Source organism: Sphaerimonospora cavernae (genome assembly GCF_042435035.1).
Taxonomy (GTDB): domain Bacteria; phylum Actinomycetota; class Actinomycetes; order Streptosporangiales; family Streptosporangiaceae; genus Sphaerimonospora; species Sphaerimonospora cavernae.
Genome location: NZ_JBHMQT010000018.1, coordinates 57,672 through 114,664 on the forward strand (window position 1 = coordinate 57,672; position 56,993 = coordinate 114,664).

The following is a 56,993-nucleotide window of genomic DNA, read 5'->3' on the forward strand; positions in this document are numbered from 1 at the left end:
TGCACGAGCAGGTGCGGGTCTTCGTCACCGACGTCATCGACGACTACGTCAAGGGCGCCACCGGCGAGGGCTTCGCGGAGGAGTGGGACCTCGACACGCTGTGGAAGGCGTTCGGCCAGCTCTACCCGGTCTCGTTCACCGTCGAGGAGCTCATCGAGGCGGCCGGCGGCGAGCGGGAGGACCTGTCCGCCGAGTTCATCGCGGAGAAGGTCAAGGCCGACGCGCTCGAGGCGTACGGCCAGCGGGAGGAGCAGCTCAGCAGCGAGGCGACGCGCGAGTTGGAGCGCCGGGTCATCCTCTCGGTTCTCGACCGAAAGTGGCGTGAGCACCTCTACGAGATGGACTACCTCCAGGAGGGCATCGGCATGCGCGCCTATGCCCAGAAGGACCCGCTGATCGAGTACCAGCGCGAGGGCTACGAGATGTTCGCCGCGATGCTCGACGGCATCAAGGAGGAGTCGGTCGGCTACCTGTTCAACCTCGAGGTCGAGGTGCAGGCCAATCCGATCGTCGAGGAGAACATCGAGGAGGACACGGCGGTCGCGCAGGCCGGTTCGATCATCGCGCAGGCGTTGCGGCGGCCGTCCCGGCCGACCGAGATGGTCTACAGCGCCCCGAGCGAGTCCGGCGACGTCGAGGTCAGCCGGGTGCGTTCCACGCCGGAGCAGCGTGCCGCGTACGGCAACACCGAGCGCAACGCGCCCTGCCCGTGCGGCTCGGGCAAGAAGTTCAAGCGCTGCCACGGCGATCCGAGGAACGCCGAGGCGTGATCCGAACGAGAATCCCCGCCGGGCGGACCCCGGCGGGGATTCTCGCTTCCCGCCGGCGCTGTCAGGCGGTCTCGAACTCCGTGACCAGCCACTGGACGCCGAAACGCTCCAGGCGTAGCGCGAGCACCCGGCTGCGTGTCCCGCAGTGGACGAGCACGCACATCTCCGCCACACCGTCGCGGGGCCACTGCGCATGCGGCGGCCCCACCAGCGGCGGCCGCTCGGCATGGATCATCTTTCCGGCGCGGACCAACTCGCGGTAGGCCCGCTCTGACAGCCTGTCCTGCACGGTCTCCGCGGGTCGCCGGCCCGCGAGGACCTCGGCCATGGCCTGACCGAGACAGCGCAGGTGCCGCTCATCGGGCCGGGCTCCCCGCGCCCGCACCGTTCCCCGTGCCCGTACCGCTTCCCGCAGTGCGGCACTCCGGGCCTGCGGGATGGTTTCGGGCACCCTGGCGGGTGCGGGGGCCTCCGGCACGTGGGCCAGGGCGAGCGAGCCGTACGTCATGGGCATGCCGCCTTCGGCCGCGCCGTCCGCCGCCGCGCGCTCGTCGTCGTACGGCGGATCCGCGGGGGGCACGGACATGATCCTGGGCAGCGGGATCGGCTTGGGCATCGAGACTCCCTGTTCGTCATTCGGGGGCGGTCGTCATTCGGGGGCGGTCGTCGTTCGGGAAGGCGGTCGTCGTTCGGGGCAGGGGAAATCCGCTGCCTAATAGAGGTTCCGGTTCCCCCGTCTGATACACAGGACGCCAACTTTGTCGCTCGGCGCGGCCTTATCTCCCCATTCCACGGGAAAGCTTCCCCTCAGTTGGGGTGCCTCCGATGATCCTCGGCCAGATTACGGCCGGCGAGGTGAACGCATTACGGTCCGGCGATTCGCGGGAGGATCAGGTGCGGGGGGCGGTGTCCGTGAACTCTCCGGAATCGACGTCGGGCTCCGGCTCGCGTCCCGGCGTCATGATGTTCATCTTCTTGATCAGGAAACTGAACAGGAAGTAGTAGACGAAGAAGTAACAGACCCCGATCAGCATGATGAGCGGGAAGTTGTGCGTGTTGTCCTTGGTCGCGTTCAGGCCGGCGTCGATCGCGCCGGCGGAGAACCCGAACCCGAGCCGTCCGCCGAGGCCCGCGACCAGTGCCATCGAGATGCCGGTGAGCAGTGCGTGTACCGCGAACAGGACCGGAGCCACGAAGATGAACGCGAACTCGATCGGCTCGGTGATGCCGGTGACGAACGAGACGAGCGCGGCGGAGAGCATGATGCCGCCCACGGTCGCCCGCCGATGCGGGGGAGCGGCGCGCCACATGGCGAGGGCGGCGGCCGGGAGGCCGAACATCATGACGGGGAAGAAACCGGCCATGAACGCGCCCGCGCCCTGCTGGCCAGCGAAATAGCACCACATGTCACCCGTCGTGTGAACCGTGCCGATTTCGCATCCCGGCACCGTGTACCAGACGATCGAGTTGACGAAGTGGTGGAGGCCGAAGGGAATGAGCGCCCGGTTGACGACGCCGTAGATCCCGGCCCCCTCTGTGGAGTGGCGGGCGAGCCAGTCACCGAAGTCACTGACCACCTGGCCGATGGGCGGCCAGATCAGGCCGAAGACCACACCGAGGATCAGGGCCGCCAGGGCGGTGACGAGCGGAACGAACCGGCGCCCCCCGAAGAAGGCCAACCAGGCGGGCAGTTTGATCCGGTAGTACCGCTGCCAGAGCAGGGCGGTGACGATGCCGATCAGGATGCCGCCCAGCACACCTGTCGGGTTGGCCGACGCGAGGTCGAGCACGCCCGTGACCTTGCCGTCACTGTCGACTACGGTCTGCGTCACCTTCTCCCGAATGGCCGAGTCCGCCGAGGTGTCGAAGAACATCAGATGGGTGACCCGGTCCCAGACCAGGTAGCCGACGACGGCCGCGAGGGCCGTCGATCCGTCGGCGCGCCGGGCGAAACCGACCGCCACCCCCACGGCGAACAGCAGCGGCAGTGCGTCGAACAGCGCGTCGCCCGCGCCGCCCACGACCTGCGCGATCTTGTCCAGGGTCGGATTGTCCGTACGGCCCAGCAGGTCGTCCTCACCCACGCGCAGGAGAACGGCGGCCGCCGGCAGCGCCGCGATCGGCAGCATGAGCGACCGGCCGATCCGGGACAGCACGGCCATCACCGGGGACTGCCGCCGCTCGGGAGTGGCGGGGAGCCCCGCGTCGGCGGAGGTGGAGCTCATCGATGTTCCTCCAGCGGGGGAGAACGGGGAGGAGGATCGCCAGAGGTGTTCAACGCTAGCTGGAGAGCGTCGGACACACCTAAGAGCGTCTGGCCGGGATTTCGAGGAGCGTCCGGAGCTGGTAGCGGTCGGCGCGGTACGTGGAGACCCCGAGCTCGGCGCACACCCCTCCGGCGAACGAACGGCGCTGCAGCAGCAGCACGGGCCCGCCGCGGGGCAGCTTGAGCAGGTCGGCGTCGTCCGGGTCGGCGATCCCGCCGTCGATCGTGAGCTCCCCGGCCTCCATCACGAGGCCGTAGCGCGACTCCAGGAGCGCGTACAGCGACCGACCGGTCAGGTCGAACGCGTCGAGGTCGGGCGCGAGCGCCACCGGGATGTGGGCGCGCTCGATGCTCAGCGGTTCCCCGTCCGCCGTGCGCAGACGCTCGATGAAGTGCACGGCGTCCCCCGGCTGGATGCCGAGCTGCCGGGCGAGGTGCGCGCTGGCCCGGACCACGCGCCGGTCCAGGTCCCGCGAGCCCGGTTCCATACCGCGCGCCCGCATGTCGTCGGTGAACGAGGTGAGCTGGAGGGCCAGCTCGATCTTCGGCCGGGCGACGAATGTGCCCTTGCCGGGAACCCGGTGCAGCCGTCCCTCGGACACCAGGTGGTCCACGGCCTGCCGCACCGTCATGCGGGACAGGCCGAAGCGCTGGCACAGGTCACGCTCGGACGGAATCGCCGCCCCGATGGGCAGCTCGTCGCTGTCGATGAGGTCGAGCAGGATCTCTCGAAGTTGGAAGTACTTGGGCACCGGGCTGTCCGGGTCGATCTTCGCCACTGATCCCTCCCCTCTCGATCCGGATCACGCGATGGGTTATCGTTCGTACTGGTCTAGTCCGGACTAGACCACATGCTGGAAATATGTGTCAATGTATGGACCGGAGACGGATCGGTAACGGCCATGTCTCGCGAGGCAAAGGAAGATCATTCGATGACTACCAGGATGCGCGGTGAAATCGCCGAGCAGCCCGCGGCCATCCGAGCCACGCTCGAGGCGCTGCTGCCCAGGACCGGGGAGGTCGAGGCAGTCGCGAGAGATACTCGTCACGTGCTGTTCGTGGCCCGCGGGACCTCCGACAACGCGGCAGTCTACGGCCGCTACCTGATCGAGGCGAGGGCGGGTCGCCTGGCGGCGCTCGGCGCCCCCTCGATCGCGACGACGTACCGGCGCAGGATCGACCTCGACGGCGTGCTCGCCGTGGGCCTGTCCCAGTCGGGCCGCACCGAGGAGATCGTCGAAACGCTCCAGTGGGCGCGCGACTGCGGCGCGAAGACCATCGCCGTCACCAACGGCGGAGAGTCGTCTCCGCTGGCCCAGACCGCCGATCTCGCCCTGTGCACGCTGGCCGGCGAGGAGAAGGCCGTCCCCGCGACCAAGACCTACACGACCCAGCTCGCCGCGCTGGCCGTACTCGCCATCGGGCTCGGTGCCGACGTCGACCCCGGCGACCTGCGGCGGGTCCCGGACGCGGTCGAGAAGCTGATCTCCGATCCGGGTGACCTGGAGGCGGTTGTCGGGGGCCTCGCCGGCAAGCCCGGCGTGGTCGTCTCCGGCCGCGGCATGGTGTTCTCGACGGCCCTGGAGCTCGCGCTCAAGCTCAAGGAGGCGTGCTACCTGCACGCCATGGGGCTTTCGTACGCGGACCTGCTGCATGGCCCGATCGCGGTCGTCGACGAGGACACCCCCGCGATCCTGGTGGCTGCGGGGGAGGGGCCCACGCTGGCGGGCACCATCTCGCTGGCCGAACGGGTGACCGGTGCGGGCGCGTCCGCCTTCGGCGTGGGCGGCGGCGCCGGACTGGCCGGCGCCTCGACCGCGGCACTGAACGGCCCGGACCTGCCGGAGTGGTTGGCGCCGATGGGACTCATCGTTCCGGGGCAGCTGCTGACCGAGGCGCTCGCGCGCAGGCTCGGCATCGACCCCGACTCTCCTCGTGGGCTGAAGAAGGTGACCCAGACCGACTGAGAGGCCGGGCGACTGAGCGAATCGACCTAGGGCGAACGGCCCCCGGGGTACGCGCGGCAGGACATGATTTGCCGGAGACGACCCAGAACTCTTGGAGGACTCATGGCCGCGGACGCCGAGGCGATCGTCGCCGGACTCGGTGGCGCCGACAACATCATCGAGGTGGAGCCGTGCATCACGCGGCTGCGGACCGAGGTGCGTGACGCCTCGAAGGTCGATCAGGCCGCGCTCAGGGCGGCCGGCGTCCACGGCGTGATGGCGACGGGCAACATCGTCCACGTCGTGGTGGGCCCGGAGGCCGACACGATCGCCAGCGACATCGAGGACATCGTCGGCTGATGGGTGAGGCAGGACACGACCTGGGCATGCGGGACTGAACGGACAGGGGGAGCGGGCCGGATGGGCCGGACGTCCCAGATGTGCCGGATACGCCGGCAAAAGGCGCTCCGTTGACGACGGTTCTCGCCCCGGTGGCGGGGGCGGCCATCGGCCTGGCCGCCGTGTCGGATCTGGTCTTCTCTCAGGGGATGGTGGGGCCGGGTATGGCGATCGACCCTGAGCGGAGGTCCGGCGAGGCCGTGGCCCCGATCAGCGGCACGATCGTGAAACTGCATCCGCACGCCTACATCGTGGTGGGGGACGACGGGAAGGGGGTGCTGGTGCACCTCGGCATCGACACCGTGCAACTCAGGGGCGAGGGCTTCGCGCTCCTCGCCGCTGAGGGCGACCGGGTCCTGGCCGGGCAGCCCGTGGTGGCCTGGGACCCGGCGGCGGTCGAAGCCGGGGGGCGGTCGCCGGTCTGCCCGGTCGTGGCCCTGGACGCCGGGGACGGGATGGTCGGCGAGGTGGCCGAGGGCCGGGTGGACGCCGGGGATCCCCTGTTCCAGTGGGCGTGACGGATCACCGATCGGGAGTGTTGACTGGTTCCCGGCGGAAAGTTCGATGGCCTGGTCCATCTGACGAAGGAGGAAGCGTGGCAGAACGCAAGGTGACTGTCACGTCCGAGGTGGGGCTGCACGCCCGACCGGCGGCGACGTTCGTGCAGACGGCGGCGAAGGCGCCCTTCGACGTCACGATCGCAAAGGTGGACGGCCCACCGGTGAACGCGAAGAGCATCCTCGCCGTGCTCTCCCTCGACGTGGAGCAGGGCGACTTCATCGTCGTGTCCGCGGAGGGCGAGGGCGCCGACGAACTGCTCGACCAGTTGGTCGAGATAGTGTCGGCCCCCTGACTTCCATGGGGCAGGTGCCGACGGCGCCGCCGCCGACGCTCACGGGAACGGGCGTCAGTCCCGGCATCGGGTACGGCCCGGCCCGCGTCCTGGTGATGGACGTCCCGGAGCCGGAAGCGGGGGCGCGGCACGACGGAGACGCGCGAGCCGAGCGGGAACGGGCCGAATGTGCGCTCGAACAGGTGGCGGCCGACCTGGAGGCACGCGGCGCGCGGGTGGGCGGTGAGGCCGAGCAGGTGCTCGATGCCCAGGCGATGATGGCTCGCGACCCGGAGTTGGCGGTCCGAACGGGTGAGCTGATCGACCGGGGGGTCGCCGCGCCGCGGGCCGTTTTCGCGGCCTTCGGCACATATCGGGGCCTTCTGGCGGCGGCCGGGGGCTACCTCGGCGCGCGGGTCGCCGATCTCGACGACGTCCGTGATCGCGTGATCGCGCTGCTCACCGGACGGCCGCTGCCCGGCGCGGCCGAGTTCGCGGCCGCCGGGTCGGGCATGGGCGTCGCGACGCCGTTCGTGCTGGTGGCCAGAGATCTCGCGCCCGCGGACACCGCGCTGCTGTCCCCGGACGCCGTCGCCGCGTTCGTGACCGAGCAGGGTGGCCCGACCAGTCATACCGCGATCCTCGCCCGCTCGCTGGGCGTTCCGGCCGTCGTCGGCTGCACGGGCGCGACCGCGATCCCGCCCGGTGTGCCGCTGCTCGTCGACGGTGCCGGCGGCAGCGTACGGCTCTCGCCACCGGCCCACGAGGTGGCGCGTGCCCGCCGCGTCGCCCGGGCCGGACGGGCCGTGCTGTCGGCCGTGTCTGCTCCCCAGGTTCCCGGGCCACATTCGTTCAGGCGGGGGATGACCGCGGACGGCCATGCCGTACCGCTGCTGGCGAACATCGGCGGCCCACGTGACGTCGAGAGCGCGCTCGCGTACGGCGCGGAGGGGGTGGGCCTGTTCCGCACCGAGTTCCTTTTTCTCGGCCGGGCGGCCGCGCCGTCCGCGGCGGAGCAGGCGGAGGCCTACCGGGCGGTGTTCGAGGCGTTTCCCGGCGGCCGTGTCGTGGTCAGGACCCTGGACGCGGGCGCCGACAAACCGCTCGCCTTCCTGCCGCCGTCCGGCGTCGAGCCGAATCCGGCGCTGGGAGAGCGGGGCCTGCGGCTGCTGCGTCGCCACCGGGCCGTCATGAACGTCCAGCTCGCCGCGCTGGCCGCCGCCGCCACGGGAACGTCGGCGAAAGCCCAGGTCATGGCGCCGATGGTGGCGACCGCCGAGGAGGCGGAGTGGTTCGCGCTGGCCTGCCGTACGGCCGGGCTCGCGAGCCCGGGCATCATGATCGAGGTGCCGGCGGCGGCGCTGCGGGCCGCGGACCTGGTCGGGGCCGTCGACTTCTTGTCGGTCGGAACCAACGACCTCACGCAGTACGCGCTCGCGGCCGACCGTCAGGTCGGCTCGGTCGCCGGGCTGCAGGACCCGTGGCATCCGGCGGTCCTCGACCTCGTCGCGGCGACGGCCTCGGCGGCGTCCGGCGCGGGCAAGGAATGCGGGGTCTGCGGAGAGGCGGCCGCCGATCCGGTGCTCGCCTGCGTGTTCGTCGGCATGGGCGTGACCTCGCTTTCCATGGCCGCTCCAGCGCTGCCCGCGGTGCGGGCGGCGCTGATCCGGCACACGCTCGCGCAGTGCGCCGCCGCCGCGTCCGCCGCGCGTTCCGCTCGGTCGGCCGTCGACGCCAGGGCCGCCGCGGAAGCGGCGCTTTCCCGAACCTGACCCCCGGGTTTTCCACAGGCCGGAGGTTCGGCGGCGAGCATGTGACTGGCGCGGCTACGGTAAACAGCGTGTCACGATTTGCGGGAGCGACCAGGCCGGGCGAAATCGGACCGAAGGGAGCGGAGCGACCACTGACCGGTTCCTCCGGTGCGACGGCCTCCAGGGGCGGCGCGAGAGCCGGCGCCGTCATCCTGGGCGTGGCGGTGCTGCTCGCCACGGGCTGCTCGGCCGGGTTCGGCAGCACAGAAACCACGCCGAGGCCTCCGGGATCTCCGTCGGTCTCGGCGCGGTCGGTCCCCACCGAGTCGTCACCCGCCGTGGACGAGGCGGCCGACGCCGCTGCCGACAGTGCGGCCTCCGAGCGGAGCGAGTCGTCGAAGGAGGCGGCGTCGAAGAGCGCGCGGGAGGCTCTCGCCGCGATGAGCCTGGAGGACAAGGTCGGCCAGCTCTTCTTCGCCGTGGTGTACGGCTCACATGCCGGCTCGTCCAGCAAGGAGAACCGGGCGAGGTACGGCGTGGCGACGCCGGCCGAGGTGGTCGCGAAGTACCGGCCGGGCGGAGTGATCCTCTTCCCCTGGGCGGGCAACGTCTCCGACGCCCGGCAGGTCGCCGCGCTCACCACCGGGCTGCGCAGGGCCTCGCGGAAGACACCCCTGGTGATCGGGGTGGACCAGGAGAACGGCACCGTGTCCCGGCTCGGCTCAGTGATCACCAAGCTGCCCGGGGCTGGCGCCATCGGAGCCACCGGCGACCCCGTCAACGCTCGCGACGCGGCCCGGGTCACGGGGAAGGAGCTGCGGGCACTCGGCATCCTGCTCGACTTCGCCCCGGTCGCCGACGTCAACGTCGATCCCGGCAACCCGGTGATCGGCCCCCGGGCCTACGGCTCCGATCCCCGGAAGGTCGCGGTCATGGTGGGGGCGGCCGTGGACGGCTTCCACGCCGCCGGTGTCGCCTCGGTCGCCAAGCACTTCCCCGGTCACGGGGACACGGCGGTCGACAGCCACACGGGCCTTCCCGTGATCAAGCACTCGAAGGCTCAGTGGCGGAGGCTGGATGCCCCGCCGTTCCGCGAGGCGATCGAGCACGGCGTGGACGCGATCATGACGGCGCACGTGGTCATGCCGGAGCTCGACCCGTCCGGCGATCCCGCGACCCTGTCCCGGCCGATCCTGACCGGCCTGCTCCGCGGGGAGTTGGGTTTCGACGGAGTGATCACCACCGACGCGCTCGGCATGGCGGGGGTGCGTGAGAAGTACGGCGACGCCGAGGTGGCCGTCCGCGCCATCCTGGCCGGTGCCGACGTCCTGCTCATGCCGCCCGACCTGCCCAAGGCGTACCACGCGGTGCTCAGGGCGGTCGAGTCGGGGCGGATCAGCGAGAAACGGCTCGATGAGTCGGTGCTGCGCATCCTGCGGCTGAAACAGGCGCGCGGCGTGTTCGGGACGGCGCGCACCGATCCGCGGGCGGTGAGGTCCGCCGCGAATCTCAAGATCGCCAAGCGGCTGGCCGGGAAAGTGGCCGCGAAATCCTGATCATGGCGCCGCGTCATCCGCCCGATTGGTGTGATCCGCGCCTATATTGGATGAGCGTCAAAGGGGGGTACGGTGCTCAAAGGCGTCCTGATCGACTGGGCCGGTGTGCTCACGACGAGCATGGCGGAGTCCATAGCCGAGTGGATGGAGGCCGATCGGATCGACTCCCGGCATTACCGGGAGGTGATGCGCGAACTGGTACGGCAGGCGTATGAGGGCGGGCTCGGGCCGGGCATGGAGAACCCGATCCACGCGCTGGAGCGCGGGGAGATCCCGGCCGCCGAGTTCGAGCGGGACCTCGCGGCCCGTCTGCTGACTCTGGACGGCGTGCCGCCCGAGGTGGACGGGTTGCTCACCCGGATGTTCGCCGGGTTCCATCCGGTCGAGGAGATGCACGAGATGCTCAGGCAGGCCCGTGCCGCCGGGCTCAGCACCTGCCTGGTGTCCAACTCCTGGGCCAACGAGTATCCCCGCGATCGTTGGGACGGGCTCTTCGACGCCGTCGTCATCTCGGGCGAGGTTGGCATGCGCAAGCCGGAACCGCGCATTTTCCGGCACGCGCTCGGCCTGCTCGCCCTCGAGGCCGGGCAGTGCGTCTTCATCGACGACATCGAGGCGAACATCCAGGCCGCCTCGGGTCTCGGCCTCGTCGGCATCCACCACACGGAGCCACCGGTCACCATCGCCGAGATGGAACGGCTCTTCGGCATGCGGTTCGGGCCGGCATGACACGCGGCCGGGGTTCTTCGGACCCGCCTCCCCGGTGGTTCTAAGGTGGGAATCTGGTTCTCCGGGGGCCGTTGCCATCCGGATGTCGTGAGTCGAGGAACGCATGCGCGTGTATCTGCCGTGCACACTCTCCGCGCTGGCCGAACTGGTCGCCGCGGGAGAGTTGGGGCCCGCCCCGCTGACCGGTTACGCCGTAACGCCGGCGTTGGTGGAGTGGTATGTCTCGGGTGACACCGAGGAACTCGAGTACGTGGCGCTGACCGAGGCGGCCCGGGCCTCGCTGCGGATGTTGGCGGCCGAGCGGGCCGAGGACATCGAGGACATCAAGGACATCAAGGCTGCCGGCCGACGGGTCGTGATCGCGGCCGAGGTGCCGGATGACATGGTCAAGGTCGGCACGGATCTGGAGGACCGCGGGAGGGTGCGGCTGCTCGAACCGGTGCCGCTCACGAAGTTCGCCTCCGTCCACGTGGACGACCTCGACGCCGTACCGGATGTGGAGGCCGCGATGGCGGCGCTTCCCGCCGCGGACGCCGGCGACGACGACGCCCGGTTCGTGGTGGACGGGGCGGAGGACCACGAGCTCATGTGGTACGCCACGCAGGAAATCCCCTACCTCCTGACCTGACCCCTCGGCCTTCACGGAAATGTCAGCGATCGCTATTAGGCTCAAGGACATATGACACACATAGTTTGGGACTGGAACGGCACGCTCTTCCACGACATCGACGCTGTCGTCGAGGCGACGAACGAGATCTTCCAGCCGTACGGGCTGGGGCCGTACGACGTGGACGGCTTCCGGGAGGTCTACACCCGGCCGATCTGGGTGGCGTACGAGCGCATGCTCGGCCGGTCGCTCAGGGACGGCGAGTGGGAGGCGCTCGACCTCGGTTTCCACGAGCACTACCACCGCCTGATGGAGGCGTGCCAGCTCGCCGAAGGCGCCCTGTCGAGCCTGGGGGCCTGGAAGGACGCCGGACGTACGCAGTCCCTGCTGTCCATGTGGGCCCACGAACGCCTGGTGGGCAAGATCGGCGACCTCGGCATCGACGGGCATTTCACCCGGGTCGACGGGCTGCGCTCGGCGTCCGGCGGCACGAAGGCCGAGCACATGGTCGAGCACCTCAAGGCGCTCGACCTGGACCCGGAGAAGGTGGTCGTCATCGGCGACAGCGTGGACGACGCGCACGCGGCACAGCACGTCGGCGCCCGCGCGATCCTCTACACGGGTGGGATGACCAGGCGGTCGGACCTCAAGAGCGTCGGCGTCCCGGTCGTCGACTCACTGTCCGAAGCCCTCGGCCTGGTCTGACGGTCCGCCCACCGGGAGCCGTACGCTTGGGGGGCGAACCACCTCTTATCCCTCCCGGAGGCCGCGATCAACCGCCTCGTTCTCTGGAACGTCGATCTCACGCTGGTCGACGTCACGATCGTCAGCCGCGCGGCCTACGCGGACGCGTTCCGGATGGTCACCGGTCGGCCGCTGGTCAAGCTCGCTCCGGCGATGGGCCGCCCCGACTCCGAGATCGTCTTCGAGACCCTGGCCGTCAACGGCGTCGCCGTCGAGGACCATCACCTGCCGAGGTTCCTCGACGCGCTGACCGTGTCGTTCGCGGACAAGCACCGGCGGTTGGCGAAGGACGGGCGAATGATGCCGGGGGCCGGGGACGCGCTCAAGGCGGTGTCCCGGCTCGACGGCGTCGTCCAGTCGGTGCTGACGGGGACCATCAAGGGCAACGCGGTGCACAAGCTCGGGGCGTTCGGGCTGGACAAGTGGATCGACTTCGAAGTCGGCGGCTACGGCGAGGAGGTCTATCCCAAGGCCACGCTGCTTCAGGTGGCACAGGGCAGGGCCAAGGCCAAGTACGGCTCGGCCTTCACGGCCGGCAACACCGTGCTGATCGGGGATTCCACCCGTGACGTCCAGGCGGCGCGGATCGGCGGCGCCGGCATGATCGCGGTGGCGTCGGGCCGATCCACGGCCGCCGAGCTGCGGGAGGCGGGCGCCGACATCGTGCTGCCCGACCTGTCCAACGCCTCCGAGGTCGTCGCCGCCGTCGCCCGCCTCACCACCCTCAGTTGAGCGAGTTGAGGAAGCGGGCCGCGATCGGGGCGGCGATCGCGGCCCCGGTGCCGCCGCCCTCGACGATGACGGCGAAGGCCAGATCTCCTCGGTAGCCGATGAACCACGAGTGCGTGGGCGGTTCCTTGCCCGAGCCGTACTCCGCGGTGCCCGTCTTGCCGGCCGTGCCGGAGGGGAAGGAGACGCCGCTGGCCGTTCCCTCGCTGACGACGGCGGGCATCAGCCTGCGCAGCGCGGACACGACCGCGGGCTCCAGCCTGCGCGGCGGGGCGCCGTCGGGGACGAGAGCGGCGGCGACCAGCCTGGGCTGCCGCCACGTGCCGCTGGCGATCGCCCCGGCGACGGAGGCCATGTTCAGCGGGCTCGCGAGCACCCGGCCCTGTCCGATGGCCGCCGAGGCGAGGTCGGTGTCGTCGTGCGGCGCGGGGAATGCGGCGTCGACGGCGGGGATCCCGATTTTGATTCGGGCGCCGAAGCCGAAGTCGGCGGCCACCTTGGCCAGCCGCTCGGAGCCGAGCAGCTTAACCGCCATGGAGCCGAAGGTGGTGTTGCAGGAGTGGGCGAAGGCGTCGCGGAAGGGGAGCGCGCCGTAGTCGTGGAACCCCGCGTTGTGGAACGGGAAGCCGCCGATGTTCTGTTCCGCGGGGCAGCGTACGGTCTCGCCGGGCGTGACGCCGTCCGCGACGAGGGCCGAGGCGGTCACGATCTTGAAGGTGGAGCCGGGCGGGTACGTGCCCAGCAGCGCCCGGTTGTAGCCGCCGGGTTTGTTGACGACGGCCAGGATCTCGCCGGTAGAGGGCCGGACGGCGACTAGTGAGGCGGGCCTGGTCACCCTGTCCAAGGCGTCGGCGCCTGCCCGGTGGACCCGGGGATCGAGTGTGGTGGCCAGCGGTTCGCCGGGTTCGGAGCCACCGGTCGCCACGGTGTCCACCCGCTTGCCCGTGGCGGTGTCGATCACGTCCACCCTGGCGGAGGCGGTCCCGGTCAGGCGCGAGCCGTACTGCTCGGCCAGCTGCTCGACGATCTGCTGGACGGATCCCGGGGCCTGCGGGGTGTCGATCCGGCTGCCGTCGGCGGCGGTGACGGGCGCACGCTCGGCCGGCAGCGTGGTGAGCCGGACGCGGCGTCCTCGCGCGAGCTTCGGGTGAATGGCCGCGGGAGTCCAGGAGACCCGCCAGACGCGATCTCGCTCGACCAGCCGCAGCACCCCGTCAAAGGAGAAGTCCACCGGCCCGGACAGCTCGGCGCGGAACCGGACGTCTTCTCCCTCGGCCTTCTCCGTGCTCCCGATCATCCGGAATCGCTGGGCGGACAACTTCAGATCGTCGTGGAACCGGCGGTACCAGTCCTCGAAGGCGGTAGGCGGATCCGCGGTGAGCTCGCGCATCGCCGCGTAGTCCGACCGTGACCATGCCGCCAGGAACAGCCTGGCGGTCTCCTCCGGCGAGCCCTTCGTGCGCAGTGCCCACACCACGCCCCCCGCTGCGGTGATTGGGACGAGCACCGCGGCGATCACCAGCCACCACCGCCCCCGCGGTCTTTTCCCATATACGGCCCGCTCTCGCATTCGTCCCCCTTTGATCGCGTGCACGCCCAGGGGACCAGAGACACATGGTTCATGTCCAATATGGATATCTTTAACAATCAATATGTATTCAGATATGGTAGCTGTTCATGGACCTCGTCCGGCACCTCGGCTACTTCCTGGCAGTGGCCGAAGAGCTGCACTTCGGCAATGCGGCGGCCCGCCTCGGCATGGCCCAGCCACCGTTGAGCCAGCGGATCAAGCGTCTGGAGGACGAGTTCGGTGTGCGGCTCTTCGAGCGGTCGAGCAGGCAGGTCGCGCTGACGGACGCCGGGCGGCTGCTCCTGCCCGAGGCCCGCGACATCGTGGCCCGGGTCGAGCGCGTGCGCGACCTGCTGTCAGGCATGGCACGCGCCGACGCGGCGATCGTCCGGGCCGGGATCCCCGCCGACCTCGGTGCCTCCGTTCTCGCCGCGCTGATCGCGGGCTTTCGGGACCGCTGCCCCGAGGTACGGCTGTCGCTGACCGAGATGGGCAGCGCGGCGCAGGCCGCCGCGATCCTGGAGGACCGGCTCGACGTGGGAGTGCTGCGCCATCCCGTGCCAGGCGCGGGGCAGGGCGGCGGACTGCGGTTCGGCCCGATCCTGATGCGGCATCCCGGCGTCCTGCTGGCGGATGGAGACGAGCTGGCCCAGTGGGCGGCGGTCCACCTGGGCGATCTGGCGGGGCGCGACCTGGTGCTGTTCCCCGGCGAGTCCGAACCCGGCCTGCACGATGAGACGCTGACGGCGTGCCGCCGGCACGGGTTCGTTCCGGTGGAGGTCACCTATGCCCGCAACGGGGAGTTCGCCCTCGGCCTGGTCCTGTCCGGTACGGCTGTCGCGATCGGCCATCCCCTCGATGCTCCCGGCGTGGCCTGGCGTCCCCTCGTCGGAACGCCGCTCGCCTGGCGCTGCTCCACGGCCTGGCGTGGCGAGCCCGGGCCGTATGTCGAAGATTTCACGGCGGTCGCCGTACAGGTTCTGAAGGATGGCGCGGGCATGATCGATGAGGATGCCCCCCGTGCGCGGCGGGTGGCCCCGCGCCCGGCGACGGGATTCCTGGCATGAGGCCGATCGAGCAGGTGTTCCGTTCGGCCGGGGTCACTGGGTGGCTGCACGCTGTCGACATCGACAGCGGGCGCGAGGTAGGCGTCGGGGCCGACGAGCCGGTCGTCCTCGCCTCGGTCTTCAAGGTGCCGCTGCTGATCGAGCTCTATCGCCGGGCCGAGCGGGGGATGCTCGATCTGACCGAGGTGGTACGGGTGCCGGCGAGCAGCCGGACGTCGGGCGGCGGCACCGGTCTGGCGGCGATGCTCGACGACGCCGAGTTGTCCTTGCGCGATCTCGCGTACCTGATGATCGCGGTGAGCGACAACGCGGCGGCCGACGTGCTGCTCGCCCGGGTGGGCCGAGACTCGGTCAACGCGTTCCTGGCCGGCATCGGGTTGAAGGGCACGCGGGTCGCGCACGACTGCCGGGAGATGTACGCCAGCATGATGGCCGACGCCGGCGTCGACGACATGTCGGCACTCAGCGAGGCGTGCGCCGACCCCAACGTGGTCGCGCGGCTGCGCGTTCTCGTCCCCGCGCTCACCAGCCGCGGCACCCCGAGGGAACTGACCCGGCTACTCGGCATGATCTGGCGTGACGAGGCGGCCGCCCCCGCCTCGTGCGCCGCCGTCCGCCGGCTGATGGGCCTGCAGGTGTGGCCGCACCGGCTGGCGGCGGGCTTCCCGTTCGACGACGTGGCCGTGAGTGGCAAGACGGGCACCCTGCCGACGGTGCGTAACGAGATCGGGGTCGTCGAGTACCCGGATGGCGGTCGGTACGCCGTGGCCGTCTTCACCTGCTCGTTCGGCACGGCTCAGAACCAGCCGAAGGCGGACGCCGCGATCGGGGCGGCCGCCCGGATCGCGATCGATCACCTCAGGGCCCATATGTGACAGTCTTCTTATGTTTCGCGGCGATGGTGACATACGCCGATCGGGTCGCGAAGATGGGCTCATGGTTGAGGAAGGCACCCTGCTGTGGGAACCCACCCCGGATGTCGTACGTAACGCGCGAATCACCCAATTCATGGAGTGGCTCGGACGTTCCGGCGATTACCAGGACATGTGGCAGTGGTCGGTCGAGTCTCCGGCCGACTTCTGGACGTTGATCTGGGACTACTTCGAGGTGATCGGCGATCGTGGTGACGGGCCCGTCATCAGTGGAACGATGCCGGACGCCGAATGGTTCAGCGGGGCGACCGTCAATTACGCCGCCAACGCCCTGTGCGGTGACGACCCCGACCGCCTTGCCGTGATTTTTCGAGATGAAGCGGGCAACCGGCGGACGTACACGCTCGGTGAGCTCCGCGACGAGGTCGGCCGGGTCCGGTCCGGGCTCCTGCGGCTGGGCGTCGGGCGCGGTGACCGGGTCGCGGCGTATGTCCCCAACGTTCCCGAGGCACTCATCGCCTTCCTGGCCACCGCCTCGCTCGGTGCCATCTGGTCGTCCTGCTCCCCGGACTTCGGCGCGCCGAGCGTGACCGACCGTTTCACCCAGATCGAGCCGAAGGTGCTGATCGCGGTGGACGGCTACCGCTACGGCGGCAGGCCGTACGACCGGTCGGAGGTGGTGCGTGAGATCGCCGCCAAGCTGCCCACGCTCAAGGCCACCGTGTGGATCACGTCGGCGGATGCCGTACCGGGTGGCGGGAACGACCTGAGTTGGGAGGAGTTGCGGGCCGAGGCCGGTGCCGGTGCAGGATTGGAGTTCGAGCCCGTTCCGTTCGATCACCCGCTGTGGGTGCTGTACTCGTCGGGCACGACCGGCCTGCCCAAGCCCATCGTCCACGGCCACGGCGGGATCGTGCTCGAGCACCTCAAGTCGCTCTCCTTCCACCAGGACCTCGGTGAGGGCGACGTGTTCTTCTGGTACACCACCACCGGTTGGATGATGTGGAACTACCTCATCGGCGGCCTGCTGGCGGGCTGCGCGATCGTCCTCTACGACGGCAGCGCGGCCCATCCCGGGACAGACGCGCTGTGGCGGGTGACGGCAGAGGAGGGCGTCACCTACTTCGGTACCGGCGCGCCCTACCTGGTGGCCTCGATGAAGGCGGGCCTGAAGCCGTCCGGGCTGGAGCGGCTGCGCGGTATCGGGTCGACAGGCTCACCGCTGCCGCCCGAGGGCTTCGCCTGGGTCTATGCCGATGTGAAGCCCGACGTGCAGCTCGGCTCGTTCTCCGGCGGCACGGACGTGTGCACCGGGTTCGTGGGCGCGGTGCCGCTGCTGCCGATCCGGGCCGGCGTGATCCCGTGCCGCTGCCTCGGCGCCTCCGTCGAGTCCTTCGACCCGGCGGGTGATGCGGTGGTCGGCGAGGTGGGGGAGTTGGTGGTCACCCGGCCGATGCCCTCGATGCCGGTGATGTTCTGGAACGACCCGTCCGGCGACCGGTACCGGGAGTCGTACTTCGCGGACTATCCGGGCATCTGGCGGCACGGCGACTGGATCAAGATTCTCCCGGACGGCGGCTGCGTCATCTACGGCCGCTCCGACTCGACGCTCAACCGCGGCGGCGTCCGCATGGGCACCAGCGAGTTCTACCGGATCGTCGAGCGCTTCGAGGAGATCGCCGACAGCCTGGTGATCGACACGGGCCGCCTGGGCCAGGAGGGCCGGCTGCTGCTCTACGTCACGCTCGCCGACGGCGCGACGCTCTCCGACGATCTCATCTCGCGACTGCGTACGGCACTGCGCGGCGAACTGTCGCCGCGGCACGTGCCGGACGAGATCCACGCGGTCCCCGGCATCCCGCGCACGCTGTCCGGCAAGAAGCTGGAGATCCCGGTACGGAAGATCCTCCTCGGCACCCCCGTCGAGCAGGCAGCCAACCCCGACTCCATGGCCAACCCCGAGGTCCTCCGCCACTTCGTACCCGAACCCGCAGGCTGACCCGCAGCGTGCTGTTATAAGTACACTTCTTAGAAGCTCGGTTATGAGAAGTGTACTTATAACGACGACTGCCCGCTGATTCGGACTGGGTATGCCGAGCCTCGCGCCCGACACCGGTGACGCGGCCCTGCGCGTCGAGGACGTCGCCGGCGTCCGCGTCGCCGGAGTGCTCGTCGACGCCGGGCCGCGCGAGTCCGCCGAGCTCGTCGAGGTGGGCAAGCGGAACAACAGCCACAAGAACCACTCCGCCACCCCGATCTCGCTGCACGACGTCTTCTTCCGGATCGGCGGGCCGTGGGAGGGCAGGGCCAGGACGAGCCTCGTGGTCAACTCCGACGACACGATCCTCGACAACATCTGGGCCTGGCGCGCCGACCACGGCAAGGGTGTCGGCTGGAGTACGAACACCGCCGACACCGGCGTGGTGGTCAACGGCGGCGACGTCACGGCGTACGGCCTGTTCGTCGAGCACTACCAGAAGTACCAGACGATCTGGAACGGGCAGAACGGGCGCACGATCTTCTACCAGAGCGAGCTGCCGTACGACCCGCCCAGCCAGGACGCGTGGAACAGCCCGACCGGCAAGGGCTGGGCGCTTCCACAACATGATCACTGTCTTCCTCGACGGCAGCGGCGGCATCAAACGCACGATCAACGACGTGGGCACCCCGGTCGTCGGCTCGTACGGCACGAGCACCGTCATCAGCTATCCGTGAGCAGTTGGCCGGCCGCCTCAGTCCACGGCGGCCAGCCACGCGTTCAGATCTCCAGATCGGACCAGTCCACGGTGATGGGGATGGGATTGTGCACGCTCGGGAGATCGCCGGGCTGGTCTTTCATGAACGTCTCGATGTGCTTGTACAGCATCGAGGCACGATCGAGCCGATAGCGCTCGATGACCGCCACACCCGTGCGGTCGAGCCGGACGATCCAGTAGTGCTCGATCCCCGCCTTCGCGTACTCACCGAACTTGTCGGTCGTGTCCTGGGTCTCCGAACCCGAGGACACGATTTCGATGATGAGAAGCGCATGTTCGGCTCGGAGCCGTTCGCCGCGTTCTCGATCGAGGCACCGGTAGAGCACGATGTCCGGCCGCCGGTTGAGGAGCGGCACATCGCGCAGACGCAGATCGACGTCTGTATTCACGGTCAGGCACCCGTGGCCCGATGCCATCGCTGACTTGGCCCCCAGTTCGATCAGGTTGGCCAATCGCCGGGCGGCCGTCTGGTGCTCCGGGCTCGGAGCCGCACAGTAGACGACATAACCGTCCACGATCTCGATGGCGCGGCAGATGTCCTCTGGTAGCGCGTCATATTCCTCAGCGGTGATGCGCTCCGGCTGCGGCTGAATGCGGAGAAGCCAGCTGTCATCGGGCAGAGCCGTCATTTGGTGTCCTCCACGTTCCTCGCTTGGACATCGCACCGAGTCTACGGGCTTGCCCATCTCGATCCCCTTCTTCGGCCGCGGGTCAGATGCCCTGGGGGAGGCGGAACAGGCGGCCGGGGTCGTAGACGGCCTTGACCCGGGCCAGCCGGGCGGCGTTCGCGCCGTAGTACTGCCGCCGCCAGTCCGCCAACTCGGGGTCGATGTAGTTGACGTAGGCGTGGTCGCCGAAGTGCGGCCGCATCGCCGCGTGCGCCGCCCGCGCCCAGGCGGCGGCCCCCGTCCTGTGGGCGTAGTACTGCACCGCGAACAGCGCCTGGCGGTGGGGGAAGGCGGTCGCGTCCGGCCGCACGCGGCCGATCGCGCCGCCGAGCGCGTCGAGCAGCACCGAGTGCCGACCAGCCGAGGCCACCTGCCTGATCAGCGCCTTGATCCCGGCCGGCGACAGCGGTGCGTACGCGATGTGCGACTTGGCGGTGAACGAGTCGCGGACGAGCCGCCCCTTCGAGGTCTCCCCGGGAAGCGAGCCGGGCCGGTGGCACTGCGCGACCGACAGGCCGGAGCACCCGGCCATGACCATCATCGCGTGATCGTACGGCGACTGCGCCACATAGCGGCTCGACGGGCCGACGCCCACGCGGTCCACCAGCGTCCGCAGCAGCCGTTCGCACCCGGACTTTCCTCCGACGTAGAGGCCGCCGACCATGACATCGGGCGACGGGTCATGGTCGAGGTGGAGGTTCGACCACAGTTCGTCCGGCGCGTACGGCGCCCACGCCTGCCAGGCCCGCAGCACGGCCGTCGCCTTGGACCAGGGCCAGTGCAGGAAGAACAGCGTGACGTCCCGGGTGGCGTGGGTGCGGAAGGTGAACGACGTCGCCACGCCGAAGTTGCCGCCGCCGCCTCCACGTGAGGCCCAGAAGAGGTCGGAGTTCGAGGTGGCCGAGCAGGTCAGCGTCCGCCCGTCGGCCGTCACGATCCGCACGGATTCCAGCACGTCGCAGGTCAGGCCGTACTTCCTGGAAACGACGCCGAGGCCGCCGCCGAGCGTGAGCCCGGCGACGCCGACGGTCGGGCAGGAGCCGGCCGGGATGCTCACCCCGTGCGCGGCGAGCTTGGCGTAGACGTCGACGAGCCGGGCGCCCGCGCCGATCGTGGCGTGGCCGCCCGAGTAGGAGACCTTGCTCATCGGTGACACGTCGATGACCAGCCCGTTCCGCGAGGTCGACCAGCCCGCGTAGCTGTGCCCGCCCGATCTGGAGGCCACCGGCACCCCGAACCGCCGGGCGAACGCCACGCACTCGGCCACGTCGGCCGCCGTCGAGCAGTAGGCGATGCCCGCCGGCCGAACCGAGTCGTACGCGCTGTTGAACAGGCGGCGGGCCGGGTCGTAGGAGGCGTCCCCGGGCCGGATCAGGCGCCCGTCGAGGCCGCGTCCCAGCGCCGCCCACTCGGCGGCAGTCGCACCGGCCGAACCGTTCGACACGGCGTGGCGGCCGGCCGTCGCGTTGCCGCATGCGGCCGTACCGTACGCGAGAACGGTCCCGGCCATCGCCGAGACGCGCAGGAAATTCCGCCTGTCCATGCTGGGCCACTCTCCGAGGTGTCGATCTACCTCGTTGAGACGCCCGATGATCCGGCCAGGTTGGTCACATCTCCATCACCCCCGTGGGGTCTCACCCCCCCCGTGGTGATCTTGCGAATACTCGCAAACCATGCGCCCGACCAGCTGATTCACTCACCGTGATCTTGCAGTTTCTCGCACGCATGCCGCCTGACCAGGCATTTTCCTTTTCGTGATCTTGTACTAGTTCTGTCGGGGATCGAGAGACCACCAGGAATGGAAGGTCACGGTGAGGCCGGTGGCGACGGTGCCGACAACCAGGATCGCGGTGAGCGCCGGAACCGGCAGCACGAAGCCGAACGCCAGCATGATCAGCCCCAGCCCGGCGAACATCCGTCCGGCCATTCGCTGGGCGCGTGGCGTGATCTGTAGGTCCTGTGCCGCCTGTCGACCGCCCGTGCCGGTGGCCGAGCCGCCCCGGATCTTCGGGAGGTAGTTGCCGAGCAGCAGGTAGAGAATGCCCACCCCCGCGAAGGCGACGCGAACGACGGGGATCTCGCCGCCGGTGGCATTGATGATGATCGCGCTGTGGCCACCTGTGAACAGGAGGAGCAGGCCCATCCAGACGGCCGTCATGAAGCGCGCCCCGGCCGCCATTTCCTGCCGGGGGATGAGAAACGGCAGGGCGGCGAACAGGGCGCTGACGGCGAGCATGACCAGTGGGAGCTCGACGAGAGCGCCGGCTTTGCCGCTGAAGCCGTCAGCCGTGCCGGAGCCATTCCAGTGCGTGGGGATCCGGGCGTCTTCCGGGATATGGATCCATCCCCAGATCGATACGCCTGCCGAAGCCAGTAAGGCGACGGCCGTACCGATGAGCCCGCGACGAAGGTAACGGCGCTTGCTGTCGGTGGATTCGGTGGATTCGTCAGTCGTCATCGACGCCCCTCTCGCTCCCGATCCTGAACATTTCGAGGAGTGCGCCCAGCGCCTCCTCCAGCAGGGACAGATGCAGGTGGTACACGATCGATGTCCCGTGCCGCTCGCCGTAGATCAGGCCCGCTTCCCGTAGCAGGCGAAGGTGGCCGGACAGGGTCGGCTTGGCGATGTCGAAGTGCTCGGCGAGCTCGCCGGCCGACCGTTCGCGCTGACGTAGCAGCGCGATGATCTGGCGGCGGGTCGGGTGGGCGAGTGCTTCGTAGACCCTGTTCATCGTGTTCGGCGGTGGTTTCCGGGCTCTTCCGCTGATTCTTTCCTAGTTAGCTAACTATCAAATTAATATTCACAAGATCTTCTGTCCAGCCGTAGCCGTCCGGTCACGTTAACGGCGTGCCGATCCGAAGTCGATGCGGCTGTGGGTGATGAGCCGGGCCCGGCACCGATCATGGCGTGGCCTCGGGTGAAAGAGGCCGTGCTCATCGGTGACAGGTCGATGACGAGCCCGTTCTGTACGTGTTCGCCTCAGACGCGCGAACTGACTCGCCGCTGCCAGAGAGTGTCGAGGGCGAGCGTGCCGCCACCGCTGAAGCCGATCGCCAATGCCGCCACGGCGAGGGCGAGGACGTACTCGTAGCCGCCCTCGCCCACCGAGAAGCCGTTGGCTCCGTGAACGAAGACGATCGCACCGAGCATGTTGAGCGCGAGCAGGGTTCCGACGACCGGCAGGACGGCGCCCAGGATGAGGGCGAGGCCGCCGGCCACCTCCAGCACGGCGATCGCCGGTGCTGCCAGCCCGGGTAGCGGAACCCCGATCTGCTCGAAGAACGCCGTGGTACCGGACAGTCCCATGGTCGTGAACTTCTGCCAGCCGTGCATGAGGAAGATGACCCCGATGCCGACCCGGCCGATCAGTAAGGCGATGGGGCGAATCTGAGCGAGCATGTGCTGACTCCTTTCGTTCGAATTTGAACGGATCTTAGTTGATGGTTCAAATTTGAACAAGACCTATAATTGGCGGGTGAAGGAACCCCGTTGGCTCAGTGAGCGTGAGTTCGACGCCTGGCTGGCCTACCTCACGACATCGCACCTGTTGGAACGCCGGATCGAGGAACAGCTGAAGGCCGACTCAGGTCTGACTCACTCGCAGTACGAGATCTTGGCCCGGCTTTCGGCCGCCCCCGGCAAGAGATTGCGCATGACCGAACTGGCCCGTCTGGTGGTCGTCTCGAAGAGCAGGCTCAGCTACCAAATCGGCCGACTGGAGAAGATCGGACTGGTCGATCGGGTGAGCTGCGCCTCGGACGAGCGGGGCGTCGTGGCAACGCTCACCGGTGAAGGAGCGCGTTGCCTGGAGCGGACCGCGCCCGGCCATCTGGCCGTCGTCCGGGCCTTCCTCATCGACCACTGCAGTCCGGACGAGTTGACGACCATGACGCGGATCATGCGGAAGGCGGCGGCGGCGATGGAGGCGGCCGGGTCTCCACCTTCATGATCTTGAGGGTATTGATGGTGGAAGGCGCCTACGGCGCGGCACGGCCTCTCCCAGCGCCGATGCCAAGGCCTGGGCGCGAGAGAACCGAACGAGCCCCTGGAACTTACGGCTTCCCGAAAGGCGAGATTTTGGTCACAAGGGCTGGCTTTTGGGGCGTGCACATGGTTGCCTTAATCGTGTGATCATGTTGGTGATCCGTCGTCACGTCGACTACCTGCGCGTTGCCAGCGCCATGTGTTCCGTCGCCATGCGCTGAGGTCGTGACGCGCCGTCCACCGGCGCCCTGAAGCTTTCCTTCGCAGTCGCCCGGGTCTCGTCCGGGGCGGCGTTGCCATGCCTGCCCGATGTCGTGCACGGCGACGATCATCCATCCCATCGCCCGCCGAACCCTGAAGGCTGTCCGTGCCGTACGAGGCACATGACTACCAGCCGTAAACCAGTTTCAGGCTGTCCGATAACCTACGGAGAACCATGAGCGAGCAGCACATCGAATCCGCCTCCGCCTCCGCGAACTGGTCTTTCGAGACCCAGCAGGTGCATGCCGGAGCCGTACCCGACCCGACCACCGGCGCCCGTGCGGTGCCGATCTACCAGACGACCTCGTTCGTCTTCCGCGACACTCAGCACGCGGCGAACGTGTTCGCCCTGGCCGAGCCGGGCAACATCTACACTCGGCTGGGCAACCCCACCCAGGACGTCTTCGAGCAGCGCGTGACCGCGCTCGAGGGCGGCGTCGCCGCCGTGGCGCTGGCCTCGGGGCAGGCCGCGGAGACCATGGCGATCCTGAACCTGGCCGGTTCCGGCGACCACGTGGTCTCCAGCTCCACGATCTACGGTGGCACCTACAACCTGCTCCGCCACACGATGCGCAAGCTCGGCATCGAGGTGACCTTCGTCGACCCCGACGACCTGGATGCCTGGCGGGACGCCATCCGCCCGAACACCAAGGCGCTGTTCGCCGAGTCCGTCGGCAACCCCAAGGGCAACGTGCTGGACGTGCGGGCCGTCGCGGACATCGCCCACGCCGCGGGTCTCCCCCTCATCGTGGACAACACGCTGCCCACGCCGTACCTCATGCGTCCGCTCGAGCACGGCGCCGACATCGTCGTCCACTCGGCGACGAAGTTCATCGGCGGCCACGGCACGACCATCGCCGGTGTCGTGGTGGACGGCGGCACCTTCGACTTCGGCGCCCATCCCGAGCGCTTCCCGGACTTCACCGAGCCCGACCCCACCTACAACGGGCTGCGCTACTGGCCGGCTCTCGGCCCGGGCGCGTACGCCATCAAGCTCCGCGTCCAGCTGCTGCGCGACCTCGGCATGGCGCTGTCCCCGCACTCCGCCTTCCTCCTGCTGCAGGGGATCGAGACGCTGTCCCTGCGGATGGAACGGCACTCGGCCAACGCCCAGGCCTTGGCCGAATGGCTGGAGCAGCGTGACGAGGTCGCGGCGGTGCACCACCCCGGCCTGCCCTCCAGCCGTTGGTACGACGCCCGTCAGCGCTACCTGCCGCGCGGCGCGGGGGCCGTCTTCGCCTTCGAACTGCGTGACGGCATCGAGGCGGGCAAGCGGTTCGTCGAAGGCGTGGAGCTGTTCAGCCACCTGGCCAACATGGGCGACGTGCGCAGCCTGATCATCCACCCGGCGTCGACCACTCACAGCCAGCTGAACGAGGAGGAGCTCGCCGCCGCCGGGGTCGCACCCGGGCTGGTACGGCTGTCGGTGGGCATCGAGAACATCGACGACCTCAAGGCCGACCTGGAGGCCGGTTTCCGAGCGGCCAAGGCGGCGTCTTGACCGTACGGCAGGGCACGGCGCGGGAGGGGACGGCGCGGGAGGGCGTCGCGAACCTCCCGCCGCCACCGGCGACCGGGGCGTGGCAGGAGGGGGACCCTCCTGGTGATCGCCGATGGGTGACGCTGGACAGCCCGCTGCCGCTTGAGGCGGGGGGCGAGCTGCCCGGCGTCCGCATCGCGTACGAGACGTGGGGGCGGCTCGCGCCGGACGGCTCCAACGCGGTCCTGGTGCTGCACGCCCTGACCGGCGACAGCCACGTCGTGGGCCCGGCCGGTCCGGGCCACCCGACCGCCGGCTGGTGGGAGGGGCTCATCGGGCCGGGCCGCGCGCTCGACACCGACCGCTGGTTCGTCGTCGCGCCCAACGTGCTCGGCGGCTGCCAGGGCAGCACGGGCCCCTCCTCCCGCCGTCCGGATGGACAGCGGTGGGGCGGGGCCTTCCCGTTCCTGACCCAGCGTGACCAGGTGGCGGCCGAGGCCCACCTCGCCGACGCGCTGGGGATTGAGAGCTGGGCGCTCGTGATCGGCGGGTCGATGGGCGGCATGCGGGCGCTGGAATGGGCGGCGACCCATCCGGCGCGGGTGCGGTCGCTGCTGCTGCTGGCCTCCACGGCCGCGGCGAGCGCCGAACAGATTGCCTGGGCGGGCATCCAGCTGCATGCCATCCGTTCCGATCCGGGTTGGCGCGGCGGCGACTACCACGACGCCGGTCCGGGACAGGGCCCCCATGCTGGGCTCGGCATCGCGCGCCGGCTGGCCCACGTGACGTACCGCTGCGAGCCGGAGCTGCAGGCCCGGTTCGGCCGGTTGCCGCAGGGGGACGAGGACCCGTGGCGGGGCGGCCGCCACCAGGTGGAGTCGTACCTCGACCATCACGCCGACAAGCTGGTACGCCGGTTCGACGCGGGCAGCTATGTCACGCTGGCCGAGGCGATGAACGCCCACGACGTCGGCCGGGGGCGCGGCGGTACGGCTGCCGCGCTGCGGCGGGTCACCGCCCGGACGATCGTGGCCGGCATCGACTCCGACCGGCTCTACCCGCTCGTCCAGCAGGCGGAGCTCGCCGACGGCATCCCCGGGGCCGACCGGCTACGGGTGATCGAGTCGCCGCACGGCCACGACGGCTTCCTGATCGAGGTCGACCAGGTCGCCTCCCTCGTCAGGGAACTCACCGCCGGCCAGCCGGCCTCCCTCATCGCCGACCGCCGCTGACAGGCCCCGCCTGGAATCGGATGGTTCCGGCGGGGTGAAATCTAGACTGGTGCGGTGATGGGGGGAGACGTCGGCGGCCTGGGTGAGCGGGTGGAGCTCGGGCGGGCTCGGGCCGTACCGCTCACGGAACTCCACGACGACCGCCTCGCCGCGGCCGGGGTACGGCTGCTGCTCAAGCGAGACGATCTGCTCCATCCGCTCCTGCCAGGCAACAAGTACCGGAAGCTGCGCCACAACCTGACCCGCGCCGCCGAGCTCGGCCACGAAACGCTGTTGACGTACGGCGGGGCCTACTCCAACCACATCCGGGCCGTAGCGGCGGCGGGCGCCGAGTTCGGGTTCCGTACGATCGGCGTCATCCGAGGCGAGGAGCATCTGCCGCTCAACGACACGTTGGCGTTCGCGAGGGAATGCGGGATGCGGCTGGTGTACGTCGACCGGACGAGCTACCGGGCCAAGGACGACCCGGAGGCCGTCGAGGCGCTGCGACGGCGGTTCGGCGACTTCTACCGGCTGCCCGAGGGCGGCAGCAACGAACTGGCGGTGCTCGGCTGCGCCGAACTGCCGGCCGAGATCGACGTGCCGTTCGACGTCATCTGCTGTCCGGTCGGCACCGGCGGCACGCTGGCCGGTATCGCCGCCGGGCTGGCCCCCGGTCAGCGTGCGCTCGGATTCTCCGTACTGAAGGGCGGCCGGTTCCTCGCAGAGACCGTCGCCCACCTCCAGCAGGTCGCGTACGGCGGCATGTCGGCGAACTGGTCGATCAGTTACGACTTCCACGCGGGCGGCTATGCCAAGCGGAACGCCGATCTCGACGCCTTCATCGCCGACTTCGCCGACCGCCACGGCATGGTGCTCGAGTGGGTCTACGTCGCCAAGATGATGTGGGGGATCTTCACCCTGGCCGAGTGCGGCGAGTTTCCCTCCGGGACGACCATCGTTGCCGTGATCACCGCCCCGATCACCGGGGCGTGACAGTCAGGCGTCTGGGCGACGGCGTCGAGACCACTCGGCGTGATCACCAAGGTCCGGTCTCGGTCGTGGCAGGCCTTGCGATTTGGCGTGCATCGAGTTGGCGTCTGTGGTGTTATGGGGTGATATCGGGGACGGTGGCCGAGCTTCTGATCAATGGGGATCGGAGGGCCCTGCCGCCGGAGGGGTGACGCATGCCTGTAACGCCGAGTCGGCGAGCCGGCACGGGGGGCGAACGGAGCGAACCCCCTCCGCGTAGCTTCGGAGAGGAAGGCGGACGCCTGTCCTACGGCGGCTACCTCCGGCTGCCCGGTCTGCTCGCCCAGCAGGAACCAAGGTCCGAGGCCGGCGACGAACTGCTGTTCATCACCGTCCATCAGGTCTACGAGCTATGGTTCAAGCTGCTGCTGCACGAGTTGGAGCGGATCAGAGACGCGATGATCGAGGGCTCGCTGCGGCGGGCCAGGCATCTTTTCCGCCGGGTTCACTCGGTGGAGCGGGTCATGGTCGAGCAGGTGCAGGTCATGGAGACCATGACACCGCAGGACTTCCTCGAGTTCCGCTCGGTGCTCGCTCCGGCGAGCGGGTTCCAGTCGGTCCAGTTCCGTGAACTGGAGTTCCTCTCGGGGGCGAAGGACCCGGTGTATCTGACCCGTCTGCGGGACGTCGGCGACGCGGAAACCACTCGGCTCAAACGGCGTCTCGCGGAACCCTCGTTGTGGGATGCTTACCTCACCGCTCTCTCCCAGCGCGGCCTGCCGGTCTCCGACGACGAGATCATGGATTCCCTGCTGGCGGTGGCAAGGGACCGCGGATCGCACGATGATCTGTGGGAGCTCGCCGAGGATCTCCTCACCCACGACGAGACCACCGCTCTCTGGCGGATGCGGCACGTCCAGATGGTCGAACGCCAGATCGGCACCAAATCCGGCACTGGCGGCTCGTCCGGCGCGCCGTATCTGAGAGGACGGACGCGCATGCATTTCTTCCCCCTTCTCTGGGAACTACGGGCGTGGCTTTGATTTCTCAAGGCTCACAAAGGAGTGAGTAAGCGACATGCCGCTCGATATGCCGGTCAACGGGAATGAGCCGGACACGGCACTGGATCAGATCCTCCGTACGGCCGCCGACAGGTGCGTGCACGCACCGGGAGCGCACACCCCGGGAACGGTCCCGGAACCGCAGGCACCCGATGGGGAGGCGCCCGGCGCACCAGACCTGTGTACTCAGGTCTCCGGCGCGCATCGGATGCGAGCAGAGGACGCACTGGTCCTCCTCCGGCAGTACTACATGCACGTCGCCCCGGAGGACCTGGTCGACCGCGACCCCGTGAACGTCTCCGGGCCCGCCATGGCCCACCGCCGGCTGGCCGAGAACCGGCCGCAGGGCCGCGCCCTGGTCCGGGTCTTCACTCCGGCCCTCCCTGACTGCGGCTGGGACTCCGGCCACTCGGTCGTCCAGATCGTCACCGACGACATGCCGTTCCTGGTCGACTCCGTCACGACAGAGCTCGACCGTCACGAGCTCCGCACCCACCTGGTCGTCCACCCGCAGATGCCGGTTCGCCGCGACATGACCGGCGCGCTCCTCGACCCGGGTCAGGACGCCGTCACGGGCCAGACGCTGCGCGAGTCGTGGATACACATCGAGATCGACCGGCAGTCCGACCCGGCCGTCCTCACAGGGCTCGAAGACGACCTGCGGCGGGTGCTGCTCGACGTCCGCTGCGCGGTCGAGGACTTCGCCAAGATGCGGGCCCTGGCCGTACAGACCGCGGAGGACCTGGCCGCGGACCCGCCGCCGCTGGAACGCGCCGGGGTCGACGACAGCGTCGAGTTGCTGCGCTGGCTCGCCGACGGGCACTACACGTTCCTCGGTTTCCGGGAATATCGCCTGGAGCAGACCGAGAAGGGGGAGAGCCTGCGCGCGGTGCCCGGCACCGGGCTCGGCATCCTGCGCGCCGACAAGGCAGGGTCGGCCAGCTTCGCCGCGATGCCGCCCGAGCTGCGCGCCAAGGCCCGCGAGAAGCAGGTGATGATCGTCACCAAGGCCAACAGCCGGGCGACGGTCTACCGTCCCCACTACCTCGACTACGTGGGCGTGAAGCTCTTCTCCCCGGAGGGGGAGGTGATCGGCGAACGGCGTTTTCTGGGGCTGTTCACGCCCGTCGCGTACAACGAGTCGATCTCGCGGATCCCGGTGCTGCGGCGCAAGCTCGCCGACGTGCTCGACCTGGCCGGGCTGTCTCCGGACAGCCACGACGGCAAGGACCTGATCGAGATACTGGAGACCTACCCGCGCGCCGAGCTGTTCCAGATCTCGGTGGAGGAGCTGCTGGCGATCGCGCTCGGCGTGCTGCGGCTACGGGAGCGCAAGCAGGTCAAACTGTTCCTGCGCCGTGACGACTACGGCCGCTACATCTCGTGCCTGATCTTCCTGCCGCGCGACCGCTACACCACCAAGGTGCGGCTGCAGATGCAGCAGATCCTGCTGGACGTCCTCGGCGGCGCCACGCTCGACTACAGCGCGATGATCGGAGAGGCCGCGCTGGCCCGCCTGCACGTGGTGATCCGCGGCGAGCGCGGCACCCAGCTGGGGGACCTGCCGGCCGGCGTGGAGGAACTGGAGGCGCGGCTCGCCGCCACCACACGCTCCTGGGAGGACGACCTCGCCGCCGCGATCCATGAGCTGTGCTCACCGGAGGAGGCGCCGAGGCTGCTGCGCCGGTACGGCACGGCCTTCCCCGAGGGGTACAAGGCCGACTTCCCGGCGCGTACCGCCGTAGCCGACCTGGAGCGGCTGGAGCGGATCGCCGACGATTCCTCTGAGATCGGGATGGACCTCTACGAGCCGGACGACGCGGCCGACGACGAGCGCAGGTTCAAGCTGTACAAGCTGGGCGCCCCGGTCTCGCTGTCGCGGGTGCTGCCGCTGCTGCAGCGGATGGGCGTGGAGGTCGTCGACGAGCGGCCGTACGAGATCCACCGGACCCACGACGGCGACACCAGGGACGCCTGGATCTACGACTTCGGCCTGCGCCACACCCCCTCGGGCGACGTGGGCGGCGACGCCTTCAAACGGTTGTTCCAGGACGCGTTCGCGGTGCTGTGGCGCGGCGAGGTGGAGGACGACGGCTTCAACGCGCTCGTGCTGGCCGCCGGCCTGTCGTGGGAACAGGCCGAGATCCTGCGGGCCTACGCCAAATATCTGCGGCAGGCCGGGACGACTTTCAGCGAGGCCTACATCGAGAAGGTGCTGCTCGGCAACGTGCGGCTGGCCCGGCTGCTGGTCCGGCTCTTCGAGGCCCGTCACGACCCGCGCCGCCCGGAGGAGGCCAGGTCGGAGGTCTGCGAGGCGTTGCGTGAGGAGGTGCTGGCCTCGCTGGACGAGGTCGCCTCACTCGACGAGGACCGCATCCTGCGGGCCTACCTGGAGCTGATCGAGGCGACGCTGCGGACGAACGCCTTCCAGTCCGACGGCGCCGGTGGCCGGGACACCGGTACGGCCGGCAGCCGGTTCGTCTCCGGGAAGCGCAAGCCGTACCTGTCGCTGAAGTTCGACTCGCAGGCGATCAGCGTGCTGCCGCTGCCGCGGCCGAAGTACGAGATCTACGTCTACTCGCCGCGCGTCGAGGGCGTGCACCTTCGGTTCGGGAAGGTGGCCCGCGGCGGCCTGCGCTGGTCTGACCGCATGGAGGACTTCCGTACGGAGATCCTCGGCCTGGTCAAGGCGCAGATGGTGAAAAACACCGTCATCGTGCCGACCGGGTCGAAGGGCGGCTTCGTCGTGAAGCGCCCGCCGACCGGCGGCCGGGACGAGCTGCAGGCCGAGGGCGTGGCATGCTACCGCCACTTCATCTCGGGCCTGCTCGACGTGACCGACAACCTGGTCGCGGGCGAGGTCGCGCCCCCGCCGCACGTCGTCCGGCACGACGGCGACGACACCTACCTGGTGGTGGCCGCCGACAAGGGCACGGCGAAGTTCTCCGACATCGCCAACGGTGTGGCCAAGGACTACGGCTTCTGGCTCGGCGACGCCTTCGCCTCCGGCGGCTCGGTCGGCTACGACCACAAGGCGATGGGCATCACCGCACGTGGCGCCTGGGAGTCGGTGAAGTACCACTTCCGGAGCCTCGGCGTCGACGTCCAGACCACCGACTTCACCGTGGTCGGCATCGGCGACATGTCCGGTGACGTGTTCGGCAACGGCATGCTGCTGTCGGAGCACATCAGGTTGGTGGCGGCCTTCGACCACCGGCACGTCTTCGTCGACCCGTCGCCCGACGCGACCCGCGGCTTCGCCGAGCGACGGCGGCTGTTCGAGCTGCCGCGCAGCTCGTGGGACGACTACGACCGTTCGCTGATCTCGGCGGGTGGCGGGGTCTGGCCCCGCACCGCGAAGTCGATTCCGGTCTCCCCGCAGATGCGGGCCGCGCTCGGCATCCCCGACGGGGTGACCGGGCTGGCGCCGAACGAACTGATCAGCGCCATCCTCCGGGCCCCCGTCGACCTGCTGTGGAACGGCGGCATCGGCACGTACGTCAAGGCGGCGTCGGAGAGCCACGCCGAGGTCGGCGACAAGGCCAACGACGCGCTGCGCGTCAACGGGGCCGAGCTGCGCTGCAAGGTGGTCGGGGAGGGAGGCAACCTCGGCTTCACCCAGCTCGCCCGGATAGAGGTCGCGCGGAGCGGCGGCCTGATCAACACCGACTTCATCGACAACTCGGCCGGGGTGGACACCTCCGACCACGAGGTGAACATCAAGATCCTGCTCGACCAGGTCGTACGCGAGGGCCATGTGACGGCGGAGCAGCGCAACGCGCTCTTCCTCGACATGACGGGCGAGGTCGGCCGGCTGGTGCTGGAGGACAACCACGCGCAGAACGTGGTGCTCGCCGCGGCCCGGGCGCAGGCGCCCGAGATGCTGCACATCCACGCGCGGTATGTCCGGCGGCTGGAGCGGGCCGGCCTGCTCAACCGAGAGCTGGAGTTCCTGCCGTCGGACAAGGCGCTCGCCGAGCGTCGGCAGGCCGGGCTCGGGCTGACCGGCCCGGAGTTCGCCGTGCTGCTCGCCTACACCAAGCTGGTGGTGGACGGCGAGCTGCTCCAGTCGGATATCCCGGACGATCCGTACCTCGCGTCCTGGCTGGTGTCGTACTTCCCGACCGCGCTGCGCGAGCGGTTCCGCACGTACATGGACTCCCACCCGCTGCGGCGGGAGATCATCACCACGGGCGTGGTGAACGACGTGGTCAACTTCGGCGGGACGAGCTTCGTGTTCCGCTTCACCGAGGAGACCGGGGCCTCGACGTCCGACATCGTGCGGGCCTACCTGGTGACCCGTGAGGTGTTCGATCTGCCCGGGTTCGTTCGACAGATAGAGTCACTCGACCACGACGTGGACAGCGCCACCCGGCTCGCCATGCTCTTCGAGGCGCGCAAGCTGTCCGAGCGCGGCACCCGCTGGCTGCTCGGCAACCGCAGGCCGCCGCTCGACCTCGCGGCCACGGGGAAGGTCTTCCTCGACGGCGCGAGGGACCTGCTGCCGCACCTGCCGAAGCTGCTGACCGGCTCCGACCTGTCGGCCTACGAGGAGCGCAGGGACTCCTTCGCCGCCCGCGGCGTGCCGGACGAGCTGGCCGAGTGGGTCGCCGCGATGGTGCCCGCCTACTCCACGTTCGACCTGGTCGAGACCGCGGCCTTCACCGGCAGGCCGGTGGACGAGGTGGCCGAGGTCTACTTCGACCTGGCGGACCGGCTGCAGATCGCCCGCCTGCGGGAGCGGGTGATCGCGCTGCCTCGCGACACCCGGTGGAACTCGATCGCTCGCGCGGCGCTGCGCGACGACCTGTACGCGGCGCACGCCGCGCTCACCCGCGACGTGCTGATCCACAGTGAGCCGGGCCTGTCGCCGGAGGAGCGGCTCATCCACTGGACCGAGGTGAACGAGGCCGCCGTCACGCGGGCCCGCCAGACGCTGTCGGAGATCTGGGAGAGCGACACCTTCGATCTCGCCACGCTCTCGGTGGCCCTGCGTGCCGTACGGACCCTCGTCTCGTCCAGCAAGCTCCCGCAACCAGGAGCGTGATCGCCTTCAGTTGTTGGAGGCCTCGGTGACCGCGCCCTCGTAGCCGATGACGTGCACGGGCGCGGTCGAGGTCTTGGGCGGCACGGCCGTCACGTACTGCTGGGTCTCCTGGATGTGGCGCTTGGTGGAGATCTGTACGTCCTTGGCGGTCAGCAACCACCGGGCGTCCCGGGGGATCGCCACCGGCCGGCCCTTGCCGCACTTGAGCCCGGGATCGGTCGACCAGGTGGAGGTGCGGACCAGGGTGTAGAAGACGAGCGCGCCGCCGTCCGCGGTCCGGATGGCGTAGATCGGGTAATTCGCCCCCACGGCGAAGATCGAGTTGTAGCTCATGCAGTCGCGGCCCTGGGCCTCCTTCCTGGTGGCCTCGATGTCGGCGGAGAAACCCGTCGTGTGCGGGCCCGGGGCGATCAACGCGGAGGCGAAGCCCTTGGTCCCCTCCTCCGCGACGGTCGCGTGCAGGGGTCCCAGCAGGTTCGGGCTGACCGCCACGCTCTGGTCGCGCGGGTCCAGGGCCGCCGCATAGCCGTCCTCGTCGACGGCCACATCCGGTGGCTCCTCGCCTTTGTAGAGCAGGGACTCGGAGCTGTTCTGCCAGGGCGAGCCCGCGCCCGCCCGGGCGAAGGTCAGCATGACCGTACGGGACTGCCCGGAGGCGTTCCGGCGCTCGGCCGTCGCGGCGAACCACTGGGGCGAGCTCCCCGGCCGCTGCCGCGGCACGAACACCTCACGGTGGCTCCAGGTGTACGGAGCCGCCTCGCCGGTACGGGATCCCTTGGCGGAGCGGGTGTGGAGCTGGGCGACGGTGATCGGGCGTCGGCCGTCCCGGGTCAGGACGAGCGTCCAACGGTCGGCCTGGGCCGCCCGCACGACCTCGTCGGTCGCCAGGAACGTGTCGAGCGTCTCGCGCGCCTCGTCCAGTGTCACGACGGGCGGCTGGGTGCTCTCCGGCTGGGTTCCCTGTGGCCGTGTTCCCTGGGGCTGGGGGCTGGGGGAGGTGCCGGGCGTCGCCGGGACGCTGGAGGCGGCGGCCGCCTGGGTGGCCGATGCCGCCGGCTCCACGGGCCCGGCGCCGGAGCAGCCCGCCACGCCGAGGAGAGTGAGCGCGAGAGCCGGCACCGCGACGCGGGCGACGGCATGGGTGAGCGCGTTCCGAACGACCCCGTTCACGCCACCCCCCATATCCGCTCCACATGCTATGGCTCGGCGACAAATCATGCCGTGTTCCCGCCATGGGACCGGGCGCGGGACCCGAGAGGGTCCGCCGTTCGCGTACCCTTTACAAACGTGGCAGTCATCGATCCAGCCGAAGAGATCAACGAGCTTACCGGCACGCTGAAGGGCATTCAGGACGTGCTTGACATCGACGCGATGCGCAAGCAGGTCGCTGAGTTGGAGGAGCAGGCTGCCGCGCCCGACCTGTGGAACGACCCCGAGCAGGCCCAGCGCGTCACAAGCAGGCTGTCGCACCTGCAGGGCGAGGTCAACCGGGTGTCGGATCTGGCCGGCCGCCTGGAGGACCTGCCGGTCCTGTTCGAGCTGGCCGCCGAGGAGGGCGACGAGGACGCGCTGGCCGAGGCGGGCCGGGAGCTGACCTCGCTCAGGTCCGACATCGGGGCGCTGGAGGTGCGCACGCTGCTCTCCGGGGAGTACGACTCCCGTGAGGCGCTGATCACCATCAACTCGCAGGCCGGCGGGGTCGACGCCGCGGACTGGGCGCAGATGCTGCTCCGGATGTACCTGCGGTGGGCGGAGCGCAAGGGCTATTCCACCGAGGTCTATGAGACGTCCTACGCGGAGGAGGCGGGCATCAAATCCGCCACCTTCACGGTGAAGGCCCCCTACGCGTACGGCACGCTGAGGGGCGAGCACGGCACGCACCGACTGGTTCGGATCAGCCCCTTCGACAACCAGGGCCGCCGCCAGACGTCGTTCGCGGGCGTGGACGTGGTGCCGGTCGTCGAGCAGACCGACCACATCGACATCAACGAGGACGAGCTGCGCGTCGACGTCTACCGGTCGTCGGGACCGGGCGGCCAGGGCGTGAACACCACGGACTCGGCCGTACGGATCACGCACATCCCGACCGGCATCGTGGTCTCCTGCCAGAACGAGCGCTCCCAGCTCCAGAACCGGGCGACCGCGATGGCGGTGCTCCAGGCCAAGCTGCTGGAGCGCAAGCGCCAGGAGGAGGCCGCCGCGATGAACGAGCTGCGCGGCGAGTCCACGACCTCCTGGGGCACGCAGATCCGCAACTATGTCCTGCACCCGTACCAGATCGTCAAGGACCTGCGCACGGCCGTCGAGGCGGGCAACCCGAGCGCGGTGCTCGACGGCGACCTCGACGAGTTCATCGAGGGCGAGATCCGCTGGATGCGCCGTCAGGAGACCGGCGGCGCCCATTAGGCGGCCCCGCCCGGCCGGTCCCCGCGCCGGCGTCGGTCACGGCGCCGGCGTGATCGGTGACCTAGTATCCGCCGACGTGCTTGAACGCCAGCAGAGCCATCGCCAGCAGCACCAGCAGCGTGATGATGATCGGCGAGAGATTTCCCAAACCGTGATGGTGGACTTTGGCGCGGCCCTCCCGGCACACGGGGCAACGGCCCTCCACCACGGGGCCGGCGCACGCCGCGCAGATCAGGTGTTCGCAGCTCATAGCAGTTTTACCGCCCCACTACCCAAGGCCTATTTGTTTTGTTTCCGTTACGGACGTTCCATGCCAGTGTTACCCCTAGACTGGCCTCTGGCCAACCCGAACGTCGATCATCGTTAAAGTGACCGGCGACCCGGGAACTGGATGTCCCACCCCCTAGACTGGCTTGCCGTGATGCGCTCGTGATCCATTTCGATAATGTCACCAAGGTCTACGCGAACCAAAACCGGCCCGCCCTCGACCACGTGAGCGTGGACGTCGACAAGGGTGAGTTCGTGTTCCTGGTCGGCCCCTCAGGGTCGGGGAAGTCCACCTTCCTCCGGCTTGTCCTGAAGGAGGAGCGGCCCAACTCCGGCACGATCCACGTGGCCGGCAAGGACCTCGCGCGGTTGTCCAACTTCAAGGTGCCCCATTTGCGGCGCCGTATCGGCTGCGTCTTCCAGGACTTCCGGCTGCTGCCGAAGAAGAACGTCTACGAGAACGTGGCGTTCGCGCTGGAGGTCATCGGAAAGCCGCGCCGGTTCATCCGCAAGGTGGTGCCCGAGGTGATCGAGTTGGTGGGTCTTGAGGGCAAGGCCCACCGCATGCCGGAGGAGCTGTCCGGCGGCGAGCAGCAGCGGGTCGCGATGGCCCGCGCCTTCGTCAACCGGCCGATGATCCTCCTGGCCGACGAGCCCACCGGAAACATCGACCCCGCGACCAGCATCGGCATCATGAAGGTGCTCGACCGCATCAACAGGACCGGCACCACCGTGCTCATGGCGACGCACGACGCCGCCATCGTCGACTCCATGCGCAAGCGCGTGGTGGAGCTGGAGGACGGCAAGATCGTTCGCGACCAGTCACGCGGCGTGTACGGCCAGGCTTATTAGGAGTAACTGGGACCATGCGGGCCAACTTCATCTTCTCCGAGGTCTGGATCGGCCTTCGCCGCAACCTCACGATGACCATCGCGGTCGTCGTGACCGTTGCCGTCGGCATGGCGCTGCTCGGCATCGGGCTGATGATCAACTCCCAGGTCTCGTCGATGACCAACTACTGGACCGACAAGGTCGAGCTGTCGGTCTTCCTCTGCCAGAAGGACAGCGCCTTCGAGTCGTGCAAGGGCAAACCCCCGCTGACCACGGCGCAGAAGACGCAGTTGCAGCAGACGATCGAGGGCCTGCCGGAGGTGTCCAAGGTCGAGTACGAGGACCAGAAGGCGGCGTACGAGAACTTCCGTCGGCAGCCGAACAACAAGGTGTTCCTGACGGTGATCCAGGCCGGCGACCTGCCCGACTCGTTCCGGGTCAAGCTCAAGGACCCCGACAAGTCCCAGGCCGTCGCGAACAGCCTGTCCGGTCAGACCGGGATCGCCAACATCGTCAACCAGCGGGAGATCCTCGACACGCAGTTCGGCTTCCTCGGGAAGCTGCAGTGGATGGCGCTCGGCGTGGCCATCATCATGGTGATCGCGGCCACCCTGCTCATCGCCAACACCGTACGGCTGTCCGCCTACAACCGCCGCCGGGAGACCGGCATCATGCGGCTGGTCGGCGCCTCCAACCTCTACATCCAGCTCCCGTTCGTCATGGAGGGCGTGATCGCCGGCCTGATCGGCGGCGTGTGCGCGGCCGTCCTGCTGATCATCACCAAGATCCTCATCTTCGACGGGATCCAGGCGTACATGGCCGTCCCACTCGGCTGGGACACCCTCGCCGGTGTGATCACGTTCACGATGGTGGTCGGCGTGGTGATCTGTATCCTCGCCTCCTTCGTCACCCTGCGGCGCTACCTCCGGGTGTGACACCGTACGGACAGACACCCCACCGCGCGCGGCGACTTCGCTCGCCGCGCCGACGGTAGGCTCCCTGTATGCCACGTGAGACCGGGCGCAAGCTGATCGCCCAGAACAAGCGTGCCAGGCACGACTACTTCATCGAGGACACCTATGAGGCCGGTCTCGTGCTGACCGGCACAGAGGTCAAGTCGCTGCGCGCGGGCAAGGCCAACCTCACCGACGGCTACGCCTCGATGGAGGGCGGTGAGGCCTGGTTGATCAACGTGTACATCCCCGAGTACAGCCAGGGCACCTGGACCAACCACGCGGCGCGGCGCACACGTAAGCTGCTGCTGCACCGTAAGGAGATCGGCAAGCTGCAGGCGACCCTGCGGGAGCGGGGCCTGACCCTGATCCCGCTGTCGCTGTACTTCAAGGACGGCCGGGCCAAGATCGAGATCGGCGTCGGGCGAGGCAAGAAGGACTACGACAAGCGCCAGACCCTGCTGGAGAAGCAGGCCAACCGGGAGATGGCCCGGGCCATGTCCAACGCGACGGCCAAGGCGGCGGTCAAGGCGGTCCGCCGCCGGGGAGGCCGTTAGGCCGTGTCCCGTCCCGTGTCCGCGACCACCGCCCGCGCGAGAGCCGTACGCGCCGCACTGGCACTGGGGCTGGCGATGCCCCTGCTGACGGCCTGCTTCGAGGAACCGTCGCCGCACGAGGCCGTGCGGGACTTCCTCGTCGGCTGGGAGACCGGGGAGTACGGCGAGGCCGCCAAGCGTGCCGACGGCGATCCGGCGACCGTGCGGAAGGCGCTGGAGAACGCCCGGCTGCAACTCGACGCCGCGTCGATCCGCTTCCTGGTGAAGGGGATCAGCAGCGACGGCGACACCGCGCGGGCCGACTACCACGCCGAGGTGGATCTGGGGGAGAACAACCCCCTCTGGGAGTACGACGGCGCGCTGCCGCTGCACATGGTCGACGGACAGTGGAAGGTCCGATGGTCACCGAGCGTGATCCATCCCGACCTGCACGACGGGCAGCGCCTGGCCGTGGCGACCAGGCCTGAGGGCCGTCAGCCGATTCTCGACCGGAACGGCAATCCGCTCCAGGAACAGACGATCCTCTACGTGGCCGGGGTCTACCCGGCGAAGATCAAGGACCCCGATCGGCTGTGCGACGAGCTGTCGCGGGTCACCGGATTCGCCCAGGACCGCCTGCTCAGCCGGATCCTCTCGTCGCCGCCGCAGGACTTCGTCCCGCTCGCGACGTTCGGACGCACCAAGTTCGCGCAGATCAAGGACAAGCTGACGGCGATCACCGGCATCAGCATCGTCCCGGACGACCCGCCGGTGGCGCCGAAGTCGCCCGTGCAGATCGTCGGCCGGGTCAGCGCGATCACCCCCGAGGCCGAGCAGCAGCTCGGCGGTCCGCAGCGGGCGGGCGACTCGGTCGGCCGCGACGGCCTGCAGCGGGCCTACCAGGATCAGCTGACCGGCTCGACCGAGACCAGCGTCGTCATCCTCGACAGCCGCACGGGCAAGCAGGTCAAGGAGCTCAAGGCATGGCGGCCGGTACGCAAGGCCATGCCGGTCCAGACGACCATCGACAGCGCCGCCCAGAGCGCGGGCGACGCCGCGGTGGCCGCCGCACGCTCGTCGGCGCTCGTGGCCGTCAAGGGCTCCACCGGTGAGATCCTCGCGGTGTCCACGAACGGTCTCCACCAGGAGAAGGACGCCCTGGCCGGCAAGTATCCGGCCGGTACGACTTTTTCGATCATCGCGGCGGCCGGCCTGCTCAAGGGAGGCCTCGATCCCATGCAGCGGGTGCCGTGCAGCGCCGACCGCACGGTGGGCGGCGCACGGTTCCTGCAGCCGGGGATCATCGGGCTCGTCTCGCCGACGTTCCGTACGGACTTCGCCGACGGCTGTGTGACGGCCCTCGCCTCCCTCGCCCGGCGGATCGACGGGCGCTCGTTGAGCGCCACCGCGTCCAACTTCGGGATCGGCGGGGACTGGGGGCTGCCGCTCAGGACGTTCAGCGGGTCGGTCCCGAACGCGAACAGCGACGCCGCCGTCGCCAGGGTCATCACCGGGCAGACCGCGCAGGTGAGCCCGCTGACGATGGCCCTCGTGGCCGCGGCGGTCGACTCCGGGACGTGGCGGCCGCCGGTGCTCGTCACCTCGCCCGCCTCGCCCGTCTCGCCGGACGCGGCCCCTCGCCCCTCGTCCGGGGCACTGCCCGACAGCCCGCAGCAGGGCCGGCCGCAGCCCATCCCGCTCGACGCCACCACCATCGTCAAGCTGCGCGCGCTCATGCGCGCCGGGGTCGCCTCCGGCGCGGCCCGTGCGGCCGACGCCCCCGGCGGCGACGTTTACGGCGTGGCCGCCCAGACCACCCAGGTGGAGAAGAAGCAGCGGGTGAACCTGTCATGGTTCGTGGGCTGGCAGGGCGACGTGGCGGTGGCCGTACTCGCCGAGAACGCCGACGCCGCAGCGGCTTCCGCGATCGCCGGGGCGTTCTTCAGGGGCCTGCCGGACGACCGCTGAAAAATTCTCGGCCGGCGAGCAACCATCGGGGGCCTCCTCGGCGTCTTTCTAGGTGACTGGGCACCGCTTGGGGGGTTGCGGGCTCAGTCGCCGTGATGAGACCAGGGCTCCATCTCGGGGGGAGCCCTGCCGTCCGGACCGGCTCGACCCTGCCGGTCGGCCCCCGGGACGTGTGCGTCACGCCACGTTCCGGGGGCTTCGTCATGCGGTGGACATTTGACCTCTCCGGGCGGGAATCCGGCTCGCGCCCGGGGCGTTGTCATAGCTAGACTGAAGACGCCCGGATCCGGCAGGTGACCGGCCCATCAAGGGATCGGCCGCCGGGGAGACGGGTTTGACAACTCAAGAGGCGACGATTTTCACAGTTGCCCTTTCCAGGGGGTGACCGGTTTCGACTTCGGCATTGCAAGTCAGGGGAAGCGGGTCGGGGACTGCGGACATAACCCCGTTAACACTGTGACCGCGAAAAAATAAGTGCCAATAACACGCGCACTGAGGCTAGCCAGGGTTCCCTGGCTCTCGCTGCCTAACCAGCGAGTGACCTCTGTCAGCCCGGGACCGCCTCCGGCCCGGATCTGACATCGCTAGGAGGCTCAACCGCTCGACCCGGTCACGGGGTCGTTCGGGAAACCAAACAGTGACTGGGCCCGTCGGCGACTCGCCTGTGAGATCACCGGGGCCGAGAAAATCGCAACAGGCTGCACCCGGAGAAGCCCTGTCTTGGTGTTGAAGGACGCGGGTTCGATTCCCGCCACCTCCACGTCGCAAGCCCCCGCCCCATCCGGGCGGGGGCTTTTTCGTCTGCCCACGCGTCCGCTGTCAAACAGCCGGGATGTCCTGGCGATTTGACAGGTTCGACCTGGGTCGCCTGCCGAACTGGAGGCCGTCACAGGGGGCTGGTGCCCCTCCCACCAGCCTTTGCCCAGTCGCGGCGCCTGCCCCACTCCGACTGATCGCGGCGCTGAGCCGATGCGATGAGGATCGCGAGCGCCGATCCGGCGACCAGAAGCACGTAGACCAACGTGAAGCCACCAACGCCCGAGACGGCCGTGAGCAGCGCCGCGGAGACGGCCAGCAGCGCGGCGATGGACATGCTCTCGCCTGCCTGTAGTGCGGAACTGTATTTGCCGTGCTCGCTCTCGTCCACGATGGCCAGTGTCGCGGTGGCGATTCTCGGATAGGCGATGCCCATCCCGAGACCCATGGTGACGCAGGCCGCGACGACGAGCCAGAGTGGTGTCACGTCCAGGATGTAGAGCGCGACGCAGGCTGGACCGGACGCCACCAACAGCGCGGCGGTCGTGATGAGTCGACGGTGACTGTCGAGCGCGTCGCTGAACCGGCCCTGTAGCCATGCGCCGCCCGCCCAACCGGCTGCTCCGATCGCGATGACGACTCCTGCTGTCGTGGGTGGGAAGCCGCGCTCGGATTGGAGGTAGAGGGTCAGGTAGACGTCGGTTGCCGTGACCGTCGCGCCAAGGGCGGCTCGGAGCGCGACAAGGCGTTGAGCCACGCCGCGCAGCCGCAGGGTTCCGGGAGGCAGGAGCCTGCCGGCCGTCAGGGCGAGTCCCACGAGAGCGAGCGATATAGCGATCATGGACTGCTGGAGCGGAAGTTGTCCGCTGAGGTGCAGGATGAGGAGGAGCCCCGCGGCGACCAGCGCGATGACACCCTGCCGGCCGAACAGCGCGGGTGCACTCGGGGTGCTCTGCGATCGGGACGTGAAGCCGCGAGTGACGGTCAGCAACCCGACCAGGGAGACGGCAGCGCCGGCCAGGATGAAGCCGAACACCGTTCGCCAACTGACGAGTTCGGTGAGCAAACCCGCCAGCACTGGGCCGATCATGGATGGCAGGAGCCAAGCGGCGGTGAGCAGTCCGAACATCTTGGCGCGCGGCCCGGCTGGGATGCGCTGCGCGATGAGCACGTAGAGCACCACGGCGTCGATTCCGCCGCCCACGCCCTGGAGCAATCGCCCCAGGATGAAGACGGCGGCGTTCGGCGCCAGCGCGCACAGTGCGATCCCGAGCACGAAGAGCGTCCCGCCGAATACGAGTGGAACGCGGGTCCCGCTTCGGTCGGTCCAGTTGCCGCCCACGATCATGCCGACGAGTGCCGTCGTGATCGTGGCCGCATAGGACAGGGAGTACCACTCCGGTCCGTTCAAACTCGACATCGTTACCGGCAGCACGGTGGTGACCGCGAAGGCTTCGAACGCGATGAACGTCTCCAACGCCAAGATGGCCACGATGAACGGCCAGGTACGGGCAGTCCACAGACGATTCTCCTGTGGTTCCCGATCGGGGGCGGTCACCGGGCCGTTCTGTTCGTCTCTCCGCGTCCGTGGCCGCTCTCCACTCGGCTCATTGGGTGAAAACTGCGGTGACGCACCCGTACGTCCTGCCCGACATGTGCGATGGCCCTGCGCAGGCGTCGCAGGCCGACCCAGCACCACGGGCAACGCACATCCGCCCACATATCCACCGTGATCACGTGTCGACTCCTTCTCATCTTCATCGAGCGAGGTTCGAATAGAGTCGACTACATGAAGTGGACTTGATGTCAAATCACGACCCCGAGTGAGCTGGAGTGGCCGAGTCGTCCCTGATCATGGCTAGAGTCGGCGGGTGGTGAACTTCGGAGAGGGGCCGGCTCGGGCGGCGGAACCGGACAGGCGCGTGATCGTACGGCGGGCGCTGCCGACCGAGCCGGCCGTGCGGGGATCGGCGTCGTTGTTCATGACCGAGGCCGAGCGGCAGGGCGTCCGCGCCGACCGGCGGATGCTGCACGTGGGCCCGGAACCCGCCGGGCCGTACGTCGCGGAGGCGCTGCGGATCGAGCCCGGTACGGACGTCCTGGCACGGCGTAAGTTGCTCCTCGCGAACGACGTTCCAGTGCGGATCGCCACGAGCTACCTGCGGCTCGACCTGTTCGGCGGCACACCGCTGGCCGAGCCGGACTTCGTCAAGCCGAGCCTGCAGGCGGGCATCGAGGCGCTGGGCCACCGCTTCGGGTGGGCGGAAGAGCGACTGATCGCCCGGCCGCCCGTCGGGTCGGAGCCCGACACCCTGGAACTCGAAGACGGCGAATGGGTCGTGGAGATCCTACGGATCAGTCGTTCGATCGAGGACGTTCCGATCCACGCCCTGGAGACCATCTGCGCCGCATCCCGGCACATCTTTCCCATCGCCCAGGTGACCGGCGCCGATGAGTTCTGATGGCCGTCCGACGCCAGAGCCTGGGCGAACGCCTCAATCAGGGTGAGAAGCAGGCAGGCCGAGACTTGCCGCATGTGGGGCGGCTCAGGACACGGCCGTAGGGATCATAAAGGTCATCGTTGACGTAGAGGTCCATGTCGGCGCGGTAGCCCCGGTCATCCAGGAGCGGCAAGCCACGGGAGCCGGCGGCGAACTCGGATCTGGAGATGACTCGCCGCCGTTCACGCTGGGGGATTTGGTCGGAACGATCAGGCTTAGAACTCCTCATGCTCCAACTTTGCCACGAGTGTGCCGTAACGGGCCGCTGGTTGGTAGGGCTGGGGTTTGTTCAGCGGCGTAGGCGTCGATTTCGGCGAGGAGAGACAGCTTTCCCTCTGGGCTGAGGAAGGATGCGCGGACAGCCGACCGCGCCAGGTCCGCGACGCCGTCGGCGTCGAGGGAGAGCAGTTCGGTGGCTACCGCGTACTCCTGGTTGAGCGTGGTCCCGAACATCGGCGGATCGTCCGTGTTGATCGTGACGGGCACCCCGGCCTTGACCAGTTCGGGCAGTGGGTGATCGGCCAGGCTCGGGACCGCCCCGGTGCTGATATTGGACGTGGGGCAAACCTCGAGCGTGATCTCATTGGCGGCCAGGTATTCGAGCAGGGTGGGGTCCTCAACGCTTCGGATGCCGTGGGCGATCCGCTCGGCGCCGAGATCCCGTACGGCCTCCCAGACCATCCGGGCGTCCGTGACCTCCCCGGCATGCGGAACCGAGTGCAGCCCGGCGGCACGGGCGGCGGCGAAATGCGGGGCGAACCGGCTGCGGGGCACCCCGGCCTCGGGGCCGCCCAGCCCGAAGCTCACCAGCCCCTCGGGACGCTGGTCGAGCGCCACCGCCAGGGTCTGGTCGGCGGCGGCGGGGCTCGGAATGTCGAAGCACCAGCGCAGCACGGTGCCGAAGTCGGCCTCGACCCGCCTCCGGGCGTCTTCGATGATCTCGCAGAACTCCTCGGGGGCGAAGCCCCTGGCGAGGTGGGGCTGGGGTGTGACGGTCAGCTCGGCGTACCGGATCCGCTGCTCGGCCATGTCACGGCCGACACCGTGGATCAGCGACCACAGGTCGTCAGGCTTCCTGATCAGGTCCATGACGGCCTGGTAGACCGCTATGAAGTGGTCGAAGTCCCGGAAGTCGTAAAACGACCCCAGCAGGGCGGGGTCAGCCGGCACGGATGTCGTCCCCTCGTGGCGGGCCGCGAGCTCGGCGACGATCCGGGGCGACGCGGCGCCGACGTGGTGGATGTGCAACTCGGCCTTCGGCAGTCCGGCGATGAACCGCGTGAGTTCGGGGGAGATCACGCCGTGACCGTAGCAAGCGGCCCCGACCACCCACCAGTCGAAATCCGGTTATCTCACATCAACTTGTCAAGATCGGTGCACCTTGCACGGAATCAGTGGGATCACCTGAGATGGAGGCGGCTACTGGGCGGTGGGCAGCTCGCCGAGGATGACGTCGGCTGTGGCGGTGCCGCCGTCGGGGTGGAGCAGCTTGACCGTCACCTTGTCGCCCGGCTTCAACGAGGCCAGCAGCTGGGACAGCGCGTTGGCCGTCGCAGTCGGCTTGTCGTTGATGCTCCGGATCACGTCGCCGGGCACGATGCCCGCCTTCTCGGCGCCGCTGCCCGGGGTAACCGAGCCGACGACGACGCCGATGGGGTTGCCCTGGGCGTCGACCGCCGTGCCCACACGGACTCCCAGCGCCGCACGGTGGCTGTTGACGACCCGGCCGTTCTTGATGATCTGGTTGGCCACGTCGGTGGCCGTGTCGCTGGGAATGGCGAAGCCGATGCCCGGCGCCGCGCCGAGTTGGGGGTCGACGGCCGCGAGCGTCGGGATGCCGATGACCCTTCCGGACAGGTCGACGAGGGCTCCGCCACTGTTGCCCGGGTTGATCGGGGCAGAGGTCTGGACGGCGTTGGAGATGGTCGCTCCGGGCCTGCCCTCGTGGCTCTCACCTGAGACGGTACGGCCCAGTGCCGACACGATGCCCTGCGTGACGCTGCCGGAGAAGCCGAGCGGGTTGCCCATCGCGAGCACGATCTGCCCGACGCGGAGGTCGGCCGACCGGCCGAAGGACGCCGGGGTCAGGCCCCGGGTGTCGTCGACCTTTATCACCGCCAGGTCCCCGGCGGGGAAGGTGTTGACGAGCTTCGCCTTCCGGGGCTTGCCACCGGTCGCGAGCGTGACGTCGAACTCCTGTGAATCTCCCACCACGTGGGCATTCGTCACGATATGACCCTGAGTGTCATATATGATCCCGGAGCCCAGGGACCGGCCCGTGGTGATCTGGACGGTCGACGGGAGCACTTTCTTGATCACGCTCTCGTAGACCGACTCCAGGGCCGTCGGATTCGACGGATTCGTCGGCTCGGGGGTCGAGGCGGGGGGAGCCGTCGCCGCCGGCGCGGGCTGCTGTGCCGCCGGACCGCCGGTCGCCACGCCGCCGCCCCCGCATGCGGTGAGCGTGGCCAGTGCCAGTGCCGCCGCCGTTCGGGTGACCTTCCGTGAGAGCTCCATAGCGGGTTGTCTACCCAAAACGGCGGAGGCTACCGGAGTGTCCGCGAGCGTTTGGCGGTCCCGATTCCGAAGCCGGACGTCTGTCATGAATCCGAGCCGGGAAGGCGACGACGATAAGGGTGGTAGGCCTGCTTTGGTCAGATCTAATCCGATCTAGCCAACGAACATCGCTCTAGAATATGGTTCTACTAGGCTTCTGGAGCGGAGGACACATGGCGATCGGGCTGAGCGAGGAGCACGCGGCGCTCCGCGCGTCGGTGAGCGGGTGGGCTGAGCGCAACATCCCCATGGATGTGGTGAGGAGCGTCGTCGCCGGGTCGACGGCCTCCCGGACAGACTCCGGCTCGGACTCCGACACAGACTCCGACGCCGGGACGCGACCCGCTTACTGGAGGGGGCTCGCCGACCAGGGCCTGCTCGGCCTGCACGTCCCCGAGGAGCACGGCGGCTCGGGATATGGCCTGCTGGAGACCGCTGTCGTGGTCGAGGCGCTGGCCGAACGCGTCGCGCCGGGGTCGTACGTCCCCACTGTGCTCGCGAGCGCGGCGATCTTCGCCTCGAACGGCAAGGCACAGGCGGAGCTGCTGCCGGGGCTGGCCGACGGCACGCTGACCGGCGCTCTCGCGCTGACCGGCTCGATCTCGGGCGTCCGCGAGGGAGGTGTGCTGACGATCAGCGGCGTAGCCGAGCCCGTTCTCGGCGGCGCCCTCGCCGACGTGCTGGTCCTGCCGGTGTCGACGGACCGCGGACAGGAGTGGGTGGCCGTCGACGCCGCCCATGCCGCGATCACGCCGGTCAAGCCGCTCGACCTGACTCGGGGCGTGGCCAGGATCGAGGTGGCGGCGGTGGCCGTACCGGCGGAACGCGTGCTCGACGGCCTGACCGAAACCGAGGTCGGGAACCTCGCGGCGATCATCCTGGGGGCCGACGCGGCCGGCGTCGCGGCGTGGTGCGTGGCGGCGGCCGCCGACTACGCCAAGGTCCGCGTGCAGTTCGGCCGTCCCATCGGGCAGTTCCAGGGCATCAAGCACAAACTGTCACGGATGCTCGTCGCGCTGGAGCAGGCCCGGGCCACGGTCTGGGACGCCGCCAGGGCGACCGGCGACGAACGGGCCTACGCCGCCGCGATCGCCGGGGTGATGGCGCCGGACGCCGCCGTGCAGTGCGCGAAGGACGCGATCCAGACGTTCGGTGGCATCGGTTACACGTACGAGCACGACGCGCACCTGTACTACCGGCGTGCGCTCACGATCCGGGCGCTGCTCGGTCCGTCGGCCGAGTGGGCGGACAGGGTCGCCGCGCCGGCGCTGAACGGCGTCAGCCGCGAGATGGAGATCGAACTACCCGAGGACGCCGAGCCGATGCGGGCCGCGATCCGCGCCGAACTCGCCGAGATCGCCGTGCTGGAAGCCGCGGAGCAGAAGCGGGCGCTGGCGAAGGCCGGATTCGTCATGCCGCACCTGCCCCCGCCGTGGGGTCGCGACGCGAGCCCGCTGGAGCAGGTGCTGATCCACCAGGAAGTCAGGGCCGCCAAGATCAAGCCGCCGCAGATGGTCATCGGTGCGTGGGTGGTGCCGTCCCTCGTCTCGTACGGCACGCCGGAGCAACAGGAGCGCTTCCTGCCGCCCACGCTCAGCGGCGAGATGATCTGGTGCCAGCTCTTCTCCGAGCCGGGTGCCGGGTCCGATCTCGCCTCGCTGCAGATGAAGGCCGAGAAGGTCGAGGGCGGCTGGAAGCTCAACGGCCAGAAGATCTGGACTTCGCTGGCGCACGTCGCCGAATGGGCGATCTGCATCGCCCGCAGCGACCCGGCCAAGCCCAAGCATGACGGCATCACCTATTTCCTCGTCGACATGAAGGCACCGGGCGTAACCGTGCGTCCGCTCATCGAGATGACCGGGGAGAACCTGTTCAACGAGGTCTTCCTCGACGACGTGTTCGTGCCCGACGAACTGGTCGTCGGCGAGGTGAACGAGGGCTGGCGAGTCGCGCGCAACACGCTGTCCAACGAGCGGGTGTCGCTGTCGTCGGGCTCGGGGGGCACCGGCTCCTCGGTGCCCGACCTGCTGGCCCTCGCGGGCAGGCTCGGCCGGGAACTGACCCAGGCCGAGCGGCAGGAGGTCGCGCGCGTCGTCTGCGAGGGACACTCGATCAACGCGCTGTCGCTCCGGGTGACGCTGCGCCAACTCGCCGGGTCCGAGCCGGGCGCCGACGCGTCGGTGCGCAAGCTGCTGTCCACCTCGCACGCTCAGCACGTGTCCGAGACGGCGGTGAGCCTGCTCGGCGCGGCGGCGGTCACCGCGGCGGACTGGAAGCTCGGCGACGCCGGCTACTGGAACCGTGCCGTCCTGGCCACCCGTGCCATGACGATCTACGGTGGCACGACCGAGGTGCAGCTCAACATCATCGGCGAGCGCATGCTCGGCCTGCCACGCGACCCCGAACCGGGCAGGTGACCCCGGGCAGTTGACGCGACCTTCGTGGGAGAGGAAACCGTCAACGGCTCGACAGGACGGCCCGGGACGACGTGAACCCGATCACGTTGGCCGGGACCGCGATCCCGTTGGTCTCGCCTATCCTCGGAATCATGGTGGTCGCCGGAATCGTCCCCTTCCTGCGCGGTCCGCAGACCCGTCATCACTGAGCGCGTGGCTGCGCGACGGGCGGTGACAGGACCGTCGTGGCGGCTCGGTCCCACTGGCCTGGTCACCGCCTCGGCCGGGGTCAGCCTGCACGATCTGGTGCCGAAAGGCTGGTTCGTCCCGGTGACGCCGGGCACCCGATATGTCACGGTCGGCGGAGCCGTCGCCGCCGACGTCCACGGCAAGAACCATCACGTGGACTCCTCTTTCGGTGCGCACGTCCGGTCGCTGCGCCTGCTGACCGCCGATGGGATGATCCAGGAGCTCACCCCGGGCGACGAGCTCTTCTGGGCCACAGTGGGCGGTATGGGGCTCACCGGCGTCATCCTCGAGGCGACCTTCCGGTGCGTCCCCGTCGAGACCTCCCGGATGGTGGTGGACGTCGAGCGGACGCGCGATCTCGACCAGACCCTGGAGACGATGGCCGAGACCGATCACCGCTACCGTTACACCGTCGCCTGGATCGACCTGCTGGCCGGGGGCCGTCGGATGGGCAGAGTGTGCCCACCCGCGGTGACCACGCCGCGCCGGCGGACCTGCCCGCTCGGATGCGCCGCGACCGGCTCGCCTTCGGCCCGCGCCCCCGCCTCGCCGCGCCACCGTGGGCGCCCGGCGGGCTGCTCAACCGTGCGACCGTCAGGGCGTTCAACGCCGCCTGGTACGGCAAGGCGGCGCCCGCCTTCGGCAAACGGCTGATCCAGGGCATCGCGCCCTTCTTCCATCCCCTCGACGGGGTCGCCGGATGGAACCGGATGTACGGCTCACGCGGCTTCGTGTAGTACCAGTTCGCCGTGCCGTTCGGGGCCGAGGACACCCTGCGACGGGTGGTGGCGAGGCTGTCGGGCGCGGGGGTGGTGTCGTTCCTGACCGTGCTGAAGCGGTTCGGGCGGGGCACTCCGGCGATGCTGTCGTTCCCCATGCCCGGGTGGACGCTGGCCCTGGACATCCCGGCCGCCCAGTCCGGCCTGGCCGGGATGCTGACCGAGCTGGACGAGTGGGTCGCGGCCGCCGGGGGACGGATCTATCTTGCCAAGGACTCCCGCATGTCCGCCGCGATGATGTCCGCCACCTATCCGCGGCTTGGCGAGTGGCGGGAGATCCGGCGGCGGGCCGACCCCGACGGGCTGTTCGCCTCCGACCTGGCCCGGCGGCTGCGCCTGCTTTGATCGAGGGATGTGGTGATCCCGGCCTTCGGCGTGCTCGGCAGCCAGACGGTCTACGACGAGGACCCGGTGGCGGTCGCGCGCGACATGGCGGTCAACTTCGGCGGCCACGTCTCGGCAGGCCTGGCCGCTGCGCGGTCGCTGCGCGAGCAGGGCCACGGCACGCTCATAGTCCTGTCGTCAGTGGCCGGCGTGCGGGTGCGCAAGGCGAACTTCGTGTACGGCTCGGCCAAGGCGGGCCTGGACGGCTTCGCGCAGGGGCTGGCCGACTCCCTCCACGGGTCGGGTGCCCGGGTCGTGGTCGTCCGCCCGTGATTCGTGATCGGCAGGATGACCTGGGGGATGACTCCCGCTCCGATGTCGGTGACCGTGGACGCCGTCGCCGACGCCGTGATCGACGCGCTCAGGTCGAGGCGGCGTACGGTGTGGGTGCCGGCCCGGCTCGGGCCGGTCTTCGCCCTGATGCGGATCCTGCCCAGGGCCATCTGGCGCCGTCTGCCCCGCTGAGAGGGGCGCCGCCGCGCCCATTGGGGGGTGATGGGAGCGGCGGCGCCGGAGATTCCGCTGTCGCGAGGATTACCTCATCAGCCGGTGACGAGGGTGAGTCCGAAGGCGGACAGCGCCGGCCTGACCGGCTGGAAGTAGGTCGTGCCGCCGGTCCTGCAGTTGCCGCTGCCGCCGGAGGTCATGCCCTGCGCCTGGCTGCCTGAGATGAACGAGCCGCCGGAGTCACCGGGCTCGGCGCACACGTTGGTACGCGTCACCCCTCTGACGGTGCCCTGGGAGTAGGAGACGCTCGTGTTGAGTTGCTGGACGGAGCCGCAGTGCCAGCCGGTCGTCGAGCCCGACCGGCAGACCGAGGAGCCCACGGGGGCCACGTTCGAGCCCTTGACGGTGACGTTGGCGCCGCCGCTGCCCTTGACGTACGGCCTGGGCGTCCAGTTGCTGTTCACCGCGACCCACGCGTAGTCGCTGCCGGGGAAGGCCGAGCCCTGGAAAGTGCCCTGGGAGACCTGGTTGTAGCCGGTTGTGGTGTTGCCGGCGCGGCCGCAGTGGCCGGCGGTGACGAATCCGTTGGTGCTGCCGCGCCGTACCGAGAAGCCGATGGAGCAGCGAGACGAGTTGTTGATGTAGTAGGCATCGCCGCCGCGCAGATCGTAGAAGGTCTGCGGCTGCTCGGCGGACTGCTCCACCCGCACCAGCGACGTGTCGGCCCCGCTGGCGGCGATGAACGCCTCGGCTTCGGCCTGGTTGGAGGAGAGCACGACGACGCTGTTGCTCTTGACGTCGACATACCAGACGGGGGTCGAAGCAGGCACGTCGCCGACCCTGTCGAGCGCTTCCTTGGCGGTGGTGAGCGTGCCCAGCGACCGGCCGACGATCTGGGGCTGCGCGCCTGCGGCGAGGATCGCGCCGGCCTTGGAGGCGTCGTTGGTCGCGACGATCAGGACGTCGGATGTCGGCCCGGTGACCCACGACCCGGCGAAGGCGTCGCCGAGGTTGGTACGGACCTTCTCGTCGGTGGCCATCGCGCGGGCTTCGTTGGCCAGACGGGCCTGGGCCTGGCTCTCGCTGAGTCCGAGGTCGCGCTGCATCGCCTCGAGCATCGCGGGCGGGGGCTTGGTCACGGAGACGGCGGACTGGGCTGCGTGCTGGTCGGAGGCAACGGCACCCGGGTTGGGGGCCGCGGACGCGGGACCGGCCATCAGAGTGATCGCACTGACGGCCACGGCACAGCCGGCGGTAACCGCGTGCCGAGGGAACCTGCGCCTGTCGGGCATGTTGTTCTCCTTGTTGACAGGGGGGCTTGACCGACAAGCTAGCGGAGGGTCAAATTTCGGGGACCTACCATTTCATCAATAGCCCTGTGCTATGGAATCGCTCTGAACTATGGAACCCACGACCCCCCACCTTGATCCCCCCACCTTGATTCTCCGCCGCAACCCCCCCACCCTCTCCGTGATCTTGCAAATGCTCGCACGGTAGCCTCCTGACCTGCTCATATCCCTTTCGTGATCTTGCAGTTTCTCGCAGGCAAGTCGCCTGACCTGCGCTTATTCGCTTGGTGGTCTTGCACTTGAAAGTGCAAGATCACCAACGTCGTTTACGCTGTTCAGTGGGTAGGTCTGCGAGAAACTGCAAGATCATGAAACAGGGATTGCCTGCTCACGGTGTATTCGTGCGAGTGTTCGCAAGATCACGGCAGGGGGGTGGGGTGCGGTTGTCAGGGGACCGTGCCGAAGTGGGGATTGTTGATCAACCAGTCGGCGTAGCGGCGGCTGCGGGACACCGCGTTCGCGTGCGCGGCCCTGGCATGGGCGGCGACCGAAGGCGCCACCCGCGCGGCGATCGAGTCGTAGTGCCAGCCGAGCAGGTGCCGCCAGCGCAGCGGAGCCCCGGCCAGCGGCATCATCACCAGCCCGGCCGTGAGCTGGAACGTCGCCTGGCAGAGCAGCACGGAATTGCCGACTCCGACCAGGTGCAGGCAGGTCGCGACGTCGCTCTCGTAGATCGACTTCGGTACGAATCCCGCACGGGCGCAGGCGACGACGAAGCAGTCGGAGAAGCAGCCCTCCCCGGGTACGGCGGCCCATTGCTCGTCCGCGAGCTGCGACAACTCCAGCTCGTTCTCGCCGGCGAGCGGGTGATTCTCGGCGAGCAGGACGAAGACCGGGTCGGTGGCGACGACGCTCCAGCTCATCGTGTCCGATGGCGGCGGTGGGCTGTCGCCGCACGTTCCGACCAGTGCGAAGTCGAGTAGACCCGCTGTCACCATCGTCGTCAGCTCGCGCGCCGACCATGAGGTGCGGGTCGTCACCGGCGACCCCGGATTGTCGGCGGTGAGGCGCTCGACCAGCCCGCCGAGGATTGACCCGTTGGTGGCGCCGAGGCGGTAGCCGGGGATCTGCTCGGAGGTGTTGGCGAACCGTACCGCGTCTTCTTGAAGTTCGCGTACGGCGGGGAGCAGGACGCGGGCCCGGGCCAGGACCATTTCCCCGAGTGGTGTGGGACGGGCGCCGTTACGGTCGCGTTCGAAAAGGGGACCCCCGAGAGAGCGCTCGATGCGCTTGAGCTGTGCGGTGAGCGAAGGCTGAGCCAGACCGAGACGGGTGGCCGCCTTGGTGACGCTGCCGGCGTCGGCGACCTCGCGCACGATTCTGAGATGGCGGAGCTCCAGATCCATACCGGGAAGGTACGACTCCTGTGGTATGCCCGCAATACCCGACTTGTCATTAACACTGACTTAAGGTAGTGAGGGCAGACGACACCATTATCGCACCATCCGCTCAATCCTATACGATCTTGTGATCAATTTGGCGGGAATCGCGAAAACCCGGTGACCCGGCGGGCCGCTCCTCGCTGGAACGTGTTTCCGGATCGACCTCTCTCCACGCCTTCCGCGATGGAAATGGAACGCGTTGCAGCATGACGGGGGCGGACCTGCGTTCGGGACATGCGGACACGTGTCACCGACATGTTCGGTATCGAGTTTCCGATCGTCGCGTTCAGCCCCTGCCGGAATGTCGTCGCCGCGGTCAGCCGCGCCGGCGACATGGGGTGCTCGGCGCACTCGACTTCACCCTGAAGAGCTCGAGACGGCGTCGAGAGCGCGTTGCGGGCTTCGGGCCGGTCCATCGTGACGATCACAAGGTGGTCGTCGCGCTCGATCCGGCAGTGCGGGGTGCTGATCGGCAGGAGCTCCACTGGCTTCCCTCCACGCGTGGACCGGTTCTTGTTACGTGCTGTTTCCCGGGTTAGTCTGCCCGCAAGAACTAGAACCGATTCTCGTCCGTGTCGCTTCGCATTGCCAGAACCTGTCGGCGTCTCGCCCGTGTTCCACTCGCGTGCTTCACGGGCTGAACCGGCTCGTTCCGGCACCGGGCGGCCCGGGCGGGACCGCACCAAGGGAGCTGCGGATGGGCTCACTCGGTTTCTGGAGGTTGGCGCAGGCCGATCCGGACTGGATCGCCGCGGTCGACCCCGATGGCACGGGATACCCCGCCGGCGAGCTGCTCGCCCGGGCGAACCGGCTGGTGCGCGGGCTGCGCGGGCTGGGACTCCGGCCCGGCGACGGCATCTGCGGGCTGACGCCGAACGGCGTGGACGGTCTCACCCTCTATCTGGCCGCTCTGCAGGCGGGGTGGTATTACACACCGATCAACTGGCACCTCACCGGACCCGAGATCGGCTACATCCTCGCCGACAGCGAGGCGAAGGCGTTCTTCCCGCACGAGCGGTACGCCGAGGCGGGGATGGTCGGGGCCACGGCGGCGGGCGTCGCCGACCGCTGCTACGCCTTCGGTGAAGTGGTGGGGGCCCGGCCGGTGACCGACCTGGTCGACGGCATGCCGGACACGCTCCCGGAGGAGCGTACGGCCGGGGCGACCATGCACTACACCTCCGGCACGACCGGCCGCCCGAAGGGGGTACGGCGCCCGCTCAACGGACTCGATCCCGACGACTCGGCCGAGCTGATGACCTTCCTGCTCGGTTTCTTCGGGATCACCACCGGGCGGCCGAACGTCCACCTGGTCACCTCGCCGAGCTACCACACCGCCGTCACCCAGTTCGGCGGTACGGCACTGCACATGGGCCACACACTCGTCTACATGGACCAGTGGGACCCCGAGGAGACCCTGCGCCTGTGCGAGCGCCACCGGGTGACCAACTCCCACCTGGTGCCCACGCACTTCAAGCGGCTGCTGGCGCTGCCGGAGGAGATCCGGCGGGGCTACGACCTGTCCTCGCTGCGGTGGGTGATCCACGCCGCCGCGCCCTGCCCGGTGCCGGTCAAGCGGCAGATGCTGGACTGGTGGGGCGACGTGATCTACGAGTACTACGCGGCCACCGAGGGTGGCGGCACGATCGCGACCCCCGAGGACTGGAAGAAACATCCCGGTACGGTGGGCAAGGCCTGGCCGATCGCCGAGCTCCGCATCGTCGACGACGACCTCAAGGAGGTGCCGGTCGGCACCCCCGGCACGATCTACATGAAGATGGCCGGCGCCGGCTTCGAGTACAAGGGCGACCCCGCCAAGACCGCGGCGAACCGATTGGAAGGGTTCTTCACGGTCGGCGACATCGGCTATCTCGACGAGGACGACTTCCTGTTCCTCTGCGACCGCAAGGCCGACGTGATTATCTCTGGTGGGGCCAACATCTATCCCGCCGAGATCGAAAAGGAGCTGCTGGTCCACCCCAAGGTCGCCGACGTGGCCGTCTTCGGGATCCCGGACGAGGAGTGGGGCGAGCAGATCAAGGCCGTCGTCGAGCCTGCCGACGGTCTGTCACCCGGTCCCGACCTCACCAGGGAGTTGCTCGACTCGCTGGCGGGCAGGCTGTCCCGGATGAAGTGGCCGAAGTCGATCGACTTCATCGCGGAGATGCCCCGCGAGCCCAACGGCAAGCTGCTCAAACGCAAGCTCCGCGACCCCTACTGGGAGGGCCATGACCGCACCATCTGACGGGTTACGCGCCGCCGCCACGTGAGGGCTGGGATCAGAGCCGCTTGGAGCCCTCGCTCGCGAAGGCGGCCACGGCGCCGAGGCCGAGATAGACCACGCCGCTGCCGACGTCGAGCCGCCGCCGGGCTCGGGCGGAGGAGCGCAGCCGTCCGGCCAGGGCGGTGACGGCCACGGTGTGCTCCATGTGGGCGGCCCGGCTTGCCGTCAGTGCGGCAGCACGCGGAGCGAGAGGCCGGTCGTGTCAGACCGTAAGGCGACTTGATACGCACGCATAGATCAGCCCCTGCCGGGAAATCGGCCTGCGGATGACGAACATGGCGAAGGGGGAGAAATGCTCCAGGGAAAGACAGTCGCGTTCCTGATCGCGCCGGAGGGCGCCGAGCAGGTAGAGCTCACCGAGCCGTGGAAGGCCGTCCAGCAGGCCGGAGGCACGCCACGCCTGATCTCGACCAAGGCGGGGGAGATCCAGGCGTTCCATCACCTGGACAAGGGCGACACGTTCCCGGTGGACGGCACCGTCGACCAGGTGTCCGTCGACGACTTCGACGGCCTGGTGCTGCCCGGCGGAGTCGCCAACCCTGACCGCCTGCGCACGCAGGAGGCGGCCGTGCGGTTCGCCAAGGGCTTCTTCGACGCGGGCAAGCCGGTCGCGGTCATCTGCCACGGGCCGTGGACTCTTATCGAGGCCGATGTCGTCCGCGGCCGCCGGATGACCTCATGGCCGAGCGTGGCCACCGACCTGCGCAACGCCGGCGCCGACTGGGTGGACGAAGAGGTCGTGGTCTGTACCGGTGGCCCGAACACGCTGGTCAGCAGCCGCAAGCCGGACGACCTCAAGGCCTTCTGCCAGGCCGCGGTCGACGCCCTAGGCTCCTGAGTCAGGCCGACGGCGGTTGGACTTATAACAGGCGGCTCCGTCAGGCTGGGCGGCATGACCGATCTCCGTGACGTGCTGGAGGCCCGGCGGATCGTCGCCGCGCACCTCCCGGAAACCCCGATGTGGTCCTATCCCGTGCTCGACGCCGCCGTCGGAGCCGAGGTGTTCGTCAAGCACGAGAACGTGCAGCCCACCGGGGCGTTCAAGGTGCGCGGCGGGATCAACCTGCTGGCGCGGATGGCGGACCGCTCCCGCGGCGTCCTGACGTACTCGACCGGCAATCACGCCCAGTCGATCGCGTACGCCGCCCGGCTGTACGGCGTGGCGTGCTCGATCGTGATGCCGGAGAACCCGAACCCGGCCAAGGTCGCCGCCGTCGAGGCGCTCGGCGCCACCGTGGAGATCGCCGGACCGACCATGGTCGAGGCCGCCGAGCACGCCCGTGCCCTGGCGGGCCGTACCGGGACGAGGTTGATCAGTCCCGCCGACGAGCCCGACATCATCGCCGGGGTGGGCACGCTGTACTTCGAGGTCCTCACCGCGCGGCCCGACCTCGACGCGGTCTTCGTGCCGGTCGGCAGCGGAACCGGCGCGGCGGCGGCTTGCCTCGTCGCGGGGGCGCTCGCGCCGAAATGCCAGGTGATCGGAGTCCAGTCCGCCCAGGCCCCGGCCGCCCACGACTCGTGGCGTCTGGGTGAGCTGGTCAGCCGGCCCATGAAAACGGTCGTGGACGGCCTCGCCACCGGGTCCGCCTTCGCCACGCCCCAGGCCGTGATGCGGGACGGCCTGGCCGACTTCATGCTGGTCTCAGACGACGAGATCGTACAAGCCC

The 56,993-nt window shown here is 69.2% G+C and carries 50 protein-coding genes, 1 other RNA gene and 3 pseudogenes (2 of these 54 cut by a window edge); 35 read left to right on the plus strand and 19 right to left on the minus strand.

The annotated features are described in order from the left end of the window. Positions 1-770, plus strand: the 3' portion of a protein-coding gene (secA, locus tag ACFHYQ_RS10810) for a preprotein translocase subunit SecA (RefSeq protein WP_394300977.1). The gene continues 2,032 nt to the left of window position 1, outside the view; 770 of the gene's 2,802 nt are visible here — the last part of the coding sequence; its start codon lies beyond the left edge, outside the window; its stop codon occupies positions 768-770. A gap of 61 nt (positions 771-831) precedes the next feature. Here secA and ACFHYQ_RS10815 read toward each other — a convergent pair whose 3' ends face one another. From ACFHYQ_RS10815 to ACFHYQ_RS10825, 3 genes are all read right to left on the minus strand, one after another. Continuing rightward, on the minus strand, positions 832-1,386 hold the full coding sequence (locus ACFHYQ_RS10815; protein ID WP_394300978.1) for an Rv3235 family protein: 555 nt from the start codon (positions 1,384-1,386) through the stop codon (positions 832-834). Positions 1,387-1,660: 274 nt separating this feature from the next. After that, entirely contained in the window at positions 1,661-2,995 is a 1,335-nt protein-coding gene (locus ACFHYQ_RS10820; protein ID WP_394300979.1) for a PTS transporter subunit EIIC, read from the minus strand. A 79-nt stretch (positions 2,996-3,074) separates the two neighbouring features. Next, positions 3,075-3,815 carry a GntR family transcriptional regulator gene (locus ACFHYQ_RS10825; protein WP_394300980.1) on the minus strand — a complete coding sequence of 247 codons (741 nt, stop codon included), beginning with the start codon at positions 3,813-3,815 and terminating at the stop codon, positions 3,075-3,077. A gap of 153 nt (positions 3,816-3,968) precedes the next feature. On the opposite strand from ACFHYQ_RS10825, the gene ACFHYQ_RS10830 reads away from it, so the two are divergent. The 10 genes from ACFHYQ_RS10830 (at position 3,969) to ACFHYQ_RS10875 (ending at position 12,332) form a co-directional block, all read left to right on the plus strand. Continuing rightward, positions 3,969-5,003, plus strand: a complete 1,035-nt coding sequence (locus ACFHYQ_RS10830) for an SIS domain-containing protein (RefSeq protein ID WP_394300981.1) — start codon at positions 3,969-3,971, stop codon at positions 5,001-5,003. A 102-nt stretch (positions 5,004-5,105) separates the two neighbouring features. Continuing rightward, on the plus strand, positions 5,106-5,342 hold the full coding sequence (locus ACFHYQ_RS10835) for a PTS sugar transporter subunit IIB (RefSeq protein ID WP_394300982.1): 237 nt from the start codon (positions 5,106-5,108) through the stop codon (positions 5,340-5,342). Between the two features lie 110 nt (positions 5,343-5,452). Continuing rightward, positions 5,453-5,899 carry a PTS sugar transporter subunit IIA gene (locus ACFHYQ_RS10840; protein WP_394300983.1) on the plus strand — a complete coding sequence of 149 codons (447 nt, stop codon included), beginning with the start codon at positions 5,453-5,455 and terminating at the stop codon, positions 5,897-5,899. 77 nt (positions 5,900-5,976) lie between these two features. Next, positions 5,977-6,234, plus strand: coding sequence for an HPr family phosphocarrier protein (locus ACFHYQ_RS10845; protein WP_394300984.1), 258 nt, complete (start codon positions 5,977-5,979; stop codon positions 6,232-6,234). A gap of 5 nt (positions 6,235-6,239) precedes the next feature. Further along, the gene (gene ptsP / locus ACFHYQ_RS10850) at positions 6,240-7,985 is read left to right on the plus strand and encodes a phosphoenolpyruvate--protein phosphotransferase (RefSeq protein ID WP_394300985.1); all 1,746 of its coding nucleotides are present in this window, start codon (positions 6,240-6,242) and stop codon (positions 7,983-7,985) included. A 68-nt stretch (positions 7,986-8,053) separates the two neighbouring features. Next, positions 8,054-9,520 carry a beta-N-acetylhexosaminidase gene (gene nagZ / locus ACFHYQ_RS10855; protein WP_394300986.1) on the plus strand — a complete coding sequence of 489 codons (1,467 nt, stop codon included), beginning with the start codon at positions 8,054-8,056 and terminating at the stop codon, positions 9,518-9,520. Between the two features lie 72 nt (positions 9,521-9,592). Then, positions 9,593-10,249, plus strand: coding sequence for an HAD family hydrolase (locus ACFHYQ_RS10860; RefSeq protein ID WP_394300987.1), 657 nt, complete (start codon positions 9,593-9,595; stop codon positions 10,247-10,249). 103 nt (positions 10,250-10,352) lie between these two features. Continuing rightward, on the plus strand, positions 10,353-10,877 hold the full coding sequence (locus ACFHYQ_RS10865; protein ID WP_394300988.1) for a DUF6912 family protein: 525 nt from the start codon (positions 10,353-10,355) through the stop codon (positions 10,875-10,877). 51 nt (positions 10,878-10,928) lie between these two features. After that, complete coding sequence (locus tag ACFHYQ_RS10870; RefSeq protein ID WP_394300989.1) at positions 10,929-11,561, plus strand: HAD family hydrolase; 633 nt, start codon at positions 10,929-10,931, stop codon at positions 11,559-11,561. Between the two features lie 66 nt (positions 11,562-11,627). Beyond that, complete coding sequence (locus tag ACFHYQ_RS10875; protein ID WP_394301106.1) at positions 11,628-12,332, plus strand: HAD family hydrolase; 705 nt, start codon at positions 11,628-11,630, stop codon at positions 12,330-12,332. On the opposite strand, the gene ACFHYQ_RS10880 is transcribed toward ACFHYQ_RS10875, so the two are convergent. Beyond that, complete coding sequence (locus tag ACFHYQ_RS10880; protein WP_394300990.1) at positions 12,325-13,848, minus strand: penicillin-binding transpeptidase domain-containing protein; 1,524 nt, start codon at positions 13,846-13,848, stop codon at positions 12,325-12,327. The two genes, ACFHYQ_RS10875 and ACFHYQ_RS10880, sit on opposite strands and share 8 nt — an antisense overlap. Before the next feature lie 158 nt (positions 13,849-14,006). Between ACFHYQ_RS10880 and ACFHYQ_RS10885 the strand changes: the two genes are divergently transcribed. From ACFHYQ_RS10885 to ACFHYQ_RS29415, 4 genes and pseudogenes are all read left to right on the plus strand, one after another. Then, on the plus strand, positions 14,007-14,966 hold the full coding sequence (locus tag ACFHYQ_RS10885) for a LysR family transcriptional regulator (RefSeq protein ID WP_394300991.1): 960 nt from the start codon (positions 14,007-14,009) through the stop codon (positions 14,964-14,966). After that, complete coding sequence (locus ACFHYQ_RS10890; RefSeq protein ID WP_394300992.1) at positions 14,963-15,841, plus strand: serine hydrolase; 879 nt, start codon at positions 14,963-14,965, stop codon at positions 15,839-15,841. The genes ACFHYQ_RS10885 and ACFHYQ_RS10890 overlap by 4 nt, the downstream gene beginning before the upstream one ends. Positions 15,842-15,902: 61 nt before the next feature. Further along, entirely contained in the window at positions 15,903-17,837 is a 1,935-nt protein-coding gene (locus tag ACFHYQ_RS10895; protein ID WP_394300993.1) for an acetoacetate--CoA ligase, read from the plus strand. 91 nt (positions 17,838-17,928) lie between these two features. Further along, a pseudogene (locus tag ACFHYQ_RS29415) lies at positions 17,929-18,360 on the plus strand (pectate lyase-like domain-containing protein); the annotation flags it as partial. Positions 18,361-18,596: 236 nt separating this feature from the next. Here the strand turns inward: ACFHYQ_RS29415 and ACFHYQ_RS10900 are convergent. From ACFHYQ_RS10900 to ACFHYQ_RS10920, 5 genes are all read right to left on the minus strand, one after another. Next, positions 18,597-19,223, minus strand: a complete 627-nt coding sequence (locus ACFHYQ_RS10900) for a Uma2 family endonuclease (RefSeq protein WP_394300994.1) — start codon at positions 19,221-19,223, stop codon at positions 18,597-18,599. A gap of 82 nt (positions 19,224-19,305) precedes the next feature. After that, positions 19,306-20,805, minus strand: a complete 1,500-nt coding sequence (locus ACFHYQ_RS10905) for an FAD-binding oxidoreductase (RefSeq protein WP_394300995.1) — start codon at positions 20,803-20,805, stop codon at positions 19,306-19,308. 222 nt (positions 20,806-21,027) lie between these two features. Beyond that, on the minus strand, positions 21,028-21,720 hold the full coding sequence (locus ACFHYQ_RS10910) for a DUF1648 domain-containing protein (protein ID WP_394300996.1): 693 nt from the start codon (positions 21,718-21,720) through the stop codon (positions 21,028-21,030). After that, positions 21,710-21,994: a metalloregulator ArsR/SmtB family transcription factor gene (locus tag ACFHYQ_RS10915; protein WP_394300997.1), complete on the minus strand. Its 285-nt coding sequence runs from the start codon at positions 21,992-21,994 to the stop codon at positions 21,710-21,712. The genes ACFHYQ_RS10910 and ACFHYQ_RS10915 overlap by 11 nt, the downstream gene beginning before the upstream one ends. Positions 21,995-22,242: 248 nt before the next feature. Next, positions 22,243-22,662, minus strand: a complete 420-nt coding sequence (locus tag ACFHYQ_RS10920; RefSeq protein WP_394300998.1) for a DoxX family protein — start codon at positions 22,660-22,662, stop codon at positions 22,243-22,245. A 76-nt stretch (positions 22,663-22,738) separates the two neighbouring features. On the opposite strand from ACFHYQ_RS10920, the gene ACFHYQ_RS10925 reads away from it, so the two are divergent. The 6 genes from ACFHYQ_RS10925 (at position 22,739) to ACFHYQ_RS10950 (ending at position 33,279) form a co-directional block, all read left to right on the plus strand. After that, positions 22,739-23,212, plus strand: a complete 474-nt coding sequence (locus ACFHYQ_RS10925) for a MarR family winged helix-turn-helix transcriptional regulator (RefSeq protein ID WP_394300999.1) — start codon at positions 22,739-22,741, stop codon at positions 23,210-23,212. Positions 23,213-23,683: 471 nt separating this feature from the next. After that, on the plus strand, positions 23,684-25,009 hold the full coding sequence (locus tag ACFHYQ_RS10930) for a bifunctional o-acetylhomoserine/o-acetylserine sulfhydrylase (RefSeq protein WP_394301000.1): 1,326 nt from the start codon (positions 23,684-23,686) through the stop codon (positions 25,007-25,009). Further along, a complete protein-coding gene (metX, locus tag ACFHYQ_RS10935; protein WP_394301001.1) occupies positions 25,006-26,220 on the plus strand; it encodes a homoserine O-acetyltransferase MetX in 1,215 nt (404 codons plus the stop codon). Before ACFHYQ_RS10930 ends, metX begins: the two co-directional genes overlap by 4 nt. A 57-nt stretch (positions 26,221-26,277) precedes the next feature. Continuing rightward, positions 26,278-27,195: a 1-aminocyclopropane-1-carboxylate deaminase/D-cysteine desulfhydrase gene (locus ACFHYQ_RS10940; RefSeq protein ID WP_394301107.1), complete on the plus strand. Its 918-nt coding sequence runs from the start codon at positions 26,278-26,280 to the stop codon at positions 27,193-27,195. 191 nt (positions 27,196-27,386) lie between these two features. Continuing rightward, on the plus strand, positions 27,387-28,214 hold the full coding sequence (locus tag ACFHYQ_RS10945) for a tryptophan 2,3-dioxygenase (RefSeq protein WP_394301002.1): 828 nt from the start codon (positions 27,387-27,389) through the stop codon (positions 28,212-28,214). A gap of 34 nt (positions 28,215-28,248) precedes the next feature. Then, positions 28,249-33,279, plus strand: coding sequence for an NAD-glutamate dehydrogenase (locus ACFHYQ_RS10950; RefSeq protein ID WP_394301003.1), 5,031 nt, complete (start codon positions 28,249-28,251; stop codon positions 33,277-33,279). A 6-nt stretch (positions 33,280-33,285) separates the two neighbouring features. Here the strand turns inward: ACFHYQ_RS10950 and ACFHYQ_RS10955 are convergent, their stop codons facing one another. After that, positions 33,286-34,449 carry a DUF8094 domain-containing protein gene (locus ACFHYQ_RS10955; protein WP_394301004.1) on the minus strand — a complete coding sequence of 388 codons (1,164 nt, stop codon included), beginning with the start codon at positions 34,447-34,449 and terminating at the stop codon, positions 33,286-33,288. Positions 34,450-34,566: 117 nt separating this feature from the next. Here ACFHYQ_RS10955 and prfB point away from each other — a divergent pair, with 117 nt between their 5' ends. After that, a complete protein-coding gene (prfB, locus tag ACFHYQ_RS10960) occupies positions 34,567-35,685 on the plus strand; it encodes a peptide chain release factor 2 (RefSeq protein ID WP_394301005.1) in 1,119 nt (372 codons plus the stop codon). 61 nt (positions 35,686-35,746) lie between these two features. On the opposite strand, the gene ACFHYQ_RS10965 is transcribed toward prfB, so the two are convergent. Beyond that, positions 35,747-35,935 (minus strand): RING finger protein, encoded by a 189-nt coding sequence (locus tag ACFHYQ_RS10965; RefSeq protein ID WP_204012207.1) that lies wholly within the window; start codon positions 35,933-35,935, stop codon positions 35,747-35,749. Positions 35,936-36,114: 179 nt separating this feature from the next. Between ACFHYQ_RS10965 and ftsE the strand changes: the two genes are divergently transcribed. The 5 genes from ftsE to ssrA all read left to right on the plus strand — a co-directional run bounded on the left by ftsE (position 36,115) and on the right by ssrA (position 41,003). Further along, on the plus strand, positions 36,115-36,804 hold the full coding sequence (gene ftsE / locus ACFHYQ_RS10970) for a cell division ATP-binding protein FtsE (RefSeq protein ID WP_394301006.1): 690 nt from the start codon (positions 36,115-36,117) through the stop codon (positions 36,802-36,804). 14 nt (positions 36,805-36,818) lie between these two features. Further along, the gene (ftsX, locus tag ACFHYQ_RS10975) at positions 36,819-37,718 is read left to right on the plus strand and encodes a permease-like cell division protein FtsX (protein WP_394301007.1); all 900 of its coding nucleotides are present in this window, start codon (positions 36,819-36,821) and stop codon (positions 37,716-37,718) included. A 68-nt stretch (positions 37,719-37,786) separates the two neighbouring features. Further along, on the plus strand, positions 37,787-38,293 hold the full coding sequence (gene smpB / locus ACFHYQ_RS10980) for an SsrA-binding protein SmpB (RefSeq protein ID WP_394301008.1): 507 nt from the start codon (positions 37,787-37,789) through the stop codon (positions 38,291-38,293). Positions 38,294-38,296: 3 nt separating this feature from the next. After that, positions 38,297-40,240, plus strand: coding sequence for a penicillin-binding transpeptidase domain-containing protein (locus ACFHYQ_RS10985; RefSeq protein ID WP_394301009.1), 1,944 nt, complete (start codon positions 38,297-38,299; stop codon positions 40,238-40,240). Between the two features lie 377 nt (positions 40,241-40,617). Beyond that, positions 40,618-41,003, plus strand: a transfer-messenger RNA (tmRNA) gene (ssrA, locus tag ACFHYQ_RS10990). A 123-nt stretch (positions 41,004-41,126) separates the two neighbouring features. Here ssrA and ACFHYQ_RS10995 read toward each other — a convergent pair. Both ACFHYQ_RS10995 and ACFHYQ_RS11000 read right to left on the minus strand, forming a co-directional pair. Then, a complete protein-coding gene (locus ACFHYQ_RS10995) occupies positions 41,127-42,554 on the minus strand; it encodes an MFS transporter (protein WP_394301010.1) in 1,428 nt (475 codons plus the stop codon). Beyond that, positions 42,551-42,757, minus strand: a complete 207-nt coding sequence (locus ACFHYQ_RS11000) for a DsbA family oxidoreductase (RefSeq protein ID WP_394301011.1) — start codon at positions 42,755-42,757, stop codon at positions 42,551-42,553. Before ACFHYQ_RS11000 ends, ACFHYQ_RS10995 begins: the two co-directional genes overlap by 4 nt. A gap of 110 nt (positions 42,758-42,867) precedes the next feature. On the opposite strand from ACFHYQ_RS11000, the gene ACFHYQ_RS11005 reads away from it, so the two are divergent. After that, positions 42,868-43,458, plus strand: a complete 591-nt coding sequence (locus ACFHYQ_RS11005) for a UTRA domain-containing protein (protein WP_394301012.1) — start codon at positions 42,868-42,870, stop codon at positions 43,456-43,458. 264 nt (positions 43,459-43,722) lie between these two features. On the opposite strand, the gene ACFHYQ_RS11010 is transcribed toward ACFHYQ_RS11005, so the two are convergent. After that, a complete protein-coding gene (locus tag ACFHYQ_RS11010) occupies positions 43,723-44,796 on the minus strand; it encodes an adenosine deaminase (RefSeq protein WP_394301013.1) in 1,074 nt (357 codons plus the stop codon). A gap of 120 nt (positions 44,797-44,916) precedes the next feature. Continuing rightward, positions 44,917-46,014 (minus strand): S1C family serine protease, encoded by a 1,098-nt coding sequence (locus ACFHYQ_RS11015; RefSeq protein WP_394301014.1) that lies wholly within the window; start codon positions 46,012-46,014, stop codon positions 44,917-44,919. A 212-nt stretch (positions 46,015-46,226) separates the two neighbouring features. Here ACFHYQ_RS11015 and ACFHYQ_RS11020 point away from each other — a divergent pair, with 212 nt between their 5' ends. The 4 genes and pseudogenes from ACFHYQ_RS11020 to ACFHYQ_RS11035 all read left to right on the plus strand — a co-directional run. Then, complete coding sequence (locus ACFHYQ_RS11020) at positions 46,227-48,470, plus strand: acyl-CoA dehydrogenase family protein (protein ID WP_394301015.1); 2,244 nt, start codon at positions 46,227-46,229, stop codon at positions 48,468-48,470. Positions 48,471-48,662: 192 nt separating this feature from the next. Next, on the plus strand, positions 48,663-49,352 hold the full coding sequence (locus ACFHYQ_RS11025; protein ID WP_394301016.1) for an FAD-binding protein: 690 nt from the start codon (positions 48,663-48,665) through the stop codon (positions 49,350-49,352). Positions 49,353-49,447: 95 nt separating this feature from the next. Next, positions 49,448-49,822, plus strand: coding sequence for a D-arabinono-1,4-lactone oxidase (locus tag ACFHYQ_RS11030; RefSeq protein ID WP_394301017.1), 375 nt, complete (start codon positions 49,448-49,450; stop codon positions 49,820-49,822). Between the two features lie 6 nt (positions 49,823-49,828). Continuing rightward, positions 49,829-50,326, plus strand: a pseudogene (locus ACFHYQ_RS11035) (SDR family NAD(P)-dependent oxidoreductase); the annotation flags it as partial. A 77-nt stretch (positions 50,327-50,403) separates the two neighbouring features. Here ACFHYQ_RS11035 and ACFHYQ_RS11040 read toward each other — a convergent pair. The 3 genes and pseudogenes from ACFHYQ_RS11040 to ACFHYQ_RS11050 form a co-directional block, all read right to left on the minus strand. After that, positions 50,404-51,600, minus strand: a complete 1,197-nt coding sequence (locus ACFHYQ_RS11040; RefSeq protein WP_394301018.1) for a S1 family peptidase — start codon at positions 51,598-51,600, stop codon at positions 50,404-50,406. A 443-nt stretch (positions 51,601-52,043) separates the two neighbouring features. Beyond that, complete coding sequence (locus tag ACFHYQ_RS11045) at positions 52,044-53,003, minus strand: LysR family transcriptional regulator (RefSeq protein WP_204012265.1); 960 nt, start codon at positions 53,001-53,003, stop codon at positions 52,044-52,046. Positions 53,004-53,419: 416 nt separating this feature from the next. Then, positions 53,420-53,524: pseudogene (locus ACFHYQ_RS11050) on the minus strand (crotonase/enoyl-CoA hydratase family protein); the annotation flags it as partial. 212 nt (positions 53,525-53,736) lie between these two features. Between ACFHYQ_RS11050 and ACFHYQ_RS11055 the strand changes: the two are divergent. Further along, complete coding sequence (locus tag ACFHYQ_RS11055) at positions 53,737-55,284, plus strand: acyl-CoA synthetase (protein ID WP_394301019.1); 1,548 nt, start codon at positions 53,737-53,739, stop codon at positions 55,282-55,284. Between the two features lie 34 nt (positions 55,285-55,318). Here the strand turns inward: ACFHYQ_RS11055 and ACFHYQ_RS11060 are convergent, their stop codons facing one another. Next, positions 55,319-55,456, minus strand: a complete 138-nt coding sequence (locus ACFHYQ_RS11060; protein ID WP_394301020.1) for a hypothetical protein — start codon at positions 55,454-55,456, stop codon at positions 55,319-55,321. Positions 55,457-55,615: 159 nt separating this feature from the next. Here ACFHYQ_RS11060 and ACFHYQ_RS11065 point away from each other — a divergent pair, with 159 nt between their 5' ends. After that, a complete protein-coding gene (locus ACFHYQ_RS11065) occupies positions 55,616-56,161 on the plus strand; it encodes a type 1 glutamine amidotransferase domain-containing protein (RefSeq protein ID WP_394301021.1) in 546 nt (181 codons plus the stop codon). 54 nt (positions 56,162-56,215) lie between these two features. Continuing rightward, positions 56,216-56,993 carry the 5' portion of a threonine ammonia-lyase gene (locus tag ACFHYQ_RS11070; RefSeq protein WP_394301022.1) on the plus strand. 167 nt of this gene lie beyond the right edge of the window, so 778 of the gene's 945 nt are visible here — the first part of the coding sequence; its start codon is at positions 56,216-56,218; its stop codon lies beyond the right edge, outside the window.

What these genes read in the sequence shown, in the direction of transcription:
- ACFHYQ_RS10950 (WP_394301003.1), top strand. Translation starts at nt 28,249, where the DNA reads ATGCCGCTCGATATGCCGGTCAACGGGAATGAGCCGGACACGGCACTG.
- ACFHYQ_RS10865 (WP_394300988.1), top strand. Translation starts at nt 10,353, where the DNA reads ATGCGCGTGTATCTGCCGTGCACACTCTCCGCGCTGGCCGAACTGGTC.
- ACFHYQ_RS11065 (WP_394301021.1), top strand. Translation starts at nt 55,616, where the DNA reads ATGCTCCAGGGAAAGACAGTCGCGTTCCTGATCGCGCCGGAGGGCGCC.
- smpB (WP_394301008.1), top strand. Translation starts at nt 37,787, where the DNA reads ATGCCACGTGAGACCGGGCGCAAGCTGATCGCCCAGAACAAGCGTGCC.
- ftsX (WP_394301007.1), top strand. Translation starts at nt 36,819, where the DNA reads ATGCGGGCCAACTTCATCTTCTCCGAGGTCTGGATCGGCCTTCGCCGC.
- ACFHYQ_RS11020 (WP_394301015.1), top strand. Translation starts at nt 46,227, where the DNA reads ATGGCGATCGGGCTGAGCGAGGAGCACGCGGCGCTCCGCGCGTCGGTG.
- ACFHYQ_RS10945 (WP_394301002.1), top strand. Translation starts at nt 27,387, where the DNA reads ATGCCTGTAACGCCGAGTCGGCGAGCCGGCACGGGGGGCGAACGGAGC.
- ACFHYQ_RS10830 (WP_394300981.1), top strand. Translation starts at nt 3,969, where the DNA reads ATGACTACCAGGATGCGCGGTGAAATCGCCGAGCAGCCCGCGGCCATC.
- ACFHYQ_RS10915 (WP_394300997.1), bottom strand. Translation starts at nt 21,994, where the DNA reads ATGAACAGGGTCTACGAAGCACTCGCCCACCCGACCCGCCGCCAGATC.
- ptsP (WP_394300985.1), top strand. Translation starts at nt 6,240, where the DNA reads ATGGGGCAGGTGCCGACGGCGCCGCCGCCGACGCTCACGGGAACGGGC.
- ACFHYQ_RS10890 (WP_394300992.1), top strand. Translation starts at nt 14,963, where the DNA reads ATGAGGCCGATCGAGCAGGTGTTCCGTTCGGCCGGGGTCACTGGGTGG.
- ACFHYQ_RS10940 (WP_394301107.1), top strand. Translation starts at nt 26,278, where the DNA reads ATGGGGGGAGACGTCGGCGGCCTGGGTGAGCGGGTGGAGCTCGGGCGG.
- ACFHYQ_RS10905 (WP_394300995.1), bottom strand. Translation starts at nt 20,805, where the DNA reads ATGGACAGGCGGAATTTCCTGCGCGTCTCGGCGATGGCCGGGACCGTT.
- ACFHYQ_RS11055 (WP_394301019.1), top strand. Translation starts at nt 53,737, where the DNA reads ATGGGCTCACTCGGTTTCTGGAGGTTGGCGCAGGCCGATCCGGACTGG.
- ACFHYQ_RS10820 (WP_394300979.1), bottom strand. Translation starts at nt 2,995, where the DNA reads ATGAGCTCCACCTCCGCCGACGCGGGGCTCCCCGCCACTCCCGAGCGG.
- ACFHYQ_RS11045 (WP_204012265.1), bottom strand. Translation starts at nt 53,003, where the DNA reads ATGGATCTGGAGCTCCGCCATCTCAGAATCGTGCGCGAGGTCGCCGAC.
- ACFHYQ_RS10930 (WP_394301000.1), top strand. Translation starts at nt 23,684, where the DNA reads ATGAGCGAGCAGCACATCGAATCCGCCTCCGCCTCCGCGAACTGGTCT.
- ACFHYQ_RS11040 (WP_394301018.1), bottom strand. Translation starts at nt 51,600, where the DNA reads ATGCCCGACAGGCGCAGGTTCCCTCGGCACGCGGTTACCGCCGGCTGT.
- ACFHYQ_RS10885 (WP_394300991.1), top strand. Translation starts at nt 14,007, where the DNA reads ATGGACCTCGTCCGGCACCTCGGCTACTTCCTGGCAGTGGCCGAAGAG.
- ACFHYQ_RS10870 (WP_394300989.1), top strand. Translation starts at nt 10,929, where the DNA reads ATGACACACATAGTTTGGGACTGGAACGGCACGCTCTTCCACGACATC.
- ACFHYQ_RS10965 (WP_204012207.1), bottom strand. Translation starts at nt 35,935, where the DNA reads ATGAGCTGCGAACACCTGATCTGCGCGGCGTGCGCCGGCCCCGTGGTG.
- ACFHYQ_RS11015 (WP_394301014.1), bottom strand. Translation starts at nt 46,014, where the DNA reads ATGGAGCTCTCACGGAAGGTCACCCGAACGGCGGCGGCACTGGCACTG.
- ACFHYQ_RS10835 (WP_394300982.1), top strand. Translation starts at nt 5,106, where the DNA reads ATGGCCGCGGACGCCGAGGCGATCGTCGCCGGACTCGGTGGCGCCGAC.
- ACFHYQ_RS10815 (WP_394300978.1), bottom strand. Translation starts at nt 1,386, where the DNA reads ATGCCCAAGCCGATCCCGCTGCCCAGGATCATGTCCGTGCCCCCCGCG.
- ACFHYQ_RS10910 (WP_394300996.1), bottom strand. Translation starts at nt 21,720, where the DNA reads ATGACGACTGACGAATCCACCGAATCCACCGACAGCAAGCGCCGTTAC.
- ACFHYQ_RS11000 (WP_394301011.1), bottom strand. Translation starts at nt 42,757, where the DNA reads ATGAAGATGAGAAGGAGTCGACACGTGATCACGGTGGATATGTGGGCG.
- ACFHYQ_RS10895 (WP_394300993.1), top strand. Translation starts at nt 15,903, where the DNA reads ATGGTTGAGGAAGGCACCCTGCTGTGGGAACCCACCCCGGATGTCGTA.
- ACFHYQ_RS10900 (WP_394300994.1), bottom strand. Translation starts at nt 19,223, where the DNA reads ATGACGGCTCTGCCCGATGACAGCTGGCTTCTCCGCATTCAGCCGCAG.
- ACFHYQ_RS10920 (WP_394300998.1), bottom strand. Translation starts at nt 22,662, where the DNA reads ATGCTCGCTCAGATTCGCCCCATCGCCTTACTGATCGGCCGGGTCGGC.